This window comes from Streptomyces atratus (assembly GCF_900119365.1).
In the GTDB taxonomy this organism is placed as follows: domain Bacteria; phylum Actinomycetota; class Actinomycetes; order Streptomycetales; family Streptomycetaceae; genus Streptomyces; species Streptomyces atratus_B.
Genome location: NZ_FPJO01000038.1, coordinates 1 through 53,259, shown reverse-complemented (window position 1 = coordinate 53,259; position 53,259 = coordinate 1). Strand labels below are relative to the sequence as shown.

General features: G+C 71.4%; 49 protein-coding genes, 4 tRNA genes and 4 pseudogenes. 29 read left to right on the top strand and 28 right to left on the bottom strand.

What is annotated here, in order from left to right:
• From BT364_RS39540 to BT364_RS41215, 3 genes are all read left to right on the top strand, one after another.
• Positions 1-1,679 (top strand): Rossmann-like fold-containing protein (locus BT364_RS39540; protein WP_143166602.1); only part of this gene is annotated, 1,679 nt, incomplete at its 5' end.
• A gap of 10 nt (positions 1,680-1,689) precedes the next feature.
• On the top strand, positions 1,690-2,220 hold the full coding sequence (locus tag BT364_RS41220; protein WP_143166601.1) for a hypothetical protein: 531 nt from the start codon (positions 1,690-1,692) through the stop codon (positions 2,218-2,220).
• A 190-nt stretch (positions 2,221-2,410) separates the two neighbouring features.
• Positions 2,411-2,647 carry a hypothetical protein gene (locus tag BT364_RS41215; protein WP_072489252.1) on the top strand — a complete coding sequence of 79 codons (237 nt, stop codon included), beginning with the start codon at positions 2,411-2,413 and terminating at the stop codon, positions 2,645-2,647.
• Between the two features lie 124 nt (positions 2,648-2,771).
• On the opposite strand, the gene BT364_RS35155 is transcribed toward BT364_RS41215, so the two are convergent.
• Complete coding sequence (locus BT364_RS35155) at positions 2,772-3,773, bottom strand: SEC-C domain-containing protein (protein WP_072489251.1); 1,002 nt, start codon at positions 3,771-3,773, stop codon at positions 2,772-2,774.
• A 77-nt stretch (positions 3,774-3,850) separates the two neighbouring features.
• Between BT364_RS35155 and BT364_RS35150 the strand changes: the two genes are divergently transcribed.
• The 6 genes from BT364_RS35150 (at position 3,851) to BT364_RS35125 (ending at position 8,745) form a co-directional block, all read left to right on the top strand.
• Complete coding sequence (locus BT364_RS35150; protein ID WP_072489250.1) at positions 3,851-4,648, top strand: class E sortase; 798 nt, start codon at positions 3,851-3,853, stop codon at positions 4,646-4,648.
• Positions 4,649-4,703: 55 nt separating this feature from the next.
• Positions 4,704-4,862 (top strand): DUF3311 domain-containing protein, encoded by a 159-nt coding sequence (locus tag BT364_RS35145; RefSeq protein ID WP_072489260.1) that lies wholly within the window; start codon positions 4,704-4,706, stop codon positions 4,860-4,862.
• Positions 4,859-6,394: a sodium:solute symporter family protein gene (locus tag BT364_RS35140; protein WP_072489249.1), complete on the top strand. Its 1,536-nt coding sequence runs from the start codon at positions 4,859-4,861 to the stop codon at positions 6,392-6,394. Before BT364_RS35145 ends, BT364_RS35140 begins: the two co-directional genes overlap by 4 nt.
• A 133-nt stretch (positions 6,395-6,527) precedes the next feature.
• Positions 6,528-6,860 (top strand): DUF6412 domain-containing protein, encoded by a 333-nt coding sequence (locus tag BT364_RS35135; protein ID WP_072489248.1) that lies wholly within the window; start codon positions 6,528-6,530, stop codon positions 6,858-6,860.
• A 117-nt stretch (positions 6,861-6,977) separates the two neighbouring features.
• Entirely contained in the window at positions 6,978-7,748 is a 771-nt protein-coding gene (locus BT364_RS35130; RefSeq protein ID WP_072489247.1) for a YidC/Oxa1 family membrane protein insertase, read from the top strand.
• A 136-nt stretch (positions 7,749-7,884) separates the two neighbouring features.
• Entirely contained in the window at positions 7,885-8,745 is an 861-nt protein-coding gene (locus BT364_RS35125) for a fumarylacetoacetate hydrolase family protein (RefSeq protein WP_072489246.1), read from the top strand.
• A gap of 69 nt (positions 8,746-8,814) precedes the next feature.
• Here BT364_RS35125 and BT364_RS35120 read toward each other — a convergent pair whose 3' ends face one another.
• The gene (locus BT364_RS35120) at positions 8,815-9,294 is read right to left on the bottom strand and encodes a heme-degrading domain-containing protein (protein WP_072489245.1); all 480 of its coding nucleotides are present in this window, start codon (positions 9,292-9,294) and stop codon (positions 8,815-8,817) included.
• A complete protein-coding gene (locus BT364_RS35115) occupies positions 9,291-10,430 on the bottom strand; it encodes a Gfo/Idh/MocA family oxidoreductase (RefSeq protein WP_072489244.1) in 1,140 nt (379 codons plus the stop codon). The genes BT364_RS35120 and BT364_RS35115 overlap by 4 nt, the downstream gene beginning before the upstream one ends.
• A 56-nt stretch (positions 10,431-10,486) precedes the next feature.
• Between BT364_RS35115 and BT364_RS35110 the strand changes: the two genes are divergently transcribed.
• Both BT364_RS35110 and BT364_RS35105 read left to right on the top strand, forming a co-directional pair.
• On the top strand, positions 10,487-11,602 hold the full coding sequence (locus BT364_RS35110; RefSeq protein ID WP_072489243.1) for an ROK family transcriptional regulator: 1,116 nt from the start codon (positions 10,487-10,489) through the stop codon (positions 11,600-11,602).
• A gap of 198 nt (positions 11,603-11,800) precedes the next feature.
• The gene (locus BT364_RS35105; protein ID WP_256260356.1) at positions 11,801-13,066 is read left to right on the top strand and encodes a hypothetical protein; all 1,266 of its coding nucleotides are present in this window, start codon (positions 11,801-11,803) and stop codon (positions 13,064-13,066) included.
• 93 nt (positions 13,067-13,159) lie between these two features.
• Here the strand turns inward: BT364_RS35105 and BT364_RS35100 are convergent, their stop codons facing one another.
• Positions 13,160-13,939, bottom strand: coding sequence for an HAD-IIA family hydrolase (locus tag BT364_RS35100; protein WP_072489242.1), 780 nt, complete (start codon positions 13,937-13,939; stop codon positions 13,160-13,162).
• 355 nt (positions 13,940-14,294) lie between these two features.
• Here BT364_RS35100 and BT364_RS35095 point away from each other — a divergent pair, with 355 nt between their 5' ends.
• The 3 genes from BT364_RS35095 to BT364_RS42060 are packed head-to-tail and all read left to right on the top strand — an operon-like array spanning position 14,295 to position 15,720.
• A complete protein-coding gene (locus tag BT364_RS35095; RefSeq protein ID WP_072489241.1) occupies positions 14,295-14,855 on the top strand; it encodes a hypothetical protein in 561 nt (186 codons plus the stop codon).
• 1 nt (position 14,856) lies between these two features.
• Positions 14,857-15,537, top strand: coding sequence for a class F sortase (locus BT364_RS35090; RefSeq protein ID WP_072489240.1), 681 nt, complete (start codon positions 14,857-14,859; stop codon positions 15,535-15,537).
• Positions 15,538-15,555: 18 nt separating this feature from the next.
• Entirely contained in the window at positions 15,556-15,720 is a 165-nt protein-coding gene (locus BT364_RS42060; RefSeq protein ID WP_177328360.1) for a hypothetical protein, read from the top strand.
• 110 nt (positions 15,721-15,830) lie between these two features.
• Here BT364_RS42060 and BT364_RS35085 read toward each other — a convergent pair.
• Together BT364_RS35085 and BT364_RS35080 are read right to left on the bottom strand one after the other, a co-directional pair.
• A pseudogene (locus BT364_RS35085) lies at positions 15,831-16,131 on the bottom strand (glycosyl transferase); the annotation flags it as partial.
• 678 nt (positions 16,132-16,809) lie between these two features.
• A tRNA-Lys gene (locus BT364_RS35080) sits at positions 16,810-16,883 on the bottom strand.
• Positions 16,884-17,067: 184 nt separating this feature from the next.
• Here BT364_RS35080 and BT364_RS35075 point away from each other — a divergent pair.
• From BT364_RS35075 to BT364_RS35060, 4 genes are all read left to right on the top strand, one after another.
• A complete protein-coding gene (locus BT364_RS35075) occupies positions 17,068-18,411 on the top strand; it encodes a peptidoglycan-binding protein (protein ID WP_072489239.1) in 1,344 nt (447 codons plus the stop codon).
• A 25-nt stretch (positions 18,412-18,436) separates the two neighbouring features.
• On the top strand, positions 18,437-20,026 hold the full coding sequence (locus BT364_RS35070; protein WP_256260355.1) for an SPFH domain-containing protein: 1,590 nt from the start codon (positions 18,437-18,439) through the stop codon (positions 20,024-20,026).
• Positions 20,027-20,195: 169 nt separating this feature from the next.
• Positions 20,196-20,786 (top strand): lytic polysaccharide monooxygenase auxiliary activity family 9 protein, encoded by a 591-nt coding sequence (locus BT364_RS35065; protein WP_072489237.1) that lies wholly within the window; start codon positions 20,196-20,198, stop codon positions 20,784-20,786.
• A gap of 26 nt (positions 20,787-20,812) precedes the next feature.
• The gene (locus BT364_RS35060; protein ID WP_079179800.1) at positions 20,813-22,546 is read left to right on the top strand and encodes an AMP-binding protein; all 1,734 of its coding nucleotides are present in this window, start codon (positions 20,813-20,815) and stop codon (positions 22,544-22,546) included.
• Here BT364_RS35060 and BT364_RS35055 read toward each other — a convergent pair.
• From BT364_RS35055 to BT364_RS35040, 4 genes and pseudogenes are all read right to left on the bottom strand, one after another.
• Positions 22,543-24,066, bottom strand: coding sequence for an MFS transporter (locus BT364_RS35055; protein WP_072489236.1), 1,524 nt, complete (start codon positions 24,064-24,066; stop codon positions 22,543-22,545). The two genes, BT364_RS35060 and BT364_RS35055, sit on opposite strands and share 4 nt — an antisense overlap.
• Positions 24,067-24,197: 131 nt before the next feature.
• Positions 24,198-24,271 (bottom strand) — tRNA-Lys (locus tag BT364_RS35050).
• A 66-nt stretch (positions 24,272-24,337) separates the two neighbouring features.
• A pseudogene (locus BT364_RS39535) lies at positions 24,338-24,576 on the bottom strand (IclR family transcriptional regulator); the annotation flags it as partial.
• 232 nt (positions 24,577-24,808) lie between these two features.
• Entirely contained in the window at positions 24,809-25,768 is a 960-nt protein-coding gene (locus tag BT364_RS35040) for a D-2-hydroxyacid dehydrogenase (protein ID WP_072489234.1), read from the bottom strand.
• Between the two features lie 147 nt (positions 25,769-25,915).
• On the opposite strand from BT364_RS35040, the gene BT364_RS35035 reads away from it, so the two are divergent.
• Positions 25,916-26,719, top strand: a complete 804-nt coding sequence (locus BT364_RS35035) for a maleate cis-trans isomerase family protein (RefSeq protein ID WP_072489258.1) — start codon at positions 25,916-25,918, stop codon at positions 26,717-26,719.
• 88 nt (positions 26,720-26,807) lie between these two features.
• A complete protein-coding gene (locus BT364_RS35030) occupies positions 26,808-27,905 on the top strand; it encodes an LLM class flavin-dependent oxidoreductase (protein WP_072489233.1) in 1,098 nt (365 codons plus the stop codon).
• A gap of 27 nt (positions 27,906-27,932) precedes the next feature.
• On the opposite strand, the gene BT364_RS35025 is transcribed toward BT364_RS35030, so the two are convergent.
• Positions 27,933-29,801, bottom strand: coding sequence for a putative bifunctional diguanylate cyclase/phosphodiesterase (locus BT364_RS35025; RefSeq protein WP_079179799.1), 1,869 nt, complete (start codon positions 29,799-29,801; stop codon positions 27,933-27,935).
• Positions 29,802-30,212: 411 nt separating this feature from the next.
• Here BT364_RS35025 and BT364_RS35020 point away from each other — a divergent pair, with 411 nt between their 5' ends.
• Entirely contained in the window at positions 30,213-31,427 is a 1,215-nt protein-coding gene (locus tag BT364_RS35020; RefSeq protein WP_072489232.1) for a M6 family metalloprotease domain-containing protein, read from the top strand.
• Between the two features lie 63 nt (positions 31,428-31,490).
• On the opposite strand, the gene BT364_RS35015 is transcribed toward BT364_RS35020, so the two are convergent.
• From BT364_RS35015 to BT364_RS34985, 7 genes are all read right to left on the bottom strand, one after another.
• A tRNA-Lys gene (locus tag BT364_RS35015) sits at positions 31,491-31,564 on the bottom strand.
• Positions 31,555-32,268: a hypothetical protein gene (locus tag BT364_RS35010; protein WP_072489231.1), complete on the bottom strand. Its 714-nt coding sequence runs from the start codon at positions 32,266-32,268 to the stop codon at positions 31,555-31,557. Before BT364_RS35010 ends, BT364_RS35015 begins: the two co-directional genes overlap by 10 nt.
• A 131-nt stretch (positions 32,269-32,399) precedes the next feature.
• Positions 32,400-32,741, bottom strand: a complete 342-nt coding sequence (locus BT364_RS35005; protein ID WP_072489230.1) for a hypothetical protein — start codon at positions 32,739-32,741, stop codon at positions 32,400-32,402.
• A gap of 82 nt (positions 32,742-32,823) precedes the next feature.
• Positions 32,824-34,158: an AAA domain-containing protein gene (locus BT364_RS35000; RefSeq protein ID WP_072489229.1), complete on the bottom strand. Its 1,335-nt coding sequence runs from the start codon at positions 34,156-34,158 to the stop codon at positions 32,824-32,826.
• Positions 34,155-35,762 carry a hypothetical protein gene (locus BT364_RS34995; protein WP_072489228.1) on the bottom strand — a complete coding sequence of 536 codons (1,608 nt, stop codon included), beginning with the start codon at positions 35,760-35,762 and terminating at the stop codon, positions 34,155-34,157. The genes BT364_RS35000 and BT364_RS34995 overlap by 4 nt, the downstream gene beginning before the upstream one ends.
• Positions 35,753-36,940: a hypothetical protein gene (locus BT364_RS34990; protein ID WP_072489227.1), complete on the bottom strand. Its 1,188-nt coding sequence runs from the start codon at positions 36,938-36,940 to the stop codon at positions 35,753-35,755. Before BT364_RS34990 ends, BT364_RS34995 begins: the two co-directional genes overlap by 10 nt.
• A complete protein-coding gene (locus BT364_RS34985) occupies positions 36,825-37,805 on the bottom strand; it encodes a phosphatase PAP2 family protein (protein ID WP_072489256.1) in 981 nt (326 codons plus the stop codon). The genes BT364_RS34990 and BT364_RS34985 overlap by 116 nt, the downstream gene beginning before the upstream one ends.
• A gap of 244 nt (positions 37,806-38,049) precedes the next feature.
• On the opposite strand from BT364_RS34985, the gene BT364_RS34980 reads away from it, so the two are divergent.
• On the top strand, positions 38,050-38,646 hold the full coding sequence (locus BT364_RS34980; protein ID WP_072489226.1) for a histidine phosphatase family protein: 597 nt from the start codon (positions 38,050-38,052) through the stop codon (positions 38,644-38,646).
• Between the two features lie 3 nt (positions 38,647-38,649).
• Here the strand turns inward: BT364_RS34980 and BT364_RS34975 are convergent, their stop codons facing one another.
• Positions 38,650-40,017 carry an NsdA family TPR-like regulatory protein gene (locus tag BT364_RS34975; RefSeq protein WP_072489225.1) on the bottom strand — a complete coding sequence of 456 codons (1,368 nt, stop codon included), beginning with the start codon at positions 40,015-40,017 and terminating at the stop codon, positions 38,650-38,652.
• A gap of 253 nt (positions 40,018-40,270) precedes the next feature.
• Here BT364_RS34975 and BT364_RS34970 point away from each other — a divergent pair, with 253 nt between their 5' ends.
• The 3 genes and pseudogenes from BT364_RS34970 to BT364_RS44640 form a co-directional block, all read left to right on the top strand.
• The gene (locus tag BT364_RS34970; RefSeq protein WP_177328364.1) at positions 40,271-40,717 is read left to right on the top strand and encodes a hypothetical protein; all 447 of its coding nucleotides are present in this window, start codon (positions 40,271-40,273) and stop codon (positions 40,715-40,717) included.
• A 110-nt stretch (positions 40,718-40,827) separates the two neighbouring features.
• Positions 40,828-41,799 (top strand): spermidine synthase, encoded by a 972-nt coding sequence (locus tag BT364_RS34965; protein WP_177328363.1) that lies wholly within the window; start codon positions 40,828-40,830, stop codon positions 41,797-41,799.
• 110 nt (positions 41,800-41,909) lie between these two features.
• A pseudogene (locus tag BT364_RS44640) lies at positions 41,910-42,098 on the top strand (transposase); the annotation flags it as partial.
• Between the two features lie 45 nt (positions 42,099-42,143).
• Here the strand turns inward: BT364_RS44640 and BT364_RS34960 are convergent.
• On the bottom strand, positions 42,144-42,737 hold the full coding sequence (locus BT364_RS34960) for a hypothetical protein (protein ID WP_072489223.1): 594 nt from the start codon (positions 42,735-42,737) through the stop codon (positions 42,144-42,146).
• Positions 42,738-42,806: 69 nt separating this feature from the next.
• Between BT364_RS34960 and BT364_RS34955 the strand changes: the two are divergent.
• Positions 42,807-43,146 (top strand): annotated as a pseudogene (locus tag BT364_RS34955) (LacI family transcriptional regulator); the annotation flags it as partial.
• Between the two features lie 57 nt (positions 43,147-43,203).
• On the opposite strand, the gene BT364_RS34950 reads toward BT364_RS34955, so the two are convergent.
• The 3 genes from BT364_RS34950 to BT364_RS34940 form a co-directional block, all read right to left on the bottom strand.
• A tRNA-His gene (locus BT364_RS34950) sits at positions 43,204-43,276 on the bottom strand.
• Between the two features lie 126 nt (positions 43,277-43,402).
• The gene (orn, locus tag BT364_RS34945; RefSeq protein ID WP_072489222.1) at positions 43,403-44,005 is read right to left on the bottom strand and encodes an oligoribonuclease; all 603 of its coding nucleotides are present in this window, start codon (positions 44,003-44,005) and stop codon (positions 43,403-43,405) included.
• Positions 44,006-44,014: 9 nt separating this feature from the next.
• Positions 44,015-45,250, bottom strand: a complete 1,236-nt coding sequence (locus BT364_RS34940) for a helix-turn-helix domain-containing protein (RefSeq protein WP_072489221.1) — start codon at positions 45,248-45,250, stop codon at positions 44,015-44,017.
• 964 nt (positions 45,251-46,214) lie between these two features.
• Here BT364_RS34940 and BT364_RS34935 point away from each other — a divergent pair.
• Positions 46,215-46,736, top strand: coding sequence for a universal stress protein (locus BT364_RS34935; RefSeq protein ID WP_072489220.1), 522 nt, complete (start codon positions 46,215-46,217; stop codon positions 46,734-46,736).
• Between the two features lie 193 nt (positions 46,737-46,929).
• On the opposite strand, the gene glmS is transcribed toward BT364_RS34935, so the two are convergent.
• From glmS to BT364_RS34920, 3 genes are all read right to left on the bottom strand, one after another.
• Positions 46,930-48,759 carry a glutamine--fructose-6-phosphate transaminase (isomerizing) gene (gene glmS / locus BT364_RS34930; RefSeq protein ID WP_072489219.1) on the bottom strand — a complete coding sequence of 610 codons (1,830 nt, stop codon included), beginning with the start codon at positions 48,757-48,759 and terminating at the stop codon, positions 46,930-46,932.
• 43 nt (positions 48,760-48,802) lie between these two features.
• A complete protein-coding gene (locus BT364_RS34925) occupies positions 48,803-49,078 on the bottom strand; it encodes a hypothetical protein (RefSeq protein ID WP_072489218.1) in 276 nt (91 codons plus the stop codon).
• 87 nt (positions 49,079-49,165) lie between these two features.
• Positions 49,166-50,056, bottom strand: coding sequence for a DUF4429 domain-containing protein (locus BT364_RS34920; RefSeq protein ID WP_072489217.1), 891 nt, complete (start codon positions 50,054-50,056; stop codon positions 49,166-49,168).
• Positions 50,057-50,191: 135 nt separating this feature from the next.
• Here BT364_RS34920 and BT364_RS34915 point away from each other — a divergent pair, with 135 nt between their 5' ends.
• The gene (locus BT364_RS34915; protein WP_072489254.1) at positions 50,192-51,820 is read left to right on the top strand and encodes a beta-N-acetylhexosaminidase; all 1,629 of its coding nucleotides are present in this window, start codon (positions 50,192-50,194) and stop codon (positions 51,818-51,820) included.
• A gap of 86 nt (positions 51,821-51,906) precedes the next feature.
• On the opposite strand, the gene BT364_RS34910 is transcribed toward BT364_RS34915, so the two are convergent.
• Entirely contained in the window at positions 51,907-52,266 is a 360-nt protein-coding gene (locus BT364_RS34910; protein WP_072489216.1) for a hypothetical protein, read from the bottom strand.
• Positions 52,263-52,904: a GNAT family N-acetyltransferase gene (locus BT364_RS34905; RefSeq protein ID WP_177328362.1), complete on the bottom strand. Its 642-nt coding sequence runs from the start codon at positions 52,902-52,904 to the stop codon at positions 52,263-52,265. The genes BT364_RS34910 and BT364_RS34905 overlap by 4 nt, the downstream gene beginning before the upstream one ends.
• 152 nt (positions 52,905-53,056) lie before the next feature.
• Here BT364_RS34905 and BT364_RS34900 point away from each other — a divergent pair.
• On the top strand, positions 53,057-53,259 hold a 203-nt coding region (locus tag BT364_RS34900; RefSeq protein WP_177328361.1), incomplete at its 3' end, for a helix-turn-helix domain-containing protein.

The following is a 53,259-nucleotide window of genomic DNA, read 5'->3' as shown; positions in this document are numbered from 1 at the left end:
ACCTCCTGCTCGGCATCCTCGCCAAGGCCGCCTCCGCGATCATGAAGATCATCAAGGACCCCATCGGGTTCCTGGGCAACCTCGTCAAGGCGGTCGGCGCGGGGCTTCAGCTGTTCGTCACCAACATCGCCACCCACCTCAAGACCGGCGTCGTGTCCTGGCTGCTGGGCACCGCGGTCAAGGCGGGTCTCGAACTCCCCCAGAAGTTCGACCTCAAGGGCATCATCCAGCTCATCGCCTCCCTCCTCGGCCTGACCTGGGACAACATCCGCGCCCGCATCACCCGCAAGGGCATCCCCGACCAGGCCATGACCGCCGTCGAGTCCTCCGTCCCCGTCGCGAAGAAACTCGCCACCGAGGGCCCCGCAGGTGCCGTCAAGGAAATCGAAACCGAGGCCGGCGACCTCAAAGCAACCATCCTCGAAAAACTCACCAGCTACCTGATCCCCACCGTCATCATCGCCGGGATCACCTGGATCATCTCCCTCCTCAACCCCGCCTCCGCCTTCGTCCGCGCGGTCAAGGGAATCATCGACATCGTCACGTTCATCGTGAACCAGGGCGCCCAGATCGTCGAATTCGTCAACGCCGTCCTGGACGCGGTCATCGCCATCGCCAACGGCGGCTCGGCGGGCGTCCCGAAGATGGTCGAGGCCGCCCTCGCCGCAAGCGTGCCCTTGCTCATCGGCTTTCTCGCTTCGCTCCTCGGGATCGGCTCCCTCGCCAACAAAGTCAAATCCGCATTCCACGCCGTATCTAAACCCGTAAACCGTGCCATCGATAAAATCGTCGACTTCATCGTCAAGCGGGCGAAAAATCTCCTAAAAAAGTCTCCGCAGAACATATCAACCAAAGAAGAGAATCCGAAAAATGGATCCCGTGCCGATATACAGCAGCGCTGGCGGCGCGGCATGGCTGCGATCCGTGCGCTCGCCAGCCAGCCCAGCAAGGATCTCGATCCAAGAAAGCTGCATTCTGCACTCTCTAGTATCAAGGGGAGATACGGCTTCCAAAAAGTCACTGCCCATAGGCATGACGACACCCAATGGCGCATATACGCGAAGCTGAATCCAGATAATTCCGACAATTTAATACCCATGACAGGGCAGACACTCATCCTGGGGGAAGGGAACTTCACGTTCACTGAATCCGCAGTAAATCTCAACCTCAATGTACCCGGAAATATAAGGGCAACCGAATACAAGGACCGAGAATCCGTCACGGAAAACTCAACGATTGCGGCCAGAGTGGAGCGACTCGAACAAGCTGGAGTCACCGTTGAGTTCGGTGTAGACGGGAGAACGCTGGAAGAAAAATATAGAAATGCTACATTCTCCACAATAATTTGGATGTTTCCGCACCCAGGTGGCGACCGCCCCACGGCAGCAACTCGCGGTCGAGAGATGCTGTCCACCTTCTTCAGGAGCGCTAAGCAACGCCTTGCACCGGGCGGCAAAATAATCATTACACTGAGGGCTTCGGAATGGTACATTCAACGTTGGCGGCCAGTTCAGTCCGCCCAACTGGCTGGTCTAAATCAAGTCGACAGTGACGGAGAATCCACGAGTGAGCCAATGGACTTCAATAGGAGCTCCTATCCCGGCTACACGCATGAGACCACCGAATCTGGAGCAGCTAGACCTGACGCCGAACGCGGATGGACCTTCATCTTCAGCTAAAGGAATGTAGATGAGAATTGACGAGTTGGTTGAGCGACTTGAGCTTCTTCCGGGTGTGCAAATCGGATGTGGGCCACGCCATCCAACTACCCCGCGTGGAGAACTGGCCACCAAGACTTCCGATTTCCTTGAGTCATACCCGTTCATGCGCCAGGATCGCGGGTACATTGAATTTCTGGAGCGTTTTTCTGGAGTGACGATAAGTGACCCGGAGAAAGATATCGGAATCGACATAATGGGATTCGACCCATGCGTGGTCAATCTAGTTGAAACCGAGGGACCCGTCGTGGATTCCAACGGCTACCTATTGATCGCCATGTGTTCATACGGGGAGGTCTCCGATGGAAGGCTGGTCACTTGGGAGTACGACTTTGCCTTCGACGCCACGGGAAACCGAAGAGAGGGTATCTACCGTCTCGTCGCACTCGGAGGGGAAAATTTGGGAGAGTTTGAGTGGTATGTAGGGAACTTCGAAGAATGGCTTGCGGAACTCGTCGAGCGATCGGGATATTACGCAAAGCCGGTGAGTCGTAATTACTGATCGTTCTAGAATCAGTCTCTTTGGCCGATGGATCCTGTCGGTCGTCAAGAAACTGAGGGAACCTGCGTGAACTCATGATTCTCGGGCAGACCGGTGAGTATTTGGGTCATGTTGCTGATGCCGGCAACGTGGGCGACGCGGCCGTCCGCGCTACAGAAATAGCGGGGCCGCCATCGTCGAGGTTCACGGCATGTGGCTCGATGAAACCCTGGAATCGGCAAGTTGCCTGCGGCTTCATGCGGGCGAGGTTCTGCACCAGTTGCAAGGTCGCGGGCTTCAGGCCGCCGGCTTCCGCTTCTCGGTATACCCGGCGAAGGAGCCCGTCCGTCGCGCGGCGCGGAAGTACATGGATGCCGAAGGGGCCGCGTGCCAGCAGCAGGTGAACAACGCCCCCGACGGTGCTGTGGATTCGGATGAATTCGCCTGATGGGGCGGGTGGCGCACCGCACGGAGACGGGCATATCTGAGCCGGGCCTTCACAGCCGGTGAGGAGCGGGGCCGGCAGTGGGATGCCCGGACCGACCACGACCCCGCCCCCGCACCGCCCTCGTTCACTCCGCCCCGTGGCACTCCCTATACGCCCGCCCCGATCCGCACCAGCAGGCCGCGCTGCGGGCCGGGGGCCAGGGGATCGCCCGGCCGCGGGCGGCGAGGGTGGTGGCGTACTGGGGGAGGAGGTCCGGGTCGGTCGGGGACGCGGCCTCCGAGGCGGCGAAGGCCTCGTACGACGGGACCGTGCCGGTCACGATGCCGAGGTTCGGGGTGCCGGCCTGGTGGAGGTCGCGGAGGGCGGCCTCCAGGCGGGCCAGGTGCTCGGGGTGGGAGGGGTACTCGTCGCGCAGGTCCGGGTAGGCGGTGAGGAGTTCGGCGAGTTCGGCGGCCGGCCAGTGCAGCACCGCGACCGGGAACGGCCGGGACAGCGCCGTGCGGTACGTGCCCAGCTCGGCCCGGAGGCGGGTGATCTCGGCCTGGAGCTCGCCCGGGTCCGAGGAGCCCAGCGACCACAGCCGCTTCGGGTCGTGGAGCTCGTCCAGCGGGACGGCGGCGGTGTGGAGGGTGTCGGCCAGCTCGTCCCAGGCGTCGTGGTCGACGCCCATCAGCCTGCGGACCCGGTGGCGGCCGAACAGCAGCGACTGGGTGGCGTACGGGACCTCCTCGCCCGGCGCCAGGAGCAGCGTCAGCGCGGTCGAGAAGCAGTCGTGGGCGGCTTCGAGCTCGTCGTGGGCTTCGAGGGTCTCGGCCGCGATCTCCCAGGGCCCGGGGTCGAGCGGGCCCGCGGCACGGATGCCTTCGATGATCGCGCGGGCCTCCGCCTCGTGGCCGCACTCCCACAGATTGGCCGCGTTCAGGGCCTTGACCAGGTGGGGGTGGTCGAGGTCGGCGGAGCCGAGGAGTTCGTCGTAGAGGGTGGTGGCGCGGGCGCGGTCGCCGGCGAGTTCCAGATGGGCCGCGGCCTGGAGGAGCAGCGGCTCACGGTCCTCGGGGTACCGCGCCGCGGCGCGCAGCAGGCGCTCGGCTTCGGTGGTGTGGTCGGCAGGCGTGTCGGGGCGCATGGACCACACCGTACTGCTGTACGGCTCCGGGGCGGAGAGTGTTCCAGGCCTGGAGAGTTACGGGCCATGGGCCTATCGTGCGGGCCGTGCGGGAGCGGATACCGGTGGTGACGCAGCGGAACGCGCGGGGGCGCAGGGTCGTCGCGCGCGGGCTCTGGACGGGTGCCGAGCTGGTGATGACCCTCGGCGTCGTCCTCCTGTTGCTCGTTGTTCATCAGCTGTGGTGGACCAACCGGCAGGCCCGCGCCGGGGCCGAGCACCAGGTGCGGGCCCTCCAGCGGGAGTGGGAGGAGGAGCGCGGGGGAGAGGGAGCGGTGCCCGGGGACGACGGTGATTCCGGGGCCGGTCCCCACGAGCCCGGCGAACCCCGCGAGCCCGGTGGCCGGTCGGCCCCGGGCGGCGCAGCTCGCTCCGCGCCCCGCTGGGACCAGGCGTACGCCGTCATCCGCATCCCCCGGCTCGGGCTCGTCGCCCCCGTCGCCCAGGGCGTCGGCAAGAGCGGCGTCCTCGACAAGGGGTACGTCGGGCACTACCCGCGCACCGCGCAGCCCGGCCGAGCCGGGAACTTCGCGCTCGCCGGACACCGCAACACCCACGGCGAGCCCTTCAGATACATCAACCGGCTGCGCCGCGGGGACCGCATCGACATCGAGACCCGGGACGCCGTGTACACGTACACCGTCGACCGGACCCTCGCGCGGACGAGCCCGCGCGACAGCGGTGTCATCGCCGCCGTCCCGCGCAGCAATCTGAAGCCGCACCCCGGGTACGACCGGGCCGGTTCCTATGTGACGCTCACTACCTGCACGCCCGAATTCACCTCCCGCTACCGGCTTGTCGTATGGGGAAGACTCCTGGATGTCCGGTCGCGGTAGCGGCATCGCACTAAGGTTCCCTGACGTGCTCAGACGACGTCCGCAGTTGTTGTGGTTGCTGGTCCCCTACGTGCTGTACCTGGGGGCGCTGCCGCTCGTGAACCGGGTCCACCCGGTGATCTTCGGGCTGCCGTTCCTCTTCGTGTGGCTGCTCGGGGCGACCCTGCTGACCCCCGTCGCCGTATGGCTGACCCGGCGGGGGGACCGCCGGTGAACGCCACCGTCGCGACCTCCGTCTTCGGGATCTTCATGGTCGCCACCGTCGCCCTCGGGCTGCTCGCGACGCGCGGGCGGCGGAAGGGGAACGGCGAGGGCGGCGGGCTCGCCGAATGGTCCGTGGGCGGGCGCAGCCTCGGGACCGTCTTCATCTGGGTGCTGATGGCCGGCGAGGGCTACACCAGCTTCAGCTACCTGGGCGCCGCGGGATGGGGCTACAACTACGGGGCGCCGGTGCTGTACGTGGTGGCGTACATGTCCTGCGGATACGCCATCGGCTACGTCGTCGGCCCGATGCTCTGGGCGTACGCGCGCAAGCACGGGCTCGTCGGGATCACCGACATGGTGGCGCACCGCTTCGGACGGCCCTGGCTCGGCGCGCTCGTCGCCGTCCTCGCGACCGTCTTCCTGCTGCCGTACATCCAGCTCCAGATCACCGGCATGGGCGTGGTCGTCTCGACCATCTCCTACGGTGCCATCAGCCTGAATTGGGCCTATTTCATAGCCTTCGCCGTCACCACCGGATTCGTCGTGGTGAGCGGACTGCGGGGCAGCGCGTGGGTGTCCGTGCTCAAGGACATCCTCGTGATCGCCACGCTCGGCTTCCTCGCCTTCTACGTACCGATGCACTACTTCGACGGGTACGGGCCCTTCCTCGACCGGCTCGTCACCGAGAAGAGCGAGTGGCTGACCTTCCCCGGGCACGGGGACAGCGGGCTCGGACAGGCCTGGTTCATCACCACCTCGTTCCTCAACTCGCTCACCGTGGTGATCTTCCCGACGACCGTCGCGGGCTACCTCGGCGCATCGAGCGCCGACGTGCTGCGCCGCAACGCGATGCTGCTGCCCGCCTACAACGTGCTGCTCTTCGTGCCGATGCTGCTCGGGATGGCGGCCCTCTTCGTCGTGCCCGGGCTCGTCGGCGCCGAGTCCAACCTGGCGCTCTTCCAGCTCGTCGTGGACTCGCTGCCGGCCTGGGCGGTCGGCGTCATCGGTGTCGCGGCGGCACTCTCCTCGATCGTGCCGATGGCCGTCTTCATGCTGGTCATCGGCACGATGTGGGGGCGCAGCGTGCTCTCGCTCGTACCGCGCTGGGAGCGGCGGCAGAAGGGCGCGGCGCAGGTGGTCGTCGTGGCCGCGGGGAGCCTCGCGCTGCTGCTCACGTACACCGCTCCGAACACCCTGGTGCGGCTCTCCCTCATTTCGTACGAGGGAATGGCGCAGCTGCTCCCCATGGTGCTGCTGGGGCTGATGTGGCGGCGGCTGACCCTGCTCGGGGCGATGAGCGGTCTGGTCGTCGGCGTGGGGGTGGTGTGCGGGTTCGTGTTCACGGAGAACGATCCGGTGTGGGGGGTGAACGCGGGCATCGTGGCGCTCGGAGCCAACCTCGCCGTCGCGCTGGCGGTGACGTACGCGGGGCCGCGCGAGCGCGACGACCGGCCGGACGACGAGGTGCTCGCCCGGGACGAGATCGGGGCCCCGGAACAGGCGGCGGAACTCGACGGCGCTCCCGTGGGAACCGGTCACTGACCGACATCGGACGGACCGGTGCGCCGGGCCCATCGTGTATAACGGCTGGAGAGCATCAGGCGCGCGTCTGTGCGAACGGCACGGGCGCGCGAGATCGGCCGACCGGCCGCGAAGGGGAAGAGGGGAGGGGCCGATGAACGGCGACACGAGCCGTCTGCGCAGTGGCCTCGCCCGACTGCTCCGTCCCGCCGGACTGCTGCTCTTCCTCATCACCGAAGTCCTCCTCGCCGAGGGCGGCAGCCTCTCCGCCGCGGTCGCGCTCGCCGCGACCGCCGCCGCCGGCTCCGCGCTCGCCGTCGCCTCGGTCATCAGCGCCCGCTGCGCCGCCCCGGTGCCCCGCACCCGGGTCCGCACCGCCATCCGCGACCGGGAGAAACGCACCGCGTTCCTTCCCCAGCGGGACCCGGACGCCAAGGGGCGCAGGCGCCCCCGAGCTCCTGGCCGTGCCCTTCCGACGGCCGCGTAGGGGCTCGCAGCAGCAACAGCCACCTCCCCAGCAGGTGCGCCATGGGCGCCCCGCGCGGTTCGTCATGCCGAGTCCGTTCTTCCTCCCGGCACGACGAGACCCCCGGAGGGCTCACCCATGTCCGTCTTCATGTCCGCGTTCGCAGACCTGGTCGGCGCGCTGGCCGATGTGCTGCACCCGATCTTCCAGACCGCGTCCACCGCCGCCGCCATCGTGCTGTTCACCGCACTCGTACGGCTCGCCGTGCACCCCCTGTCGCGGGCCGCGGCGCGGGGACAGAAGGCCCGCACCAGGCTCCAGCCGCAGATCGCCGAACTGCGCAAGAAGCACGGCAAGAACCCCGAGCGCATGCAGAAGGCGCTCATGGAACTGCACAAGGAGGAGAAGGTCTCGCCGCTCTCCGGCTGCCTGCCCAGCCTGTTGCAGATGCCCGCCTTCTTCCTGCTCTACCACCTCTTCTCCAGCCAGAAGATCGGCGGCGAACCCAACGCACTCCTCGGCCACCAGCTCTTCGACGCCCCGCTCGGCGAGCGCTGGCACGACGCCCTCGCGCACGGCGGGCTGTTCGGCGCGCAGGGCATGGTCTACCTCGGCCTGTTCGCGATCGTCGCCGCCGTGGCCACGTTCAACTACCGGCGTACGAAGCGGCAGATGGCCGCCAACCCCGTCACCCCGGCCGCCGGACCCGACGGACAGCCGGTGCCCGGCATGGGCGCGATGACCAAGCTGATGCCGCTGATGTCCTTCGCCACCCTCTTCACCGTGTCCGTCGTACCGCTCGCCGCCGCGCTGTACGTCGTCACCAGCACCACCTGGACCGCGGTCGAGCGGGCCGTGCTCTACCGCGACATGCCGGCCGCCGGGACCGCCATGGCCGCCGCGGCGTGATCGGAGCGGCGGACGCGCCGGTCCAGTGTGTGAACAGGGTCTTGCGGAGTGATCGGACGTCTTGGACGATCGGACAAGCCTGCGATGGCCGCCACCCATCCGACGGGCCCGATCACGACCAAGGGGAGACAGACCGGTGAAGCTGCTTCGTGTGGGTACGGCAGGTGCGGAACGACCGGCGCTGCTGGACGAGGACGGAACCCTGCGCGACCTGTCGGGAGTCGTCGCCGACATCGACAGCGCCCTGCTCGCCGACGAGTCGGCGCTCGCCCGGGTACGGGCCGCCGCGGCCGCGCCCGGCGAGCTGCCCGAGCTCGACGCCGAGGGGCTGCGGGTCGGGCCGCCGCTCGCCCGGATCGGCAAGATCGTGTGCATCGGGCTGAACTACCACGACCACGCCACGGAGACCGGTGCGGCGATACCCACCGAGCCGATCCTGTTCTTCAAGGCGCCGGACACCGTCGTCGGGCCCGACGACACGGTGCTGGTGCCGCGCGGCAGCGTCAAGACCGACTGGGAGGTCGAGCTCGCGGTCGTCATCGGGCGCACCGCCCGCTACCTGGAATCCGCCGAGGAGGGGCTCGCGCACGTCGCCGGATACGCGACCGCGCACGACGTCTCGGAGCGCGAGTTCCAGATCGAGCGCGGGGGCACCTGGGACAAGGGAAAGAACTGCGAGACGTTCAACCCGCTGGGGCCGTGGCTGGTGACGGCGGACGAGATCGCCGACCCGCAGGCGCTGCCGCTGAAGCTCTGGGTCAACGGTGAGCTGAAGCAGGACGGCACGACGGCCGACCAGATCTTCCCGGTGGGCGAAGTGGTCCGGTACCTGAGCCACTTCATGACGCTGTACCCGGGCGATGTGATCAACACCGGGACGCCGGCCGGGGTCGCCCTGGGGCAGCCCGAGCCCAAGCCGTATCTGCGGGCGGGTGACGTCGTGGAGCTGGAGATCGCCGGGCTGGGGCGGCAGCGGCAGGAGCTCAAGGACGCGTAGCGGGCTGCGGGTGGGGCGGGGCGGTCGCCGGGTGTCTCCGGTGGCCGCCCCGCCCCCGCACGTCCTTCGTCACGCGTCGAGCGTCGTCGCGAACTGCTCCAGCGCCTCGACCACCATGGCGTGGTCCTCCGCCTGGGGCAGGCCCGAGACCGTGACCGAGCCGATCACGCCCGCGCCCTCGACCGCGATGGGGAACGAGCCGCCGTGCGCGGCATAGTCGCTCGGGTTCAGGCGCGAGGAGTCGTCGAAGGTCGTCCCCTTCGCCCGGAAGCGCGTTCCGACCAGGTACGAGCTCTCGCCGTACCGTTCCACGACCTTGCGCTTGCGGTCGATCCAGGCGTCGTTGTCCGCGCTCGATCCAGGCAGCGCGGCATGGAACATCTGCTGTGCGCCGCGGCGGATGTCGATCGCGACCGGGGCGTGCCGTTTCCGGGCCATCGAGACGAGCAGGTCGCCGAGCGCGTAGGCGTCGTCGTAGCTGAAGTGCGGCAGCGTCAGTCGGCGCTCCTGGGCGATGAGTTCGGAGATGGTCGGAGCGTTGGGGCTCATACGGGCTGCTCCTCTGTATCGGCGGAGTCGGAGAGCTTCACGGCGACGCCCTCGCGGGCCGAGCGGCGGGCCGCTTCCAGGACATCCAGGGCCGCCGCTGACTGAAGCGCGTTCACCGGATTTTCACCCTTTCCGCGCAGCGCGTCGGCGACCGCCGCGTAGTACGCGGGATAGTCGCCCGGCAGCGTGCGGACCGGGGTGCCGCCGCCGGTGAGCGGGGACTCGCCCGAGCCGATCCGGCCCCACAGCTCCTCGGGCTCCTCGCCCCACGGCCGGTCCGCCGCCGGACGCACACCCGCGCGAAGGTCGGCCTCCTGCGGGTCGAGACCGTACTTCACATAGCCGGCACTCTGCCCGAGCACCCGGAAGCGCGGGCCGCGCTGGGCCGCCGTGGCACTGACGTACAGATGCGAGCGCACCCCGTTCACATGGGTGATCGCGAGGAACGTGTCGTCGTCGGCGGCGGCCCCGGGGCGGCGCACATCGGACTCCGCGTACACCAGCGCCGCCGGCCCGAACAGGGTGAGCGCCTGGTCGACGACATGACTGCCCAGGTCGTACAGCAGCCCGCCGATCTCCTGCGGGTCGCCCGACTCGCGCCAGCCGCCCTTCGGCTGCGGGCGCCACCGCTCGAAGCGGGACTCGAAGCGCTGTACCTCGCCCAGCTCGCCGTCCGCGAGCAGGCGGGCGAGCGTGCGGAAGTCGTTGTCCCAGCGGCGGTTCTGGAAGACCGAGAGCAGCAGCCCGCGCTCCTCGGCCAGGGCCGCGAGCCCCCGCGCCTCGGCCGCCGTACCGGCGATCGGTTTGTCCACCACGACCGGCAGACCGGCCTCCAGCGCGGCGGTCGCGATCGGGACATGGGTCCTGTTCGGCGAGGCGATCACGATCAGATCGAGTTCGTCCGCACGCTCCCACAGCTCCTGCGGCGACGCGGCGAACCGCACGCCGGGGAACTCGGCGCGCGCCTGCGCCCGCCGCTCCTCGTCCGAGGTGACGACCGTGTCGAGGACGAGGCCGTCGGTAGCCGCGATCAGCGGGGCATGGAAGACGGAACCCGCCAGGCCGTAGCCGACGAGTCCGACGCGCAGGGGGGCCTCGGACGGTCCGGGCGTCTCGTGAGTCGCGTTGCCAGTCATGCCTGCCACTTAAGCAACGCTGTTGCCATAGTGCAAGCGACAGGGACAATGGGGCGGTGAACAGGAGCAACAGCGGCGCGAACCTGCCAGCGCTGCGCAGCCACAACACCGCCCTGGTGCTGGATCTGCTGCGGGTGGCGGGCGGGGCCGGCATCAGCAGGCTCGAACTCGCCGAGCGCACGGGGCTCACGCCCCAGGCCGTCAGCAAGATCACCGCCCGGCTGCGGGCCGAGGGCCTGGCCACCGAGGCGGGCCACCGGGCGTCCACCGGAGGCAAGCCGCGCACCGTGCTGCGACTGGTGCCGGACGCCGGGTACGCGGTCGGCCTGCACCTGGACCGCGACGAGCTGACGGTGGTGCTCGTCGACCTGTCCGGCGCGGTCGCCGCGAGCCGCACCGCCCCGCTGGACCTCGGCGCCCCGGCGGACGAGGTGCTCGCGGCGGCGGCGGACGCGGTGACGGCGGTACGGGGCGGGGGCGCGGGGCCGCGGGACCGGCAGGTGCTCGGGGTCGGTGTCGCGGTGCCGGGTCCGCTCGACCACCGGGGCGGGGTGCTGCAGCGCGTCACCGGGTTTCCGCAGTGGGACGGCTATCCGCTGCGGGACGCGCTCGCCGTACGGACCGGGCTGCCCGTCGTCGTCGACAAGGACACCAACGCCGCCGCCCTCGGGCTCGCCCTGCGGGCGGCGGGCGGCGGCGACTTCGCGTATCTGCACCTCGGGACCGGGCTCGGCGCGGGGCTGGTCCTCGGCGGGGCGCTGCACCGCGGGGCCCGTACCGCGGCCGGTGAGTTCGGGCACCAGACCGTCCAGCTGGACGGGCCGGTCTGCGGCTGCGGGGGGCGCGGCTGCATCGAGGCGCTCTGTCTCGCCGCGGTCGCCCGGGGGGATGTCGCGGAGGCGGCCCGGGTGCTGGGGACCGGCGCCGCCAACCTCGTCGGGCTGCTCGACATCGACCGGGTGGTGCTCGGCGGCCGTACGGTGGCGGCCGATCCCGAGGCCTACGTACGGGGCGTCCGCGCCGTGATCGACGAGCGGGCCGGGCGGGGCGGTGCCGACGCGCCGGTGCCGGTCGTCGTCGCCGGGGGAGGCGACCGGCCGGTCGCGGAGGGGGCCGCCCAGCTGGTCCTGGCCCCGCTGTTCGGGCGGGCCGGTGACACGGGCGGGGTCTGAGCCGGAGGTACCGGCGCCGGACGGGGCGAACGGAGGGCGGGGCCGGACGGGCGGAATCCGGCGGCCGACCGGGCGGCCCCCCGGCATGTCGGCGCCGGCCGCCTCGCGCGTGCGTGGCAGGGTCGCGGCCCAGAACCGGTGAACTCCGGCGTACGGGGTGAGCCGACCGTCTCGCGAGCAGCGAAGGTGATCCCCCCGATGCCCCCCGCCCCCGGCCCCACTCCTGCCCCGCCCTCGTCCGGCACGCCTTCCGGCTCCGCCTCACCGTCCGACTCCGCGCCGGGCCGCGCACTCGGTTCGATGCCCGGCCGTATCGCCGTCCCCGTACCCGTTCCCACCGCGATGCCCATGACCGCGTCGGGCCCGGCATTCTTCCCCACCGCCGGCCCCACCTCCGTCCCCATGACCGCGGCCGCGTCCATCCCGGTCCTCACCGACCCCGCGCATCCTCCCTCGCCCGCGCCCCCGCCGCCCCCCGGGCGGACCCGGCACGGACTGGCGCTCGGGCTGGCCGCGGCGAGCGTGGTCCTCGGCGGCACATCCGTCGCGCCCGCCTCCGCCGCGTCCTCGGCCACCCCGGTCTCGTCGCCCGGCTCCACCACCGCCGACCAGCAGCCCGCCTGTGGTGATCCGGCGGCGGAGGACTTCCCGATCAGCACCCGCATCCACGGCGGCCCGGACACCTACGCGTCCGGCGGCGGCTACGGAACCTGGTTCCTGGACCTGACCAACACCACCACCGAGTCGTGCCAGGCCATCCACCCGGTGCTCGTCCTCACCGACGAGGACCGCAAGCTGACCTCCGACCAGATCCAGCTGAAGTTCTCCGAGCAGGCCCGCCCGGGTACGGAGCACCGCGTCACCTGGGAGACCACCGACCGGAACGAGCACATCGGCGTCTTCGGCGGCGAGGGCGGCGACTCCTTCGGCGGTTTCACCGTCCCGGCGGGCCGCACCATCACCATCCAGGTCCGGATGGCGTTCACCTCCGACACCAGCCCCGGCCGGATCACCGCCAACGCCGCCATCGTCCAGCGGCAGCGCGTGGCGGGTGGCACGGCCGGCACGGCGGGCAGGGACGACGGGGCCTGGGTCGGCGAGTCCGACGACTACCCCTTCACCGTCGTCGACGAGAGCGACGGCGGTGAGACCGGTGAGACCACCGAGACCGGTGAGACGGCCGACGCCGGTGAGACCGCCGAGACCGGTGAGACCAGCGAGGCCGCCGGGATCGACGAGACCGGTGAGACGGCCGGCACCGGTGAGGTCGGCGGCACCGGAGACGCCCCGCGCGAGGCCCACCCGGTCGAACCGGGCCGGACCCCGGCACAGAGCGATCGCCCGGAGCTGGCCGCGACCGGCTCGGGCGGCGTCCCCGCGGCCGGCCTCACCGTCGCCGGGCTCCTGATCGGCGGCGGGGCGATGGTGATCAAGACCCGGCGGCCGCGCCGCGCACACCCCTGAACCGCTCCGGACCACACCCCGGGCCGTCCTGCACCACCCGTCTTGTTCCGGCTGACTGGCACTCCGCTGCGAGGTGGAGTGCCAGACCGCCACTCAGACGAGGTCGACGAGGTCCGCGATCGAGTCCACGACCTTCGTCGGGCGGTACGGGTAGCGTGCGATGTCGCTCTCGGACGTCAGCCCGGTGAGCACCAGGAAGGTTTCCATCCCGGCTTCCAGCCCGGCCAACACGTCCGTGTCCATCCGGTCGCCGATCATGGCTGAGGTCTCGGAGTGGGCGCCCAAGGTGTTCAGCGCACTGCGCATCATCAACGGGTTGGGCTTGCCGACGAAGTACGGCTCCTTGCCGGTCGCCTTCGTGATCAACGCGGCGACGGAACCAGTGGCGGGCAACGCACCCTCGGGTGAGGGCCCGGTGTTGTCGGGGTTGGTGGCGATGAAGCGGGCCCCGTTGTTTATCAACCGGATGGCCTTCGTCAGGGCCTCGAACGAGTAGGTCCGTGTCTCGCCCAGGATCACGAAGTCGGGCTCGGTGTCAGTCAGCACGTACCCGGCTTCATGCAGGGCGGTGGTCAGTCCCGCCTCACCGATCACGTAAGCAGTGCCGCCCGGGTGCTGGTTGTCCAAGAACTTGGCGGTTGCCAGGGCCGAGGTCCAGATGTTCTCCACCGGCACTTCGAGGCCGATGCGGTTGAGGCGCATGTGCAGGTCTCGGGCCGTGTAGATCGAGTTGTTCGTCAGGACGAGGAATGGCTTGCCTGAATCACGGAGCTTCTTGATGAAGGCGTCCGCACCGGGGATCGGCACGCCTTCGTGCATCAGCACCCCGTCCATGTCGGTGAGCCACGATTCGATGGGCCTGTGATCTGTCATGGTGTGGCTCCTGCCTCACGAGAACTCACGAGATGACCATGCTATTCACTCATCGCACTCGGAGCCTGAACGTCTCGTAGCCCGGACTGGTCGCAGGGAAGCGCCGCCCGGACTGCTTCCACACGATCTCGGCTTCCCGTCCGTGGCCTCGGCCGGCTTCTGCCGGGCGAGGCCCTTCCGGCCGTCGCGGCCATCGCCCATCTGCCCGATGCCGGAGATTCGGGTGTATCCGCCAACTGCGACCTTCCCCACAGGGCGCGGGCGGGCTTCGGGCGGAGCGCAGACCCGTTCCCGCCGCGCTCCTGCGGATGCGAAAACCGCCGGGAGGCGTGAACCTGCACTGAGGAGGTTCACGATGCGTTCCACACCCCTCACGTTCTGTGCCGCCGCGGTCGTCGCGGCGACCCTGGTGCCGGCCTCGGCCGCACTGGCCGACTCCGACTCCGGGTCCGCCCAGGAGAAAGGCCGCGCCTCCCTGACGGCGAGCCCCTCCTTGGTCGCGCCGGGCGGCGAGATGGATCTGCGGCTGGAGGGCTGCAAAGGCCGCGAGGCCGCCGGTGTGTCCGACGTCTTCGTCTCCGAGGCGCGCTTCTCGCCCGCCGCGGACGGGGGCCTCTTCGCCGAGGCCCGGATCAGCTCGGACGCCTCCCCGGGCGACTACGACATCCGGGTCGACTGCAAGGACGGCAAGGGCGCCGGGGCCGCCGGCAAGGTCACCGTCATCGACCGCGGCCGGGCCACCCCGCTCGCCCCGGTCGCCGCGGGCGGCGGCGGCACCGCCCTGTTCGCCGGCCGGGACGCCCGGCAGGAAGGCCCCGGCGCCGTGCACGCGGTGATCGGACTGGCCCTGGCAGCCGTCGCGGCCGTCGCCGTCGCGTTCCGCAGCGCGCGCCGCCGCCGTCCGGCCACGGACTGACATGTCCGCCCCGGACAGCCCCGCGGGGCACGGCAGGCTGCTCGCCGGAATGGTCTGGGCCGTCCTGCTGCTGGGCCTGTGGCTCTGGGGCCGCGGTATCACCGACGGCTCCGGCGCCAGCTCCGCCCCGACCACCGGCGATGTCGCGGCGGTGGGCCGCCCCCTCGGCGTACCGCTGCCCCCGCCGCACGCCCCGATCGAGGGGGCCGTGCCGGAGCGGGTCGAGATCCCGTCGATCGGCGTCGAGGCCCCCGTGGTCGCCCGCGGCCTGGACAAGGACGGGGCGATCGAACCGCCCCCGTTCGACACGCCGCAGACCGTCGGTTGGTACGGCGGCGGCACCGAGCCCGGCGCGAAGGGCCCCGCCCTCCTCGTCGGCCATGTCGACACCGAGACCAGACCGGCCGTCTTCTACGGGCTGAGCGCGGCCCGCCCCGGCGCCAAGGTCGAGATCACCCGCGCCGACGGCACCGTCGCCGAGTTCACCATCGACGACGTCCAGGTCTTCACCCGGGCCCGCTTCGACGCCGGCAAGGCGTACGGCCCCCGCAAGGACGGCCGGGCGGAGCTCCGCCTGATCACCTGCGGCGGCACCTACGACCGGGCGTCGCATTCGTACGAAGCGAATGTGGTCGTCTCCGCCTATCTGACCGGTGCGAAGTCCGCGGGTGACAGCGCCTGAGATGCCACGACGGTACGGATGCGGCAGCGCACCGACGCCCGCGCCGAGGGGGAGTGGATGTACGGCAGCCACGACGGCCGGCGGAACATTCGGATGAGCGCGGGGCGGGCGGCCGCGGCGGGGGCGGTGGCGCTGCTCGCGGGATGCACCTCCGGCCCGGACACCGGTCCCGGCCCGCGGTAGTCGTCGGAGCCGCCGGTTACCAGCACCGAATCGTCGGGGAGCAGGGAGGCGCTGGTACAGCGGGTGCCCTTCGTCGGGGCGGCGCCGTCCCGGAACCTGGGGGCCCCGGGCATCATCATGTCGGCCGGACCGCCGGAGCCCTCGGGCTCGTGCGGCGAGACGTTGTGCCGCCGGTTCCGGACGTACAGCCCGGTCCGGAGCGCCGAGGATTGCCGTACAGCATCATCCGGACGACCGGGTCGATCTGCGCCCGGAGGCTCCCACGCCCAGGAACAGGGCACAACTCAGCGCCGCCAGGATCCAGTTCAGGGCGGACATCGGATAGAAGCCGATCACCGGCGTGTAGTTGAGGAGCTTGCCCGGCGGGAGCGAGAAGAAGCCCTTCCCGCACTGCTTGAGGATCGTCTCGTGCCTGAGGTTCGGGTCGCGCCCCCGGCCGGTCCGGTATCCGGGGCAGGGTGGTCCGGGAAGGTCGTTGTTCTGCCGGGCGCCCTTCGGCGTCGACGTCATGGGTCATCCCCCCTGCACGCATGGTCGGTGCGTGACTGGTCGGTCGACCCGGCCGTGGCGATTCCCCGTCGGTCGCCGCGGCCGACATCAGTGGCGGGCGACCGTCCGCTCGGATACGGAACGGCGCCCTTCCGGCTGCCTGGTGCCCCCTCGGCACCAGTCCCCGAGCAGGGCCCCCACCTCGCGTTGCGGACAGCCGGAGCTTCCCCCTCTGCGGCCCCCAACTGCACTGTCCATCAGCCTGGTTGGAGCTGATGGCCACTGGACAGGTTGTCCGGCCCCGGACCTGATCGCAAGGGTGAAAAGAGTGGGTTACCAGCCGTACGTACGATGTGTTGCCCCCTTGTGGAGGGGGCGTGCGGAGGCGTATGAGAACGACCTTTACGCCGCTGAGTGACCGGATGGTGACTGTGTGGCAGCTCTGCGGTGACTGTGCGGGTAGTGGTTTCAAGGTGACGCCGTGGAGGGCGTCGCGGGGTGGGGGCCCGGCGCGGGGCTTCGGTGCGGGAGGCTTCGGCGTGCGAGGTTCGCGAACGAGCAAAGCCCCCTCACGCATGGTGAGAGGGCTTTGACTCTGCGTGCGCCGCCAGGGACTCGAACCCCGGACCCGCTGATTAAGAGTCAGCTGCTCTAACCAACTGAGCTAGCGGCGCCTGCTGACCTGGAGAACTCTACCCGAAGCCGGGGCGTGCTCCTGACCATTTACCGTCCATCACGGCCTGTCGGATGGTCGTTTTTTCTCTTCTGTCCGTCAAAATGCGATATGTCAGGAGAGTTGAGACACTGGCGCCCGTGCAGATGCGCCCAAAGATCTTGACGAGTGCGGAGGGGAATCGCATGACTGTGCCGGCTTTCGAGGAGTACGTGCCCGCCATCGACTGCATCTGTGCGGGGTGCGCCGCACAGCGGCGGACCGCCGCCAGTGCGCTGCCCGTGCGGTACGGAGGTCATCCGGCCGCACACGGCGCGCGCCGCGCCCTGGTGCTGGCCACCGCGGCCGGAGTGGTACTGGGCTCCGGCGTCGCCGAGGCGGCGGGTTCGACGGGCACGACGGGCGACCGGGCGGCGGGGGCAGCCGGAGCCGCCCGGACGGACCCGGACGGGGACAGCCCGCAGGGCGGGCCCGGACCGCTGCGCGGCGGCGGCGCCGCGGGGCCGCCCTCGTCCACGACGACCACGCCCAAGCTGCGCAAGAGCAGCCGGGCCGCCATCATCAACCGCGCGAAGAAGTGGGTGTCGGCCGACGTTCCGTACAGCATGGTCAAGTACTGGTCCGACGGATACCGGCAGGACTGCTCCGGCTTCGTGTCGATGGCCTGGAACCTGCCCGGCAACGAGTGGACCGGCAGCCTCGCCGCGTTCGGGACGCGGATCGCGCGGGAGGAGCTCCAGCCCGGCGACATCCTGCTCTTCCACAACCCGGCCGACCCCTCGAAGGGCTCGCACGTCACGATCTTCGGCGGCTGGACCGACTACACGCACACCCACTACACGGCGTACGAGCAGACGAAGCCGCACACCCGCAAGAAGACGACGCCCATGGCGTACTGGACCAACTCCGGCAAATACGTCGCCTACCGCTACAAGGGCCTCAGCGGCGGCAGCGCCGGCAGCGGTTCCTCGGTGGCGGGATTCCCGGGCGCCGCGAAGTTCGGCCCCGGCGCCAGCAACAAGTACGTCACCCAGCTCGGCAGGATGCTCACGGACCGGGGCGGCAAGCGCTTCTACGAGGTCGGCCCCGGGCCGGGCTGGGGCGACGCCGACCGGCGCGCGACCCAGGCCTTCCAGAAGGCCCAGGGCTGGAAGGGCAAGGAGGCGGACGGCATCCCCGGCCCCGACACCTGGCGGCTGCTGGCCGACGGAACCGGCCGAGACATCCCCGGCACCGGGGGCGGGGGCGGGGGCGGCGGAACGGGGGCCGGCCACGGTGACTCGAATCCGGATTCGAAGTTCCCCGGGCGGGGCTATTTCCGGCCCGGACAGTCCAACAGCCATGTCGACAGGCTCGGCAAGCAGTTGGCGAAGCGCGGATTCGGCAAGTACTACACGTCGGGACCCGGGCCCCGGTGGACCGAGGCGGACCGGCGCAATGTCGAGGCCTTCCAACGGGCTCAGGGCTGGCGGGGCGGAGCGGCCGACGGCTACCCCGGTCCGGAGACCTGGCGCCGACTCTTCGGGTGACACGACGGACATGACGGAGGCGGGTATGCGATCCATGGTGTCGGACAGCTCCGGAACCCCGGAGAACGGAAGGCCGCGGGAGGGCGAGCGGGAGCCGGAGCCGGTCCGGGTGTGCGGCCCGGACCGGGTGGCGCCGCCCGGCCGGGAGGACGGCGGCCCGGACGGGCCCCCCGGCGCGGGGGCCGCGGTCGCGGTCGCCGTCCCGGGGCCGGGGTCCGTCGCGGAGGCCGGGTCGGAGGCCGGTCCTGACTCCGTGGTCGATCCCGTGCTGGATCTGGTCCCGGGCGAGGACCTGGACTCCCCGTTCGGCGCGACCTCGACCTCGACCTCGGCCTCGGTGTCGGTGTCGGTGTCGGTCCCGGCCGCGGCGCCGGGGACCGAACCCGTCCCCTCCTCGCCCCGGAACCGCGCGGCCCCCGACGCCGTCTTCGACTCCCTCCCCGTCTCCGGGGGCGACGGGGCCGTGCAGCAGCCCGGCGACACGCGGTGGGGGATCGGGCGCCACCACGCGGTCATCGGCAACGAGCGGACCGCGTCCATCCCCGTGCACCTGCTCTTCCGCGAGGACGCCGCGCGCGCCGACGCGGCCGCGCTCCCCGCCGGTGTGCCGCGGCGGGCGGCCGGGGGCGACCGGCCGCAGACAGGGGTGCGGCGGCCGCCCGTGCCGAGGGGGCCGCAGGTGCGGCCCTCGACGCGCCCGGCTCCGGTCGCCGATCCACGGCTCGCCGAGCGGCCGGGCCCCGTGCTCCCCGGCTGGCTCGCACTGCTCGCCGGACTGGCCGGGGTCGCCGCCGGTGGCGCCGTGCTCTGGTGGATCGGCGCGCTGCCCGCCACCGCGCTCGCCCGGTTCGGGATCGGTTCGCGCCCGTACGACGGGATCGGGATCGGCGCCTGGGCGGCGCTCGTCGCGCTGGTGTCGGTGGCGCTCTTCGCGCTCGGCGGCCTGAGCCGGGGACGTGTGGGGTACGCCTGGGTGCTGACGCTCTTCGGCGAGTACCGGGGGAGCGTGCGGCGGACCGGGCTGATGTGGATCAGCCCCCTGCTGCTGCGCCGCCGGGTCGACGTACGCCTGCGGCACTGGCGCAGCGAACCGCTCCCCGCCGTGGACGCCAACGGCACGGCGCTGCGCGTGGTCGTCCTCGTGGTGTGGCGGATCAAGGACACCGTACGGGCGGCGCTCGGGGTCGCCGACCACGAGGCGTATCTGCGCGAGCAGGTCGAGGCGGCGATGGCCCGGGTCCTCTCGCAGCTGCCCGCCGACGCCTTCCACGAGGACGCGCACACCCTGCGCAACGCCGAGGCGGTCGGCGACGCGCTGACCCGGATGCTGAAGGCGGACTGCGAGCCCGTCGGCATCGAGGTGTACTCGGCGCAGCCGACCGGAATCGAGTACGCGCCGGAGGTCGCCGCGGCGATGCAGCGCCGCCGGATCGCGGCCCTCGACGCCAAGCACCGCGACAGTGTCCTGACTTCGGTGGTCGACGCGGTCGACGACACGGTCAACCGGCTGACCGCACGGGGCATCGTGGAGCTCGACGACTACGAACGGAAGTCCCTGGTCAAGGACTTGACGGTGGCCTTCTACACCGGACGTAGCGGCGGGGAAGGGGCCTGAGGGGGCCTCGGGGCCGCTGAGCCGGCCAGGGCAGGCCCTGAGCGGAATCGGACTCCCATTGGTCTGGACATGTTCATAGCCCGTCAATAATCTAAGTCTTGGTCTAGACCGCAGGGCGCGCGCAGTACGGCTCATGGAACCTCCCCCACGTTCTTGAGGAGCGACAGCAATGCGTAAAAGGGCAAGCGCGGCCGTGGTCGGCCTGGCAATCGCGGGCGTCTCGATGTTCGCGACGAGCACTGCCGGCAGCCACGGCTACACCGACAACCCCATCAGCCGTCAGAAGCTCTGTGCCAACGGCACGGTGACGGGCTGCGGCAACATCCAGTGGGAGCCGCAGAGCGTCGAGGGCCCGAAGGGCTTCCCGGCGGCAGGTCCGGCCGACGGCAAGATCTGCTCCGGCGGCCATGGCGAGTTCGCCCAGCTCGACGACCCGCGCGGCGGCAACTGGCCCGCCACCCAGGTCACCGCGGGCCAGGGCTTCGGCTTCCGCTGGCAGTTCACCGCACGCCACGCCACGACGGACTTCCGCTACTACATCACCAAGGACGGCTGGGACCCCACCAAGCCGCTGACCAGGGCCGGCCTGGAATCGCAGCCCTTCATGACGGTGCCGTACGGCGGCAAGCAGCCCCCGGCGACCCTGACCCAGCAGGGCACCATCCCCACCCAGAAGAGCGGGAAGCACATCATCCTGAGCGTCTGGAACATCGCTGACACGGGCAACGCGTTCTACGCCTGCTCCGATGTTCAGTTCTGACGTCCAGTCAGTTACCGTGCGGCGCCATGAGGAGCGCAGGCACCGTAGCGGAGCTCGTACAGCGCCAATGGGGCGACCACCGGCCCGGACTGAGACATCAGGACACCGTCCTCACTCATCACCAGGTCGCCTCGGGCGCTGCCGCACGGGCCGCGCTCCTGACGGATCTGCTGTCGGCGGGCAGCGAACCGCACCTCGGGGTGCTGCTGGACAACACCCCTGAATTTCCCCTCTGGTTGAGCGCGGCGGCCCTGGCCGGGGCCGCCGTGGCCGGTATCAACCCCACCCGGCGCGGCGCCGAACTGGCCCGGGACATCCTGCACACCGGCTGCCGGGTCCTGGTCACCGAACGCGCCCATCTGCCGCTGCTCGACGGCCTGGACCTCCCCGGTGTCCGGATGCTGGTCACCGACACCGACGCGTACGCCGAACTCCTCACCCCGTACGCCGGGGCCGAGCCCGGCGACACGGCCCGGCCGGACATCGGCCCCGGAACCCGGATGCTGCTCTACTTCACCTCCGGATCGACGGGCGCGCCCAAGGCCGCGATCTGCACCCAGGGACGGCTGGCGGCGGCCGGACAGTCGCTCGTCGACCACTTCGGCGTCCGGCGCGAGGACGTCCACTACATCTGCATGCCGATGTTCCACGGCAACGCCGTGATCGCCGACTGGGCTCCCGCACTGGCCGGCGGGGCCGCCGTCGCGCTGCGCCGCCGTTTCTCGGCCTCCGGATTCCTCGACGACGTACGGGCGCACGGGGCGACGTACTTCACCTATGTCGGCCGCGCCGTGCAGTATCTGCTGGCCACTCCCGAGCGCCCGGACGACCGCGAGCATCCGCTCCGGCTCGGCTTCGGCACCGAGGCCGGTGCGGTGGACGCGGCCCGGTTCCGGGAGCGGTTCGGGGTGCGGCTGGTGGAGGGCTACGGCTCCTCCGAGGGCGGCGCGGCGATCCAGCGGACCCCGGACACCCCGGAGCGGGCGATCGGGAGGGCCTCGGCCCGCGACGATCTCGCGGTCGTGGACCCGGAAACCGGCGAGGAACGGGCCACCGCCGTCTTCGACGGAGCGGGCCGGCTGACCAACGGGGCCGAGGCGATCGGGGAGTTGGTCAACCGGGGACGTACGCCCTTCGAGGGCTACTGGCGCAACGCGGCGGCGGAAGCCGAGCGGGTGCGCGGCGGCTGGTACTGGACCGGGGACCTCTTCTTCCGTGACGCCGAGGGCTTCCTCTACTTCGCGGGCCGCACCGACGACCGGCTGCGGGTGGACAGTGAGAACCTGGCCGCCGCGATGATCGAGAACATCCTGGCCCGCTGGCAGGACGCGGCGGCCGTGGCGGTGTACGCGGTGCCGGACCCGGTCGCCGGGGACCAGGTGATGGCGGCGCTGGCCATGCGGGAGGGGGCCGCCTTCGACCCGTCCGCCTTCGCCGCGTTCCTCGCCGCGCAGTCGGACCTGGGTACGAAGATGGCCCCCGCCTTCGTGCGGATCGTCCCGGCGATGCCGGTCACGGCGACGAACAAGGTGCACCGCGTGGGGCTGCGCCGGGAGGGGTTCTGGTCCGGGGGACCCGTGTGGCGGAAGGGGACCGGTACCGGGTACGAGCCGTTCGGCGACGAGCAGCTGAGCGCTCTGCTGCGTGAGTACGAGGCACATGGGCGTGGCGCGTTCTGTCCTCAACCGCCGGACGGGCGTGGAATTCAAGCCCGCCCGGCGATCGAGGACACAGCGGCAAGGCGGGTGGACCCGCACTAGTTCGTCAGGGCCGGCTCCCGGTGCGCGGCCGCCTCCGCGGCCCCCGCCCTCCGCAACAGCGTCGCGGCCAGCACCGCCCCCGTCAGCAACAGCGCGGCCCCTACCACCGAGGCGTACTGCATGCTGTGCACGAAGGCCTCCCGCCCGATCGAGATCAGCGAACCGTCGCCCGTGGCCACCGCACCCGCGAGGGTCTTGCGAGCGACCTCCGGAGCGGAGCCCGGCATGTCCGCGGTGTAGATCGCGGTGGCCACCGCGCCCAGCAGGGCCATCCCCGTCGCACCGCCGAACTCCTGGCCGGTCTCCAGCAGCGAGGCCGCCGAACTCGCCTTCTCCGGCGGGGCCGTGGACAGCGCCAGGTCGGAGACGAGCGCCATCACGGTGACGATTCCGCAGCTCATCACGGCGCAGCCGCCGAGCAGCAGCCACAGGGAATCCGTGCCGGTCACGGCGAGGACGGCGAAGCCGGCGGCGGCGATGACGAAACCGGCGCAGACGACCCGTGCCCGGTCGGTCCGCTGGGCGATCGCCGTGGCCGTCGGGGCCGCGGCGCCCACGGCGAGCGAGGGTGCCAGGCTCCACAGCGCGGCCTCCAGCGTGTCCATGCCGAGCACCGACTGCAGATACTGCGTGGTGAAGAACGAGGAGCCCATCATGGCGAACGCGGCCAGCGCGTTCAGCCCGATCCCCACCCCGAAGCGGCGGTCGCGGAACAGTTCCCGGCTGATCATCGCGTCGGCGCGGCCGCGCTGGCGGCGGACGAAGAACCGGCCGACGATCAGCCCGGCGGCGATGATCAGCCCGTTCTGCACATCGAGCCCATGGGCGGCGCTCTCCTTGATGCCGTAGATGACCGGCAGCACGGACCCCATCGACAGCGGCACGCTCAGCAGGTCGAAACGTCCGGGGTTCGGGTCCTTGAACTCCGGGACCAGCACCGGGACCAGGACCAGCAGCAGCACCATCGCCGGCACGTTGATCAGAAAGACCGAGCCCCACCAGAAGTGCTCCAGCATGATCCCGCTGAGCACCGAGCCGAGCGCGATACCGCCCGCCATGGCCCCCGACCAGATCCCCACGGCCCGGCCGCGCTGCCGCTCGTCGCGGAACATGTTCCGCACCAGCCCCATGGTCGACGGCATCAGCGTCGCCCCGCCGATCCCGAGCAGGGCGCGGGCCGCGATCAGCATCTCGGGACTGTTGGCGTACGCGGTGGCCACGGACGCGGCACTGAACGCGAACGCGCCCAGGAGCAGCAGCTTGCGGCGGCCGATCCGGTCGCCGAGCGAGCCCATCGTGATGAGCAGGCCGGCCAGGGCGAAGGCGTACACATCGAAGATCCAGAGCTGCTGGGTGGCGCTGGGGGCGAGGTCCCGGTCGATGGACGGGATCGCGAAGAAGAGGACGGAGATGTCCATCGAGACCAGGAGGAGGGGGAGCAGGAGGACCACGAAGGCGGTCCATTCCCGGCGACCGGCGAGTTGGCCGCGCTCGGCGGTGGTGCTCGTAGCGTTCGTCATGCCAGGGAATGTACGGCTGTTTAAAACGCTTGTCTAGTACGATTGTTTAAAACGTCTGTACATCTCGCCGGGCAGCAAAAAACGCACTGGGCGGTTCACGTGTGTACGTGAACCGCCCAGTGCGTTGTCTGTGCGCCGCCAGGGACTCGAACCCCGGACCCGCTGATTAAGAGTCAGCTGCTCTAACCAACTGAGCTAGCGGCGCCTGCTGACTCGAAAATAATACCTGCTCCCGAGGGGTGCTGATGACACCCCCGGCGGACGGTGCCTGGAGCGCCATCGACAGGAGGACCGGCGCCGCCCGCCGGTTCAGTGTGTCGGCCGCCGAGCGCAGGCGGTGCGCGTCCTCGATCGGCAGCGACAGTGTCAGGCAGCCCGCCGACGCCCCGGCCGTCTGGTGATCGTCCGCGAGGTGAGCCGGGGCGTCTTGTGACGCGAGATGTGATCGCGGCGGCCGTTGTGGTCGAGCTGGGAGAGCAGGCACTTGCCGGCCGCCGAGGCGTGGGCGGCCAGCGCCTGTCCGGGGCGGCTGTTGGCGACTTGCCGACGCGCGACACCTTCGTGAGTCGCATCCATCTGGCATATGTCAACGTCATTGACGGTCGACGAGTGGCGAGGTGAAAGCGCCGAGCACGGGAACGCGCGGGTGTGTCCGCGCCCCGCGTCCGGAGAGATTTCTTCCGGTGAACCGGATTCGCTCACCCGTCCGATGTCGAACTTCAGTGCCGCTTTCGGCCCCGGATCACTCGCCCGGCTCCCGGACGGGTACGTAACCGCGCTGCTTGTCCACCACGTTCGGCAGCGGCTCGCCGGCCGCCCAGAGTTCGTACATCGCGACGAACTGCTCGCTCAGCCGGTCCCGCCAGCCCGCCGTGTCGCCGCTCATGTGCGGTGACACGATCAGATCCGGCACGTCCCAGAGCGGGCTCTGCGGTCCCAGTGGCTCCTGCTCGAACACATCGAGCGCCGCGCCCGCGATCCAGCGCCTGCGCAGCGCCTCGGCCAGATCGTCCTCGACGACCATCGGACCGCGCCCCACGTTGATGAAGCGGGCCGACGGCTGCATCAGCCCGAAGAACCGGGCGTCGAACATGCCGCGGGTCGACTCGGTCAGCGGAGCCGCGCAGATCACCCAGTCGGCCAGCGCGGTCAGCCGGTCCAGATCCTCGGCGCCGTGGATGGTGCGCCGCGCCCTGCGCCCCACGAGCGCCACCCGGACCCCCAGCGCGATCAGCAGCCTCGTGATCTCCCGCCCGACCGGGCCCGCGCCGACGACCACCGCGCGGCTGCCCGCGAGCTGCGTGCTCTCGCGGTGGCGCCACTGCCGCCGCCGCTGGAGCTCCAGCGTGCCGGGGAAATCCTTGGCGAACGCCAGCACCAGACCGGTCACGTACTCGGCGATCGGCCGCTCGAAGATGCCCCGGGCGTTGGTCACCACCGTGCCGGAGGCCGTCAGTTCCGGGCAGAGCAGCCGGTCCACGCCCGCGCTCGCCATGTGCACCCAGGCCGGGCGCGGTCCCTCGCCGGGCCAGGCGGCCCGTACCGCGTCGGAGGCGAAGTCCCACACCAGCAGCACATCGGCCGACGGGAGCCGCGCGGCCAGTCCGGCCTCGTCCGTGTAACGGATCCGGGCCCGGCCGGTCAGCCGGCCCAGCCGCGGTGACGGGTCGGTGTCCAGGACGAGCAGGGTGGGCTCTGACATGAGAGGCGGTCGCTCCGCTGCGTCTGGGATGTGCGGATTGACCACGCTCGCACCCGGGCCCCCACCCGTCAACAGGGCACCGGGGGAGTCACGACATATGGGGGAATACTAGAAGGGAACGCGAACAGGGAGGGCGGACCTGTGGACATGACGACCGTCGGAATTCTCTACCCGGGTCACTTCGCGGCGGACGACTTCCCGCGGATGGAGATCCTGCTCGACGCCGTCAGGCTGGTCGTGAACCGTACCGACGTCGACGAGGACGCCTACGGGATCGACGCCCTGACGCGGACCGGCTCGCCCGAGCACCTGGCCGCCGGGGTGGAGGAGCTGCAACGCGCCGGTGTCGAGTCCGTCGTGTGGGCGAGCGGCGGCGGCAGCTTCCTGTACGGCTGGGAGGGTGCCCATGAACAGACCGCCGCCCTGGCCCGGGCGGTCGGCGTGCCCGCCTCCAGCACCTCCATCGGCTTCGCCCACGCGATACGGGAGCTGGGCGCCGGACGGGTCGCCGTCGCCTCCACCTACTCCGAGCGGGTCACCGGCCTGTTCGCCGACTTCCTGCACGCCGCGGGCATCGATGTGGCCGGCACCCGCGCCGCCTCGCTCGGCTCGGCCGCCGAGGCCGCCGCCTGGGACCTGGACCGGGTGAAGGAGCTCGCCGTCGCCGCCGACCGGCCGGAGGCGGACGTGGTGCTGCTGCCCGACACGGCGCTGCACACCGCCGGGCACGAGGCGGAGCTGGAGGAACTCCTCGGCAAACCGGTCCTCACCGGGAACCAGGTCACCGTCCGCGAGGGCCTGCGCCTGGCCGGCCGCCGCTCGTGGTCCCCGCGACTGGGCCGGCTCTTCGCCGCCCGCGAGGCACCGCCGGCCCCGGTGGCCGCCTGGGGCGAGGGCCGGGCACGCGCCCACAGCGGGAAGCGGGCCCTGCCCGGAGACGTACGGGAATAACCGGAGACAACCTCCTGTTAGGTGCTGGAGGACGTACGGGTCGGACGTACGAGCCCGACGCAGCGCGCATCACCGGAGAGGTCAGCACGTGGACGAGATTCGAGGCGACGAGATCCGTGGCAGGGCGGAGGGAACGGCCCCCGTTCCGCTCTCCGTACTGGACCTGGTGACCGTCGGGCAGGGCCGTACCGCCACCCAGGCGCTGCGCACCGGGGTGGACATCGCGCAGCTCGCCGAGCGCCGCGGCTTCCACCGCTACTGGGTCGCCGAGCACCACTCCATGCCCGGTGTCGCCTCCTCCTCCCCGGCCGTGATCCTGGCCCACCTCGCCGCACACACCGAGCGCATCAGGCTCGGCTCCGGCGGCGTGATGCTGCCCAACCACGCACCGCTGGTCATCGCGGAACAGTTCGGCACCCTGGAGGCCATGGCCCCCCGGCGCATCGACCTCGGCCTCGGCCGCGCCCCCGGCACCGACGGCGCGACGGCGGCCGCCCTGCGCCGCTCCGACCGGCTGAACGAGGGCGCCGAAGACTTTCCGCAGCAGCTCGCCGAGCTGACCCGGTTCCTGGACGACGACTTCCCCGACGGCCACCCCTACGCCCGCATCCACGCGGTCCCCGGCCCCGTCCAGGCCACGGCCGACGGCGGCGTCCAGTCGCCGGCCCGCCCACCGGTCTGGCTGCTCGGCTCCTCCGGCTTCAGCGCCCGGCTGGCCGGTGTGCTCGGCCTGCCCTTCGCCTTCGCCCACCACTTCTCGGCCCAGAACACGATTCCGGCGCTCGACCTGTACCGGGAGTCGTTCCGGCCGTCCGCGGTGCTGGACGCCCCGTACGCACTCATCGGCGTCTCGGCCCTGGCCGCCGACGACGAGCGCGAGGCCCGCCGCCAGGTGCTCTCCGGCGCGCTGTCCATGGTCCGGCTGCGCACCGGCCGCCCCGGTCTGGTCCCGACGCCGGAGGAGGCGGAGGCGTACGCCTTCAGCCCGATGGAGCGCGAGTTCGTCGACAGCTGGCTCGCCGACATCGTCCACGGCACCGCGGACCAGGTCCGCACCGGCCTCGACGGCCTCGCCAAGCGCACCGGCGCCGACGAGCTCATGATCACCGCCAACGCCCACAGCGGCGAGGCGAGGCTGCGCAGCTACGAACTGATCGCGGACGCGTACGGACTGCCCACGGCCTGAGTCCGGCCCCTCGGCGGCCGGGCCGTGTCAGCCCTGCATCGGGCGGGTGCCGATCAGCTCGGCGATCCGCTCCGGGGCCACCGCGCGTGAGTACAGCCAGCCCTGCCCGGTGTCGCAGCCGATCCTGCGCAGCCGTTCCGCCTGGCCGGCCGTCTCCACGCACTCCGCGGTGACGGTCAGGCCCAGCCGGTGCGCCAGCTGCACCATCGCCTCGACGATCGTCTCGTCGGCCGGGCTCGGGTGGGCGCCTTCGTCGTAGCGGAAGCCGCGTACGAAGGAGCCGTCCAGCTTCAGCACCGAGACCGGCAGCCGGCTCAGATAGGCGAGGTTGGAGTATCCGGTGCCGAAGTCGTCGATGGCGATCCGTACGCCCATCTCGCTGAGCGACTGGAGCGCCTGGATCGGGCGGCCCGCCGAGCCCATCACCGCGGACTCGGTCAGCTCCAGCTGGAGCAGCGAGGGGTCGAGGCCGGTCTCGGCGAGGATCTCCGCGACATCGGTGACCAGGTCGGAGTCCCAGACCTGGCGCACGGCGACATTGACACTGATGAACAGCGGTGGATCGGCGGGGTGCTCCAGCTGCCAGCGCCGGGCCTGGCGGCAGGCGGACTGCAGCACCCACCGGCCGAGCTGGACGATCGAGCCGTCCTCCTCGGCGATCGCGACGAACCGATTCGGCGAGAGCATGCCGAACTGGGGATGGTTCCAGCGGACCAGGGCCTCCACCCCGCGCACGACTCCGTCGGCCATGCCGACCAGCGGCTGGTACTCGATGGTGAACTCACCGCGCTCCACGGCGGGCCGCAGATTGGACGAGAGCGTCTGCCGGGTCATCCGGTGGGCGTTGCGCTCCGGGTCGAAGACCGTCCAGCGGGCCTTGCCGTCCGCCTTCGCCCAGTACAGCGTGGTGTCGGCGGCCTGCATCAGACCGGTGGCGGAGGTGCCGGCCACGGCCCGTTCCACCACCCCGATCGAGGCCGACACCGAGAGCCGCTGCCCGGCCAGGTCGAAGGGCTGCTGGAGGGCGGCGAGGACGCTGCGGGCCAGGTCGGTGAGCTGCTGCGTACCGGCGGAGTCCTCGACCAGGATCGCGAACTCGTCGCCGCCGAGGCGCGCCACGAGATGGGCGCCGGAGCGGTGCGCGCCGTCCTGGGCCGCGCAGTCGGTGAGCCGTGCGGCGACGGCGGCGAGCAGCCGGTCGCCGATCCGGTGGCCCATCGTGTCGTTGACGGCCTTGAAGCCGTCCAGGTCCAGGTAGCAGAGCCCGACCCGGCCGTGTCCGGAGGCGCTGTCGCCGTGCGGCGGGGTCTCCAGGGCGGCCGAGAGCCGTTCGAAGAACAGGGTCCGGTTGGGCAGCCGGGTCACCGGGTCGTGCATCTGGAGGTGGCGCAGCCGCTTCTGCAGCTCGCGCCGGTCGCTGATGTCCGAGACGGAGAGCAGTACCCGGCCGGGTACGGAGCCGTCGCCCGCGCCCGCCACCTGCCCGGGCATCGGTACGACGGTGACCTCGGCCCACAGGGCGCGTCCGTCGGGGTGCTTGAGCCGGTGGGTGCAGCGGAACCGTGAGCGCCGCCCGTGCAGCACCTCGCGGTACGCGTGCCAGGTGCGGCCGTCCGCCGCGAGGTCGAGCAGATCGGCCGCGGACTGGTTGGTCAGCGCGGAGGCGGGGCGGCCGAGGAGGCCGCCGAGGGCTTCGTTGGCGGTGACGACCAGTCCCTCGTGATCGACGACGGCCATCGGGAGGGTGGCGGCCAGGAACGCGGCCCGGTAGCCGTGCGGCTCGGAGCACTCGGCTCCGACAGGCGGCCACGGAGTGTGACATTCCGTGGTCGCCGGTCCTGCGGAATGCCGGGGTGTGCCCGCCGTGGGCCCGGGCCCTTCGGGGGTTCCGCTCACCGTTCGCTCCCGCCGTGCAGTTCTGTCCTGAACAGGTGTGGCCGGACTGGCCCGCCGCGCGGAGCGCCTGGGTCGAAGGCGGCAACCACGCGGGAAAGCCTGGTGAAGCATAGAGGTTGGTACGTCGGCCGTTCCAGCGCCCGACCCTTCCACGCCCCGCGTTCGCCCCACATGGGCCATTCATGCGTAGCTCCGATTTGCACGTAACAGATCACTTCTGAGTGATTGCGTCCTCCTGCAGTGCCTCGGTGATCGATTGTGACTTTCTGTGAAGGGCAGGGGCTTGATCGATCGCTGACTCGACTGGGGCAGCCCAACAGGACGAAAGCCCCGAATCATCACAGGGTGGTGGGTGACCGCATCTCGCACCCGGAGGTAGACGTGCCGCCGCGTCAGCACAGAGCCGGGGGAGTGGAGAGGCCGAGCCTGCGCGCCGTGGGTGCCGCCGTGACCTCTCTTCTGGCGCTCGCTGCCACCTCCCTCGTCGCCGGGCCCGCCGTGGCCGCCACCGGCGAGGCCGGTCCCTGCGCCCTGCCCCGGACCGAGGCGCACCACTCCCTCGGCGTGAGCGACTGGAACGGCGCCTACCCCCGCCCCGACCACCCTCTCGACGCGGTCCTGGTCTTCCTCTCCTTCCCGGACCACAGCCCCGCCATGACTCCCGGACAGCTCGCCGCCGACCACTTCCCCGCCACCACCCGGTTCTTCCAGCGCGCCTCGTACGGGAAGTTCACCCTGCGCCCGCACCCGATGCGGCAGTGGATCCGGATGCCCAGGACGTCCGACCAGTACGGGATACGCCGCGACTGGGACAACGACCGGCGCAGCAGCTATCTGCGCGACGCCGTCGCCGCGGCCGACCCGAAGGTCGACTTCTCCCGGTACGACATCGTCTATCTGGTCGCCGACCCGGACGCACCGGGCGTCGACTCCGACGCCACCAAGGTCGTCAACTTCGACCGGCCGCTGCATGCCGACGGCACGGACATCCGCCGCGTCGTCACCGTCTTCGAACAACATCCACCGGACCACAATGTGCTGGCCCACGAGACCGGGCACGTCTTCGACCTGCCGGACCTCTACCACCGGCCGTCCGACGGCAAGGGCGACTGGGACACCTACGTCGGCGACTGGGACGTGATGGGAAGCCAGTTCGGACTCGCGCCGGACCTCTTCGGCTGGCACAAGTGGAAGCTGGGCTGGCTGGACAGCCGGCAGGTGGTCTGCGTCCAGAAGAGCCGGGACATCACCCTGGAGCCGATGGCCGCCGTGCCCGAGCCCGGGGCCTCCCTCGGCACCCGGCTCGCGGTGATCAGGACCGGCGAGGACAGCGCCGTGGCCATCGAGGCCCGCAGCGCCACCGGCAACGACAGCATGACCTGCACCGAAGGCGTCCTGATCTACCGGGTACGCAACGGAACCCCGTCCGGCGGCGGCCCGGTCGAGGTCCTCGACACCCACCCCCGCACCGACGCCTGCTGGGACCGCTCGGTCTACGCGCCGCTCGCCGACGCCCCGCTGAAGGTCGGCGAGACATACAGCATTCCCGGCGCGCACACGAAGGTAGAGGTCGCCGACCGGACGCCGTCGGGCGCCTGGACGGTCCGGATCACCACCGGAACATAAGGCGTCCGGCATCCGGCGAACACGAAGAAGCCCCTCGCTCGCGCGAGGGGCTTCTTCCGTCTGTGCGCCGCCAGGGACTCGAACCCCGGACCCGCTGATTAAGAGTCAGCTGCTCTAACCAACTGAGCTAGCGGCGCCTGCTGACGTCGTAGACATTAGCATCCGGATCGGCGGGAGGAAAAATCGAATTCCGGGTCATCGGCGAGGGCGCCGCCCTGGTCACCCGCACACAGGCCCAGAGCAGCACGTCGGGGCCCGGCAGCCAGGGGCTGCGGGTGTCGGGGGCGACCAGCCAGCGGGGGCCGGGAGTGGTGGAGGTGCAGGTCAGGGGCGGGACGGTCACCGCGTCCCCGGTGCCGTGGCAGAGCAGCGGCGGGACCTTGCCGTCGGCTTCCTCGCCGTCGCCCCGCCCGTGCGGGCCCATGGCGGCCCGCGGCTCGGGCCCGCCGCCCCACTCCTCCCAGTCGAGCAGCGAGGGAAGCCGCTGGGCGGTGCCGGGCGAGGCGAACAGCAGCATCCGCCCGCGGTGCGTGGCCACCGGACCGGAGCCGGGACCGTCGGACCACAGGTGTTCCAGCATCCGGCGCCCGAAGAGGGTGGGCACGTTCACCACGTCGAAGGCCGAACCGCACGGCAGGACCCCCGGCGAGGAGGGATGGGCCTCCCACTGGGCCAGTGCGCTGCGCGGATACGCGGCGGCGCCGGCGAGCCAGGCGGCACCGGCCGCCGTGACCTGAGAGGTCTGGTTCGCGGCCTGGTTCCGCAGAACGGCGAAGAGGCCGGCGCCCTGGTGGGTGTCGCCGTGGTGCAGGGTCGAGTTGTCTGGCAGCCATGCGGTCATGCCGACATATCTACCGGGAGTGATCAAGTGGATTCCGAGAGTTGTCGGAAACCGGGACAGGCCGGGGTGCAGAGGAGTATCTTGCGCTCGGGCATATGCCAGTGGTTCTGCCCGGGGTCAGGATCGGCCCCTCAGGGCGTGGCACCGCCCAGCAGACTCCGGCCGAACTCGACCATCTTCTTGGCGTAGTCCTCGGTCCACTGCGCGCGCCGCGCGATGTCCGCGGTCGTGAGCCGGTCGAACCGGCGCGGATCGGCGAGCTGGGCGGCCGCGATCGCCTGGAACTCGACCGCGCGGTCGGTCGCCGCACGGAACGCCAGGGTCAGCTCGGTGGCGCGGGACAGCAGCTCCCTCGGATCGTCCATCGACTCCAGGTCGAAGAAGTGCTCGGGATCGGCGACCGCAGCCGACGGCTCGAAGAGCAGGGGCGCGGGGCGCAGCCGCTGCTGCTCGTTCCGCTCGGGTTGTGCCATGTGGTGTTGCCTCCTTGGGTCGGCCCGATGACCACCCTCCATTGTCCAACGTCCCGCAAGAGGGCCCGGCGCACGGCCGCCGTCACCCCGCCCACCGCACCCGGTGCTCCGCCAGATGTGCCAGCACCGAATGGTTCGCCTCCCAGCCGTCCGGGAACTTCACCGTGACGCCCAGCTGCACCGGCTCCGTCGACGGGTGCTCGTCCAGCAGCTCGGCGACGCCCGCCCGGCACACCACGATGCAGGCGTGCCGGTGGCGCGAGGTCAGCACGCAGAGCCGGCCCGTCTCCAGGTGGAAGGCCGTGGCGTCGGGGCGGCCGGAGAGCGGGTGCAGGACCACCGTCACATCGAACTCGCGGCCCTGGAGCCGGTTCGCCGTGTCCACCGCGACGCCCGTCACACCCAGCTCCGCGAGCGCCGCCCGCACCGCCGCGGCCTGGTCGCGATGGGCGGTGCCGACCGCGACCCGGTCCGCCGTCACCGGCACCGGGTCCGGCGAGCGCTCGCTGGTCGCCGCGCCGCCCCGGTCCAGCAGCCGGCGCACGACCAGGGCCACCGCACGCACCGCCTCCGGGTCGGTGCGCGGGGTGTGCCGGGCCGGGAGCTCCAGCAGGCCCCAGCCGGACTCCGCGGCCTCGTCCAGCACCCGGTCCGGGGCCGAGCCGTCGGACGCCACACCGAACGACAGCCGCCGGTCGCCGTGGTCCGTACCGCTGCGGAACGGGGTGTACGGGTAGAACGCGTCCGAGACCAGCGGCGCGGCGGAGGCGGGCAGCCGCCACGACACCGGCAGCCGGTGCTGCGGCAGCCGGGGGTTGTGCGCGAGCAGCGTGGAGACGGCGCTCGCCGACGGGTCGTACGAGAGCCCCGCCCACTGGTCCGCGCCGACGATCGAGAACGGGTCCAACTGGCCCGGATCGCCGACGAACAGCGCCCGCTCGAAGAGTCCCGCGACGGCCAGCAGCGCGTCCGAACGCATCTGGTACGCCTCGTCGACGATCGCGTGGCCCCATGGCTCGACGTTCTTCACATGCGCCCACTTCGCGGCCGTCGAGATGACGACGTCGAGCCCCGCGAGATCGGACGCCTTGGCCGACTTCCGTACGTTGGCCAGCCCGTCCAGCACCTTGTCGTACGGGTCGGTGTCATTGCTGTGCAGCCGGCCGACCGGCAGCCCCGGATCCTTCTCGGCCAGCCGCACCACCAGGTCGTCGACCTGGGCGTTGGTCTGCGCGACCACCATCAGCGGACGCCCGGCCGCCGCGAGTTCGAGCGCGGCGCGCACCACGAGCGTCGACTTGCCGGCGCCCGGCGGGGAGTCCACCACGATCCCGCGCTCCGTACCGCCCAGGGTGTCGGCGAGGATCGCGTCGGTCGCCCGCGCGGCCTGGGCGCCCGGGTCGAATACGGCCGTCACAGAAGGTCCTCCGAGGTCACGGGGTCGGGGCTCTCGGCCTGCCCGGCCGCACCCGGCGGGCCGCCGTGCGTCCAGGGCGTCTGCTCCGGGTCCGGCAGCTTCGGGCCGCCGCGCTGATCGTGCTCGAAGAGCGTCCAGGCGATCCGGTCACCCGGCTCGGGCACCGAACCCGGGGCCGGCTCCTTGCTCCGGCCCATCCGGTCGAGGATCCGCAGCACCAGCGGGGGCGCGCCTCCCTCCTCCGGCTCGGCGTACCCCACGAACTCGGCGGCCTGCGGCCTGCCCTCCAGCGAGCGGTACACCTTGGTGCGCTCGCCGAGATGGGGGTGCTCGTCCGTGCGGACCGTGACCAGCGGGCGCGGCGAGGGGCGCTTGGACTCGCTGTACGCCATCACCACCTCCGTCACCTCGGCGACGAACGCCTCACCGGCCAGCCGCCGCCCGGCCAGCACCAGCGGATCGTCCAGCGCCTCCTGGGCCTCCAGCTGGGCCTGAGCCGTCTCCCGCGAGGCCAGCTTCTGCGCCGCCGTCACCGCGTCGTCCCGGCGCGGCTGCGGCGGCTCGCCCGAGCGCACCCGGTCCCGGTGACCGGTGAACGACCAGCGGTCCCTGGTCCAGCGGTCCTCGGCCCTGGCCCCCTCGGGGAGCTCCCTCAGCAGATCGAGCCCGCGCCACACCGCGTCCCACGTCGGCCGCGTCACCCCGGCCAGCAGGGCCCTGATCTCACGCTCGGCCGCCGTCAGTTCGCCGAGCCGGGCATCGGCCGCAAGACCGTCCTCGGCGGCCGCGAGCGAGGTCCGCGCCCGGTCGTACTTCTCGATGGCGGGCGCCAGCAGCCGGTTGTCGAACGCCGGGTCCGTGGCCGGGCCGGCCGGCGGGCACAGCAGCTGCCCCTCGCCGTCCCGCTCCAGCTCCGCGCGGAGCGCAGCCGAGGTGCCCGACTCGCCCGCCGGGGCGTCGATCCAGGCCAGCAGCGCGCCCAGGTGCTGGTCCTCCAGACTGCTCTGCCCGGTCGCCCAGTGCCGGTTCAGCAGATCGGTCGCGGCGAGCAGCAGCGAGGAGCCGGGCACCCTGGCCCGCTCCCCGTAGTGCGTCAGCCAGCGGCCCAGCAGCGGGACCCGGGCGGGCGCGGGGTACGGGGTGTCGGGGTCCTCCTCGGCCGTGCGGCGGAACCGCATCGAGCGGCCCAGCAGCCGGACGAACTCGATGCCCGCCCGGCTCGGCACGATCAGCTGCGGCGCGTCCGCGCACAGCTCGACCTCGACCTTGACCTTCTTCCCGGTCTGCGGATCGGTCTCGTTGCGCTCGGCCGGCTCGACGACGTCCTCGTACGCCTCGATGTGCGGCAGCACCGCCTCGGCCAGCTCGGCGAGGAACGCGAACCGCAGATCCCGGTCGCGCGGCTGCGAGACCGTCAGCAGCCGGGGCGCCTCCCGGTCGGTCCCGACGAGCGCGCCCAGCGGGGCGCCCGCCTCACCGGCCGTGGTCAGCGGAACCAGCACGAGGGGCCGGTCGGTGAGATGGCGGTGCAGGACCGTGGCCGTCGGCCGGGCCCGGCCGCTCTCCACGGCTTCCAGCCGGGCCAGGGTGCTGATCAGCGACATGCCGGACCGCCCGTCAGCGCCTCGGCGCGCAGGGCCGCCGCGCGCCGCAGCGCCGCGACCGTCGGATCCGCCGGGTCGCCCTCCTTGCCCGCGGCGGCCGCCAGCACCTCGCCCACCGTGGTCAGCCCGCCGAGCTCACCGCGCACACTCCGCCCCAGCGCCTCCACCGCACCGGCCTCGCGCGCCTTCGCCCGGCAGTGGAAGGCCAGCTCGCAGGCGGCCAGGCACTCCGGGGCGTAGGCCGCGCCGACCGATTCGACCGCGGCGTCCAGCTGTTGCCGGGGGCACTCAGGGTCGAAGGTGGTGCCCTCGGGCAGGGCCGCCGCGATGTCCTCGATCCGGGTCAGCCTGGTCAGCTGGCGGCGGGTGACCGCGCGCTGCTTGCGTACGTCGACGACCGAGGCGGTGGGCAGGTTGGAGAAGTCCTTCGGGCAGACCAGCAGCACCCGGTGGCCCACCTCGGCGCCCTCGGTCAGCTCCGCGATCCGCTCCAGCGCCAGCACGTAGACGGCGGACTGCCGGGCCGCCGCGCCGACCTTCGCCGCGTCGGCCGAGCCGTCGACCATGGGGAAGGACTTGATCTCGACGACCGTCCACGTGCCGTCGGGGTGCACCGCCACCGCATCCGGCTCCAGATAGGCGGGGGAGCCCGCCACCTCCAGGGCCAGCATCGGGTGGTCCAGCAGCGCCCAGCCGCCCGCCTCGGTCGCCTCCCGCAGCGCCAGCGCCGTACGCGCGGCGCGGCCCTCGGGGCCCGCCGCCGTCAGATCGGGCACCGAGATCTCGCGCGGCGCCCCGTCATCGCCGCCGAGGCGCTCGTACAGCAGCCGCATCAGCTCCGTGCCCCCGTCGGCCTTGACCTTGGCCTCGAAGGCGTTGCCCCGGACGAAGGCGAACTGCGACTGGCCGAAGGGGGCCGGGGAACCGAGCGCCGCGGCCAGCGCGGCCTTGTCCACCCCGGCGCCGTCGAGCAGGGCGCGGCGCCGGCAGCCGGGGTTGGCGGCGAGGGCGGCCAGCGCGCGGGCGTCCAGCGGGCGGGGCGGGACGGCCGGTCCCCGCAGCTCAGCGAGCCGCTGCCGGAGTGTCGTCCCCCGCGGCTCCCGCTCCCGCGGGGGCGGCGGTGTCGGCCCGGGGTGGCCGACCGGCCGAGGCGTCTGCGTCGGCCGATGCCGCGGCATCGGTGGAGTCTGCGGAGGTGGTCCGCTGGCCAGGGATTCGCTCACCCGCGGAAGTCTTGCATCCGGCACTGACAATCGGGGACTCCGCGACCGGGGCGACCCGCGGGAAGCGGGCTCCGACCCGGTCCGCCAGCCGCATCACGGGCCGGGCCAGCAGGGCTCCGACGCCCATCACGGCGGCGCCCGCGACCGCGTCGAGGAAGTAGTGGTTGGCCGTGCCCATCACCACGAACGTGGTGATCACGGGGTAGGCGATGCCCGCGGCCCGCATGTACGGGTTCTTGCTGTGGCGCCAGAGCAGGATTCCGCACCAGAGCGCCCAGCCGACGTGCAGGCTCGGCATCGCCGCGTACTGGTTGGTCATTCCGCCCATGCCGCGCGGGGCGCTGGCCTCCGTGCCCCACCAGCCGTACGAGCTGTACTGCGCCATCGTGTCGACGAAGCCGTGTCGGGCCTCCAGCAGCCGGGGCGGGCAGGTCGGCATCAGCGTGAAGCCGATCAGGCCGAGCAGCGTGGAGGTCATCAGCCAGGTGCGGGCCCGGCGGTACACCTCCTGGCGGCGGCGGAAGAGCCAGACCAGGACGGCCGGGGTGACGAGGTAGTGCAGGGACGCGTACGCGAAGTCGGAGGGTATGCCTATCGAGGGGTGCGCGGTGAACAGCCGGTTGAGCGGATGTTCGAAGTTGATGTGGAGCGCCTTCTCCAGGCGCAGGATGCTCAGTCCGTGGTCGACGGCGGTGGACACGTCGCCGCGCACCACCAGCCGGCCCGCCGAGTAGGCCCCGTACACCAGAGCCAGCAGCGGGAGCTCGGCCCACCAACGGGGCCGCGGGGGCGGCACGGGCGCGGTGCTGGCATGCTGCATCCGGAATTTCTCCATCATGTGTTCATGCGACCGAAGGCGGGCGTTCAACCGTACGGTGCGGCTCGGTCGCGATTCCCCCGGGGTCCTTCCGGGGCGCCCGGTGCGCGCAGATTTCTCCGCGCAGAGTGGGACGCCGGTTCGGCCCGGGAGGTTGCCTCGCGATCACGTGCGCGATGATGGGAAAACCGGATGATCCATGTCGTCTCGATCGCCGGCCTCAGATCTCAGTTCAGGGAGAGCCGTCATGGCACCGCGTATCCTGCTCGCCCGGCACGGCCAGACGGAATGGTCCGTCAAGGGCAATCACACCGGCAGGACGGACATCCCGCTGCTCGACACCGGCCGGGCGGGCGCGAAGCTCCTCGGCGAGCGGCTGCGGCGCGGGCCGTGGGCGGAGCTGCCGGGCCTGGAAGTGCGCACCAGCCCGTTGCTGCGGGCCAGGGAGACCTGCGAGATCGCCGGATTCGCGGACCGGGCCGAGCCGTGGGACGCGCTCATGGAGTGGGACTACGGGGCGTACGAGGGGATGACCCCGGCCGAGATCAAGGCGATCCGGCCGGACTGGTTCATCTGGCGCGACGGGGTGCCGGAGGGCGAGACCCTGGCCGAGCTGTCCGCCCGCGCCGACGAGATCGTGGAGTGGGCCCGCTCGGCCGACCGCGATGTGCTGGTCTTCGCCCACGGGCACATCCTGCGGGCGCTGGGGGCGCGGTGGCTCGGCGAGGACGTGTCGTTCGCGGCGCGGATCCGGCTCGACCCGACCTCGCTCTCGGTGCTGGGCTGGGCGTACGGGGCCCCCGCGATCGAACGCTGGAACGACACGGGCCACCTGGACCGTTAGGACCTACGCGGAGGCGGCGGCCTCAGCCGCCTCCGCGTACCGCTCCAGGAACTCCCGTACCTCCGCCACGCACCGCTGCGGCTTCAGCACCCCCACCGCCTGCGCCAGCATCGCCCGGATGCGGGTCGACTGGACGCGGTCCAGCAGGTCGAGCACCTGATGGCCGGCCGCCGCCGCCTCCGCGGCCCGGTCCGCGTGGGCCAGGTCCCAGGTCAGCTCGGCCCGGTACAGCGCGTGGTTCCGGGTGAAGTGCGGGTCCTGGAGCCGGGTGGCCCGCAGCGCGTGCCGGGCCGCCCGCGGCCAGTCGCCCAGCGCCGACCAGCACTGCGCCTCCAGCATCTCCAGCTCCGCCTCCCGGAAGAAGGTCATCCACTCCGGATCGGCGTCGCACGGACCGCGCCCGAACGCGGTGTGCGCCCGGCCGAGCGCCCACTCGCAGCCCGTACGGTCCCCGAGCCCCGCCCGGCCGCCCGCCTCCCGCAGCGCGAGCAGCGCCAGCAGCCGGGGCGAGCCCAGCGGCTGCGCCGCCCGCTGCGCGGCCTCCGCCGCCCGCACCGACTCGCGGGGCCGCCCGGTGTCCCGGGCCAGGAACGACGCATTGCAGAACGCATGCGCCTCCAGCGCCGGATCACCGGCCACCCGTGCGGTGGCGAGCGCCTCCGCGTAGTGCGAGCGGGCGTCCTCGAACCGGCCCGAGTCATGGGCCAGCCAGCCCGCCGAGATGGCCAGTTCGCCCGCTCCGGCATGCAGTCTGTCGGCGGTGGAGCGCTTGGTGGCCGTCCCGGAGTCGAGCAGCGCGTACGCCGCCCGCAGCGGCTGGAACGCCTTGCGGTACAGGCCGTCGCCGCCGTGCCGGTCGTCGAGCAGCCGGATCTGCCGCACCGCCTTCTCGACGGCGCTCACCTCGCTCTCGCCGACCCGGCGCGGGTCGGGCGGGGCGGTGGCGGCAGCGGCGGCGGATGCGGAGCCGAGGCCCAGGCCCAGGGTCGCGGCCGCCATCGTGGCGGTGCCGCTCGTCATGAATACGCGACGCAGCACGTCGCTCTCCTCGTCGGGGTCGCTGTGGAGCGTAGGGGGCGGTGGGGTTTCGGCGGTGACCCGCGCTCCCCGGCCGCGTACGGTTTCGCGCGGCGAGAAGCCCAGGTCCGCCAGGGTCGTTCCGGGGAACATGTGCAGGAAAACCCGTTCGTACGCGTAGTTGGGGCAGCGGATCTCCCCGGACTCCACGCGTCCGATGTACCGGGCGTCGCACGCGACCTGCTCGCCGATCTCACGGGCCGATCTGCGTACCGCGGCAGCGAACTCCCCGGCGGAGCGCTGTCCGCGCAGCCGCCGGAAGGCGAGGTTGGGCACTGCCCCTGTCGACACCATGGGCGGGGACCTCTCTTCTGCAGCTCTTCTGCAGCCGGGCTTCCTGCTTCCGGTGTCCCGGCGGAGCAAGAACGTACCGGTTGTGACGAGGTACACACGCGGCGTTTGCCAATAAAGCGGGCATCTCGCCCACGATCTGCCATGAACTGCCACCCTTTGCGGCGGCGTGGCACCGTAGCCCTTGACGCTGTCGGGGCGTTGGTCCATGAGGAGACGGAATCCGGCTCCGCCCGGCGATGAGAGGAGAGGTCCCTTGTTGCATCTCGGCACGGAGACCGACTCGCGTACGACTGCGACGACCCCGGCCGCGACGGTTGCCCCGGCGCCCACCACTGCCACGGACGGCCACGGCGGCGAACCCTGCGACCTGGTGACCGTCCCGGCCCGCCAGGGCCTGGAGGCCGTGGACATCCTGCGCCGGGACGCCGAGCAGGACATCGGCCCGGTCCTGCACGACGGCGCCTGCGACACCCTCGGCTTCCTCGTGCCGCCGGGGACCGCCGAGGCCTGGGACGTACCGGGCAGCGCCTGTACGCAGACCGCCGGCCGCGGGCTTCGCATCCCCGCCGAGCCGCCGGTCACCGGCAGCGGCTGGCTGCTGCCGCCCGAGGACGACGCCCCGGTCACCGACCCGGCGGTGCTGCGGGCCGCACTCGACGAGGCGGCCCGGCTGATCGAGGCGGCCGACAACTGCCGCTGACCGCCGCTTCCTCGCCCGCGCGCCCATAATGGGCAGGTGGGCGGGTTTCCCCGGCACGGCCGGTTCCCTACCGGTCCGGAGCGAAGAGCAGTGAGCGGGCACGAGCAGCGGTGGCACGTCGAGGAGCGTCGAGCGGAGGTGCGGGCGCCCGTAAGCGGTCCGACCGCAAGGCCGGGAACAGGGCCGCGAACGCGGCCGAGGAGAAGACCGGGGGCAGGGCCGAGCGCGGCGCCGGGCGCGGCGGGCGCAGGGCGGAGCCCCTCGCCGAACCGGTGGACGGCTCCCTCGCCGAGCTGGTCCCCGACCGGGAGCGGCCGCGCGCCTGGACGCTGACGCTGGACGGCGCCCCGCAGTCCCATGTGGATCTCGACGACCCCACGTTCCTGTCCTTCGAGTACCAGCGCAGGATCGGCCACATCGCCGATCTCGTCGCACCCCCCGGACAGCCCCTGCACGTGGTGCACCTGGGCGGCGGCGCGTTCACGCTCGCCCGCTACATCGCGGCGACCCGGCCCCGCTCCACCCAGCAGGTCGTCGAGTTGGACGCGGCGCTCGTCCAACTCGTCCGCCGGGAACTGCCGCTGGACCCGCAGGCCAGGATCAGGGTCAGGGCCACCGACGCCCGCGCCGGGCTCGGCAAGATCCAGGACGGCTGGGCGGATCTCGTCATCGCCGATGTCTTCAGCGGGGCCCGTACCCCCGCACACCTCACCAGCACCGAGTTCCTCGCCGAGGTCCGCCGGGTCCTGAAGCCCGGCGGGAGCTACGTCGCCAACCTCGCGGACGGGCCGCCGCTGACCCATCTGCGCGGCCAGATCGCCACCGCGGCCGCCGTCTTTCCCGAGCTGGCCCTCGCCGCCGATCCGACCGTGTGGCGCGGCCGCCGCTTCGGCAACGCCGTGCTGCTCGCCTCGGACCTGCCGCTGAAGGTCGCGGAGCTGACCCGCCGGGTCGCGACCGATCCGCACCCCGGACGCGTCGAACACGGGCGGGCGCTCGCCGACTTCACCGGCGGCGCGGCGGCGGTGAGCGACGCGGACGCCAAGCCGTCCCCGGCGCCGCCCCCCTCGGCCTTCGGATAGGCGTTGACGGCCGGTCAGACGATCTCGACCTGCGGCGGATTGGTCGTTCCAGGTGCGAGGGCCCGGCCGCCGAGCAGACCCGGGCGCCGGTCGAGCAGCTGGAGCACGAGGTCGAACGGTTGGCCCGTTGGGCTGCCGCACACATCTCGCCCGAGGCGTACGCGATCGATGACGTGGGCTTCCCCGAGGACGGCTACGACTCGCCGGGGGTGGCACGGATGTACTTCGTCGCGCTGGCCAAGCGCGGCAGCTGCCAGATCGGCGCCGGCGTCAACCGGGTCAGTGACCGCGCTTCAAGCGGCGAGGCCCCGCCGGCCACCTGGCTCGGCAGGGCCCCGGACAGGTCAGTTCTTGACCGGCCACTCCAGCACTTCGTTGGAGAAGCCCTGGCTCAGTTGGACTGCGGCGGCCTTCTGGCCTTCGGGGATGAGGAAGGCGGTGCAGATCTTCTCGGACTGCCCCGCGCTCAGCTTCTTCAAGGTGTCCGGCTCCGGGCAGTTCGGCCACTTGGCATCGCCCATGATGACGATGAGGGCCCTGGTGCGCTCGCCCTTGTCCGTCTTGACGACCAGGCCGCTGTCCATGTCGCCGACTTCCATGGACTTGCCGCTCTTGTGGGTGAGGGTGGACCACACGTACACGGGGACCTTGGGGTCCTTGTCCTTGGCCTTGTCCAGGCCGGAGTTGTCCATGTCGGCCTTCGTTCCGGTCTGCACCTTGGTGGGCGTCACCGTGAACTTGCTGCCCTTCGACTCCTTCATGGTGCTTTCCTGCGGCGGGCTGGCCTCGCCCAGGCGGTAGGTCGTACTGCCGTCCGAGGAGCCGGAGCCGGAGCTGCGCCGGCCCTTCCCCGAATCCGAGTCGTTGCAGCCGGCCAGCGCCACAGCCAGCGTAAGGGCGCCCACCGCCGCCGGCACAGCACGAGTCCACGTGCGCATATTTGGTTCTCCCCGTTTGAATCGTTCCCGTTGAGCCGTGCCGGGCGGAGCTGCCCCCACAGCCGGGTCATAGTTCAGGCGCACGTTACAGACAGGGCGGAACCGTCCGCTCGCGGGGGTGCCCCTATGGGTCTGGGCCACGTACCCAACCGCGCGGCCCGCGCGCTCGCCGCGAACCCGCACGGACACGATCGCCCTGGTGGTGCCCGAGCCGGAGCCCTGCTTCTTCGCCGAGCCGTACTTCTCCGACATCGTCCGCGGTGTCGGCGCGGCGCTCGCCGACACCGACACGCAACTGCTGCTCACCCTCGTCGGCAACGACCGCGAGCGCCGCCGGCCGGCCCAGTACCTGACCGCGCACCGCGTCGACGGGGTGCTGCTGGTCTCGGTCCACGCCGACGACCCGCTGAGGAGGGCTCAGACACGAGAAGGGCCCCGGTCCGAAGACCGGGGCCCTTCTCTTCAGGGTGAGTAACGGGACTCGAACCCGCGACATCCTGGACCACAACCAGGTGCTCTACCATCTGAGCTATACCCACCATGCCCGGTCTTTTTCTGACCGGCCGAGAAAAAGTGTACAGGGTCCGAGAGGGTGCTCGCTCCCCAGTTGTTCAGCCGCTGATCCCGACCCCCGAAAGGGTTATGACCAGCGGCTTCACAAGGTCCTACGGCGCGGGCGGCGCGACGTGCGCCGCGATGGCCTTCGCGCGCTCCGAGTCCGGACCGGGCTGCGGCACGAAGACCGCCTCGCGGTAGTAGCGCAGCTCCGTGATCGAGTCACGGATGTCCGCGAGCGCCCGGTGGTTGCCGTTCTTGGCCGGACTGTTGAAGTACGCCCGCGGGTACCAGCGGCGCGCCAGCTCCTTGATCGAGGAGACATCGACGATCCGGTAGTGGAGGTAGCCCTCCAGGGCCGCCATGTCCCGTGCCAGGAAACCGCGGTCGGTGGAGACGGAGTTCCCGCAGAGCGGGGCCTTGCCGGGCTCCTTCACATGCTCGCGGACGTAGTTCAGCACCTGGGCCTCGGCGTCGGCCAGGGTGGTGCCCCCGGCCAGCTCGTCGAGGAGGCCCGAGGAGGTGTGCATCTGCCGCACCACCTCGGGCATGGTCTCCAGGGCCGTGTCCGGCGGGCGGATCACGATGTCCACCCCTTCGCCGAGCACGTTCAGCTCCGAGTCGGTGACCAGCGCGGCCACCTCGATGAGTGCGTCTTCCGTCAACGAGAGCCCGGTCATCTCGCAGTCGATCCACACCATGCGATCGTTCATGACCCCACCCTACGGGGCACTCCGTTGCCCCGGCAGGGTCGGGCGTCCGGTCGCGTACGGGTCGGGGCCGGGTTTCCCCTGCTCCGACTGGACCGGGCCGGCCGTCGGCGACGTGATGACATGCGGGCCCGGTGGGGTGGCCGCGGCAGCGGCGCGCCGGATCACCGCGTTGCCCTGGGCGGGCACGACGGGCTCGGTCACCGCGGCCACGGGCTCCGCGCCACCGCCCTGCGGACGGCGGGCCCGGTAGGCGGCCCGGTACGCGGCGGGGGAGGAGCCCAGCTGACGCCGGAAGTGTCCGCGCAGCGCGACCGGCGAGCGGAAGCCGCAGCGGCCCGCCACCTCGTCGACCGAGTACTCGGACGTCTCCAGCAGCCGCTGCGCCTGCAGCACCCGCTGGGTGATCAGCCACTGGAGCGGTGCGCTGCCGGTGAGCGAACGGAACCTGCGGTCGAAGGTCCGCCTGCTCATGTAGGCGCGCGCGGCCAGCGTCTCCACGTCGAACTGCTCGTGGAGGTGCTCCAGTGCCCAGGCCACGACCTCGGCGAGCGGGTCGGAGCCGATCTCCTCAGGTAAAGACCTGTCGAGATAGCGCTCCTGACCGCCACTGCGCCGCGGCGGCACGACGAGCCGGCGGGCCAGTGCCCCGGCGGCCTCCGTGCCGTGGTCCGTGCGGACTATGTGCAGACAGAGATCGATCCCCGCCGCTGTCCCGGCGGAGGTGAGCACATCGCCGTCGTCGACGAAGAGCTCACGCGGATCGACGTGGACCGACGGGTAGCGCTTGGCCAGCGTCGGTGCGTACATCCAGTGCGTGGTCGCCGGGCGGCCGTCCAGCAGGCCGGCGGCGGCGAGCACGAACGCGCCGGTGCACAGACCGACGATGCGTGCGCCCTCCTCGTGGGCGCGGCGCAGCGCCTCCAGCGCCTCGGCGGGCGGTGGCGAGGTGATCGAACGCCAGGCGGGCACCACGACGGTGCCGGCCCTGCTGATCGCCTCCAGCCCGTAGGGCGCGGTGAGTTCGAGTCCCCCGGTGGTCCGCAGCGGTCCTTCTTCCCCGCCGCAGACGAGGAGTCGGTAGCGCGGAACTCCCGCGTCCTGGCGGTCGATTCCGAACACGGAGAGCGGGATCGAACTCTCGAAGATGGGGCCGCCGCTGAACAGCAGCACGGCGACGACCTCTCGTCGTCGACGGCCGCTGAGCTTCCGTACGGCCTCCGTAACGGCGGCGGAGTCCTGGCTCATGACGCTAAGCCCCCCTCGGTGTTCGCGTCTCCCTGGTCCTTACGGGCCTGTCGCACCTGCACTGTTCCCCTCGGTCCTGCACGAGTTCCCCAGACATTCGATACCCAAGATCGAATCTACTGCGTCCCGTGGTGCCGGCGTGACAAGTTCACCAACCGGCGCTATGTCGACAAGGCAACTTGGCGGGAAGCATTCGATCACGAAGCGTTTCATCCGGAGGGCGTGCAGGGAAGTGCGCCGTGCGTTCATGGCCCGTCCCCGTTGGGTGGAAGCGTACCGCGCGGTCTCTTCCTGCCTGGTGACAAGGGGGTTGATCGGCCAATTCGGCAAGGAATGGGCACGGGTATGAAGTTGGCTGAAAATAGATGGTTGTGCATACGTGATTCGGTCATTGAACCGGCGCACAACCCGGGTGATCAACCGCTTCTTTGCGCCCCCTGGGCAGGTCGGACGACTGATCGTACGGAACGGCGCGATGGCAACCGGCAGCGACCGGATTCCGCCCGACGGGCCGGTGTCGCCCCCCCCGGCCGTGAGGGGCCGCCGGGAACGGGGCGGACGGTCCGGAGCGGGCGCGGTGTGACTCCGGGGGGCCGAGAGGTCCGGATGCCGACCCGGCGGTCGGTGACGGGCCGGTGATCCACTCCGCGGCCGCCTCGGGGTGCGGGGGCCGCGCTCGCGGCCCGGAGGGACGACGGATCCGGCTCCGTCCGGTCACCGAGGGCAGCCGTCCGGGCCCGCTGCGTCGGTGTACGGCACAAGCGGCATTGCCATACGGGTCCGCCTCGGGCATGCTCCGTGAAACGTCGCACGCGCTTTGCGCGGGTCTGGGCAGTGGAGGAGTGGCGCCGTACCCTTGGGGGTAAGGGGTTGGGAAGTTGATTCCCGGACACCGCAACACCGCCCGCTGACGCACCTTCCCCAAGTCGCTCTCCTCACGAGGACTCTCTTCGCCGAGACACCGATGGCCGGTCACGAAATCCCCGAACCCGCCGACCGCAAGCAGGTAGCCGACCCCATGTCGGACCCGCAGGCGGTCGAAGAAACACGTCACTCCTGCGATCCCGCGTTCCGTCACGGGGTCGTCGTCGGCTTCGACGGCTCGACCTCCAGCGAACGCGCCCTCGCCTATGCCATCGGGATGGCCCGAAGATCAGGTTCCGGCCTGATCATCGTCCATGTCGCCAACCGGCTGCCGACCACGGTCTGGGCAGGCTGCGAGCCGCCCGTCTTCGTGGACGTGCCCGACCACCGCACCGAGGTGCTCGGCCTGGAGCTCGCCTGCGCGGACTATCTCTCCGAGGTGCCCTGGGTGCTCGTCGAGCGGGGCGGGGACATCTGTCACGAGCTGGAGGAGGTCGGCCGGGAGTACTCGGCCGACGCCATCGTCGTCGGCTCCACGCACGGCATCGTCGGCCGCATCTTCGGCTCGGTGGCGGGGCGCCTCGCGCGGCGTGCGCAGCGCCCCGTCGTCGTCATCCCCTGAGAGCCTGTCGGGTGAGCCCCGGCGCCCCGCCGGCCCCCTCCGCCACTCCCGCGACCCGTAGGTCGGCTCTCGTTCGACATGGCGTCAACTCGCCCGCGTAAACCGGCAATTCATGCACTCGTCGGCGGTTTCGGGGCCGCCCCGCGCACGCCGGTTCAGCGTTTCGTGCGCCGGGGCCGCCCCGTGCACGGGCCTACTCGACGGTGACGGACTTCGCCAGGTTGCGCGGCTTGTCGATGTCACGGCCCATGGCCAGCGCCGTGTGGTACGCGAAGAGCTGGAGCGGGATGCCCATCAGGATCGGGTCCAGCTCGTTCTCGTTCTTCGGCACGACGATGGTGTGGTCGGCCTTCTCCTGCACCTGGTGGGCGACGGCGAGGATGCGGCCGCTGCGGGCCTTGATCTCCTCCATCGCGGCGCGGTTCTTCTCCAGCAGGTCGTCGTCCGGCACGATCGCGACCGTCGGCATCGCGGGCTCGATCAGCGCCAGCGGCCCGTGCTTCAGCTCGGAGGCCGGGTACGCCTCCGCGTGGATGTACGAGACCTCCTTGAGCTTCAGCGAGGCCTCCCGGGCGACGGGGTAGCCGCGCACGCGGCCGATGAACATCATCGACTTGGCGTCCGCGTACTCGGCCGCCATCTTCTTGATCTCGTCCTCGTTCGCCAGGATCTCGCTGATCTGGGCGGGCAGCCTGCGCAGCCCCTCGATGATCCGCTTGCCGTCGGCGACCGACAGGTCCCGGATCCGGCCCAGGTGCAGGGCGAGCAGCGCGAACGCGACGACCGTGTTGGTGAAGCACTTGGTGGAGACGACGCAGACCTCGGGGCCGGCGTGGACGTACGTACCGCCGTCCGCCTCCCGGGCGATCGCCGAACCCACCACATTGACGACACCGAGCACCCGGGCGCCCTTGCGCTTGAGCTCCTGGACGGCGGCCAGCACGTCGTACGTCTCGCCGGACTGGGAGACCGCGACGTACAGCGTGTCCGGGTCGACGACCGGGTTGCGGTAGCGGAACTCGGAGGCCGGCTCGGCGTCCGCGGGGATGCGGGCGAGCTCCTCGATCAGCTGGGCGCCGATCTGGCCCGCGTGGTACGAGGTGCCGCAGCCCAGGATCTTGATCCGGCGGACCCCGCGCGCCTCGCGGGCGTCCAGGTTGAGGCCGCCCAGGTGCACGGTGGCGAAACGGTCGTCGATCCGGCCGCGCAGCACCCGGTCGACGGCGTCGGCCTGCTCGGAGATCTCCTTGTGCATGTACGTGTCGTGGCCGCCCATGTCGTACGACTCGGCCTCCCACTCCACGGTGGTCGGCGTGGCCGTCGTGGACGAGCCCTCCGTGGTGTACGTACGGAAGTCGTCGGCCTTGAGGGTGGCCATCTCGCCGTCGTCCAGGGTGACGACCTGGCGGGTGTGGGCGACCAGCGCGGCGACGTCCGAGGCGACGAACATCTCCTTCTCGCCGATGCCGAGCACCACCGGGGAGCCGTTGCGGGCGACCACGATGCGGTCGTTGAAGTCGGCGTGCATGACGGCGATGCCGTACGTGCCCTCGACCGAACGCAGCGCCTCGCGGACCTTCTCCTCCAGGGTGTCCGCCTGGGCGCGGGCGATCAGGTGGACCAGCACCTCGGTGTCGGTCTCGGAGAGGAAGACGAAGCCGTCGGCGACGAGCTTCGCACGGAGCTCGGAGGCGTTGTCGATGATGCCGTTGTGGACGACGGCGACCTTGTTCTCGGCGTCCAGGTGCGGGTGCGCGTTCTCGTCGCTCGGGGCGCCGTGGGTGGCCCAGCGGGTGTGGGCGATACCGGTGGTGCCGGTGAAACGCTTGGGGACGCGGGCCTCCAGCTCGCGGACCCGGCCCTTCGCCTTCACCATCCGCAGGGTGGCGGGCTTGCCGGCCGACGCCTTGCCGGTGATGACGATGCCCGCGGAGTCGTAACCCCGGTACTCCAGCCGCTGCAGCCCTTCCAGCAGCAGCGGAGCCACATCACGCTTCCCGATATATCCGACGATTCCGCACATGTATTCTCTGCCCCTCCATTGACGTACCTGTGGTGCCCGTTGCTCAGCCGTAGACGATGCGGCGCAGCTGGCGGAGCGAGAGCTCCGGCGGCGCGACCGCCCGGTGCGGCAGCTCGGCCGCGATCCGCTCGAAGATCTCCGCGTTGACCAGGCCGCCGGACTGCAGTTCGCGGTGGCGGCGGCGGACGAAGTCGTCGGTCGTCTCGTCGAAGTACGCCAGCACGTCGAGGATCACCCGGGCGGCTTCACCGCGCTGGAGCGCGGTGCTGCGCACCAGGTGATCAATGAGGTCGTCATGCGACGGGCGGCGTTCGAGCACTCGTTGATATTGCGATGGTCGGGGCGCTTACGCAACAATTCTGCCCGATATCGGGCAGGCTCGGGTGTGATTGCGGTCTCGGGCCGCCTACAGGCGCTTGAGGACGGCCTGCTTGGCGGCGGTGAACTCGTCGTCGGTGAGGACCCCGGACCGGTGCAGCTCGCCCAGCTCGCGCAGCCGGCGCAGCAGCGCGTCGTGATCGTCGCCGTCCGGGGCGGCCGGGGCGGCCGGGGCCGCGATTTCGGCGGGCGCGGTGCTCGTGGCGGCCGGGCCCGCCGCCTCGGGCAGCCGCACCAGGACCGCCGCCGCGACCAGGACCGCCGTGTACTCCTTCTTGGACAGCCCCCACAGATCCAGCGAGTACGGGTCGTGCTCGGCCTTCGGGGCCGACGCCGGGCTCTCGCTCCGTACGAAGGTCAGGTGCCCGTTCTCCAGACCGATGGCGGGCAGCCACCGCACATCGGTCACCTCCGACACCGGGAACGTGACCGGACCGCCCGAGATCTTGGCCTCATTGGCCTTCCAGTTCCAGGTGAGGCGGACGGTCTCCCCGTCGAACGAGGCCGTGCCGTCCCCGCCGCCGCCGGCGACCGGCACCGCGGGCCCCGGCAGCAGGAAGCCGTCCACCGCGCCGGTCGGCACCTGCTCGACCAGCAGGGCGCCGCGCACCTCGTCGACGAAGTACTCCGCCACCCCGTTGCGGTCCTTCTCCACGGCCAGCTGGTACGGGTCCGCGGCATCCTTGAGCCGGCCGCCGGCCGCGCGCAGGACCGGGCACGCGCCGTCGCGCAGCCGCAGTCGCAGCCGACCGCCCTTGCGGTCCGGTTCGAAGGAGATGCCCGCCAACGCCCGCAGCGGGACCACGCATTCGCCCAGCTCCTGCCGGAGCGGATGGATGCCCTTGCCCCGGCCCGGCACGATCCGCACCGCTTCGCCGTCGAAGGTCCAGGTCCCGTCGCGCTGGATTATTTCCGCCATGTGGCAGATTCTCTCAGCCGCGGAACGGGGGAGTGGTCTACACCTTGACCATCCGTGGGGCGCACGATACGCATGGTGATGGTTCGGTTGCTCAGGAGACCCACAGGTGTGAACCCGTCGAAAGGGATCCGGCTCGTGAGACTGCACAGGACACAGCGCACCGCACTGCCCCGCCTCCTCGGCTCGCTGCTGCTCGTCACGGCGGCCGGGATCTCCGGTGTCGGCGCGGCACCGGGGGGAGCGGCGGCGAACAGCGGCCCGGCCGCCGCCCCGCCCCGCCCGCTCGGCCAGATCGTGCCCGCCCCCGCCGAGGCGAAGCCCGGCGGCTCCCCGTACACCATCACCGCGGACACCAGGATCCGCGTCGACGGCTCCGGCGAGGCCCGGAAGGTCGGCGACTACCTGGCGGGCGTGCTGCGCCCGTCCACCGGATACCCGCTGCCCGTCACCGGCGACGCGGGCAACGGCATCCGGCTGCGTCTAGACCCCCGCAACGGCGAACTGGGCGCCGAGGGCTACAGCCTGAAGTCCGGCCGGGGCTCCGTCACCATCACGGCACGCGGCCCCGCGGGGCTCTTCCACGGCGTCCAGACGCTCCGTCAACTGCTCCCGGCCGACGTGGAGAAGAGGAGCCCCCAGAAGGGTCCGTGGACGGTCGCGGGCGGCACGGTCACGGACGCGCCGCGCTACGCGTACCGCAGCGCGATGCTCGACGTCTCCCGGCACTTCTTCTCCGTCGCCGAGGTCAAGCGTTACATCGACCAGCTCGCCCTCTACAAGATGAACAAGCTCCATCTGCATCTCTCCGACGACCAGGGCTGGCGGATCGCCATCGACTCCTGGCCGCGGCTCGCCACGTACGGCGGGCAGACGGAGGTCGGCGGCGGCCCCGGCGGCTACTACACGAAGGGCGACTACAAGGAGATCGTCCGGTACGCGGCCTCCCGCTATCTGGAGGTCGTGCCGGAGATCGACCTGCCCGGCCACACCAACGCGGCACTCGCCTCGTACGCGGAGCTGAACTGCGACGGGGTCGCGCCGCCGCTGTACACCGGCACCGGTGTCGGCTTCAGCTCGCTCTGCGTCCCGAAGGCCGTCACGTACGACTTCGTGGACGACGTGGTCCGTGAGCTCGCCGCGCTCACCCCCGGCAAGTACCTCCACATCGGCGGCGACGAGGCGCACTCCACCAGCCACGAGGACTATGTGGCCTTCATGGACAAGGCGCAGGCCATCGTCGGCAAGTACGGCAAGACCGTGGTGGGCTGGCACCAGCTGACCGGGGGCACGCCGGTGAAGGGCGCGGTCGCCCAGTACTGGGGGTACGACCGGACGGGCGCCGCCGAGCGCAAGCAGGTCGCGGACGCCGCCGCGAACGGCACGAAGCTGGTGCTGTCCCCGGCCGACCGCAGCTACCTCGACATGAAGTACGACAAGGACACCGAGCTGGGCCTGGCCTGGGCCGGCTACGTCCCGGTCCAGCGCTCCTACGACTGGAACCCGGCGACGTACCTGGCCGGTGTCCCGGAGGAGTCGGTCCTCGGTGTCGAGGCGCCGCTCTGGTCGGAGACCCTGACCGACAGCGACGAGATCGAGCAGATGGCGTTCCCCCGGCTCCCCGGGGTCGCGGAGCTCGGCTGGTCGCCCGCGGCCACGCACGACTGGAACGCGTACAAGGTGCGGCTGGGCGCGCAGGGGCCGAGGCTCTCGGCGCTCGGCGTCAACTACTACCGGGCGCCGCAGGTCCCCTGGGCCGCCGAGTGAGCTGACCGGGGCCGTCCGGCGACCGCGCGCCTCCGGTCGCCGGACGGCCCCGGTGCCCGCGCTCCCCCCGCCCCGGCCGTCGCCGCTCACCAGACCAGGACTCCGCCGCCCACCGACCGGGCCCGCAGCGCGGCCCGGGTGATGTCGGCGAGCCGGGCCGCCACGTAGTCCTCCCGATAGCCGCTGTGCACGCCGAGCTCCGCCGTGTGCCCGCGCAGCAGCTCGCACTCGGCGAGGAACTCCTCGATGTCCTCCGGCTGTACGTAGAGGTCGTCGGCGGCCAGCCCGGGAAGGAACCGGGCCCCGAGCGCACGGGCGTGCTCCGAGCCCCAGAGCTTGGTCCGGCTGCTCTCGAAGCCGGCCATGTCGCTGCCGTCCTCGGGGTCGTCGAGCAGCCGCGGCTTCCCCGGCTCGTCGTACACGAAGGTGTGCACCAGCAGCGTCATGCCCCGAACTCCGCCCGGCAGCCGTCGAGTCCCTCGACCGTGACCTCGACGCTCCGGCACTCCTCCCAGCGCGCCCGGTCCATCTGCAGCTGTTGCAGGGTGACCGGCGCTCCCCGCACGGCGGCGACCGTGAGGCCGTTCGGCAGATAGCCGAGCCGGTGCGAGACGCCCAGCGAGCGCGGGTTGTCGGTCATCGCGGCCGACACCGCGGTCCGGGCCCCGAGGCCGGCGAAGGCGAGATGCAGGACGGCGGCCCGCATCTCGGTGCCGATGCCCCGGCCCTGGTGGGCCAGGCCCAGCCACGACCCGGTGCTGACCTGGCCGGTCACGGCGAAGTCCTTCGCCGTCAGGTCCTGCCGCCCGACCACCCTGCCCTCGTACAGCACGGCGAGGCTCAACGCCCAGTCCCGGACCGACCAGTCGGCGACGGTGGACAGCACATGCCGGAACACCGCCCTGCCGCGCTCCTCGGGCGGTACGGCGGTCCAGGGGACCGTGAACGGCATCTCGCCCGGCGCGTGCACCCCGTCGGCGGCGACCGATGCGAGGTCGTCCAGCAACTCCAGGTCGGGGAGGCGTAGTTCCAGGCGGGGCGTGCGGAGGCGGAGCCCGTACAGGGGCCAGTGCTGTGGCTTCATCGGATTCCTCCGTGGATACTCCGCCCTCCAGGGCGGAGAGGAAACGGACTCCTGCGGAGCAGGGCAAGGAGCGGAGTTTCGCCCCCAGGGCGAAAGGCCGTGCTGTGACCCGCAGGTTTGATCTTAACTCGCGGCATCACTAGTTTGTGAGCGTGACCACGAGCCGTGTGAAGCGGGCGTTCAAGTACCGCTTCTATCCGACTGATGCGCAGGCAGCCGAGCTGTCGCGCACGTTCGGTTGCGTGCGGAAGGTCTACAATCTGGCGCTCGCCGCCCGCACGGAGGCATGGGTGCGGCAGGAGCGGGTCAACTACAACGCTACGTCGGCGATGCTGACGGCGTGGAAGAAGACCGA

Bases quoted from the DNA above. Each gene is read 5' to 3' on its own strand.
- BT364_RS35130 (WP_072489247.1), top strand. From the start codon at position 6,978: ATGTCCGTCTTCATGTCCGCGTTCGCAGACCTGGTCGGCGCGCTGGCC.
- BT364_RS35005 (WP_072489230.1), bottom strand. From the start codon at position 32,741: ATGGCACAACCCGAGCGGAACGAGCAGCAGCGGCTGCGCCCCGCGCCC.
- BT364_RS35115 (WP_072489244.1), bottom strand. From the start codon at position 10,430: ATGACTGGCAACGCGACTCACGAGACGCCCGGACCGTCCGAGGCCCCC.
- BT364_RS35070 (WP_256260355.1), top strand. From the start codon at position 18,437: ATGCGATCCATGGTGTCGGACAGCTCCGGAACCCCGGAGAACGGAAGG.
- BT364_RS34935 (WP_072489220.1), top strand. From the start codon at position 46,215: ATGGCCGGTCACGAAATCCCCGAACCCGCCGACCGCAAGCAGGTAGCC.
- BT364_RS35090 (WP_072489240.1), top strand. From the start codon at position 14,857: ATGTCCGCCCCGGACAGCCCCGCGGGGCACGGCAGGCTGCTCGCCGGA.
- orn (WP_072489222.1), bottom strand. From the start codon at position 44,005: ATGAACGATCGCATGGTGTGGATCGACTGCGAGATGACCGGGCTCTCG.
- BT364_RS34920 (WP_072489217.1), bottom strand. From the start codon at position 50,056: ATGGCGGAAATAATCCAGCGCGACGGGACCTGGACCTTCGACGGCGAA.
- BT364_RS34985 (WP_072489256.1), bottom strand. From the start codon at position 37,805: ATGCAGCATGCCAGCACCGCGCCCGTGCCGCCCCCGCGGCCCCGTTGG.
- BT364_RS35010 (WP_072489231.1), bottom strand. From the start codon at position 32,268: ATGACCGCATGGCTGCCAGACAACTCGACCCTGCACCACGGCGACACC.
- BT364_RS34995 (WP_072489228.1), bottom strand. From the start codon at position 35,762: ATGTCGCTGATCAGCACCCTGGCCCGGCTGGAAGCCGTGGAGAGCGGC.
- BT364_RS35100 (WP_072489242.1), bottom strand. From the start codon at position 13,939: ATGACAGATCACAGGCCCATCGAATCGTGGCTCACCGACATGGACGGG.
- BT364_RS35120 (WP_072489245.1), bottom strand. From the start codon at position 9,294: ATGAGCCCCAACGCTCCGACCATCTCCGAACTCATCGCCCAGGAGCGC.
- BT364_RS41215 (WP_072489252.1), top strand. From the start codon at position 2,411: ATGTGGCTCGATGAAACCCTGGAATCGGCAAGTTGCCTGCGGCTTCAT.
- BT364_RS34990 (WP_072489227.1), bottom strand. From the start codon at position 36,940: ATGCCGCGGCATCGGCCGACGCAGACGCCTCGGCCGGTCGGCCACCCC.
- BT364_RS34975 (WP_072489225.1), bottom strand. From the start codon at position 40,017: ATGGTGTCGACAGGGGCAGTGCCCAACCTCGCCTTCCGGCGGCTGCGC.
- BT364_RS35040 (WP_072489234.1), bottom strand. From the start codon at position 25,768: ATGTCAGAGCCCACCCTGCTCGTCCTGGACACCGACCCGTCACCGCGG.
- BT364_RS34960 (WP_072489223.1), bottom strand. From the start codon at position 42,737: ATGCGCACGTGGACTCGTGCTGTGCCGGCGGCGGTGGGCGCCCTTACG.
- BT364_RS34905 (WP_177328362.1), bottom strand. From the start codon at position 52,904: ATGAAGCCACAGCACTGGCCCCTGTACGGGCTCCGCCTCCGCACGCCC.
- BT364_RS35135 (WP_072489248.1), top strand. From the start codon at position 6,528: ATGAACGGCGACACGAGCCGTCTGCGCAGTGGCCTCGCCCGACTGCTC.
- BT364_RS35035 (WP_072489258.1), top strand. From the start codon at position 25,916: ATGACGACCGTCGGAATTCTCTACCCGGGTCACTTCGCGGCGGACGAC.
- BT364_RS34980 (WP_072489226.1), top strand. From the start codon at position 38,050: ATGGCACCGCGTATCCTGCTCGCCCGGCACGGCCAGACGGAATGGTCC.
- BT364_RS35055 (WP_072489236.1), bottom strand. From the start codon at position 24,066: ATGACGAACGCTACGAGCACCACCGCCGAGCGCGGCCAACTCGCCGGT.
- BT364_RS35095 (WP_072489241.1), top strand. From the start codon at position 14,295: ATGCGTTCCACACCCCTCACGTTCTGTGCCGCCGCGGTCGTCGCGGCG.
- BT364_RS35065 (WP_072489237.1), top strand. From the start codon at position 20,196: ATGCGTAAAAGGGCAAGCGCGGCCGTGGTCGGCCTGGCAATCGCGGGC.
- BT364_RS34910 (WP_072489216.1), bottom strand. From the start codon at position 52,266: ATGACGCTGCTGGTGCACACCTTCGTGTACGACGAGCCGGGGAAGCCG.
- glmS (WP_072489219.1), bottom strand. From the start codon at position 48,759: ATGTGCGGAATCGTCGGATATATCGGGAAGCGTGATGTGGCTCCGCTG.
- BT364_RS35075 (WP_072489239.1), top strand. From the start codon at position 17,068: ATGACTGTGCCGGCTTTCGAGGAGTACGTGCCCGCCATCGACTGCATC.
- BT364_RS35105 (WP_256260356.1), top strand. From the start codon at position 11,801: ATGCCCCCCGCCCCCGGCCCCACTCCTGCCCCGCCCTCGTCCGGCACG.
- BT364_RS35060 (WP_079179800.1), top strand. From the start codon at position 20,813: ATGAGGAGCGCAGGCACCGTAGCGGAGCTCGTACAGCGCCAATGGGGC.
- BT364_RS34940 (WP_072489221.1), bottom strand. From the start codon at position 45,250: ATGAGCCAGGACTCCGCCGCCGTTACGGAGGCCGTACGGAAGCTCAGC.
- BT364_RS41220 (WP_143166601.1), top strand. From the start codon at position 1,690: ATGAGAATTGACGAGTTGGTTGAGCGACTTGAGCTTCTTCCGGGTGTG.
- BT364_RS42060 (WP_177328360.1), top strand. From the start codon at position 15,556: ATGCGGCAGCGCACCGACGCCCGCGCCGAGGGGGAGTGGATGTACGGC.
- BT364_RS35155 (WP_072489251.1), bottom strand. From the start codon at position 3,773: ATGCGCCCCGACACGCCTGCCGACCACACCACCGAAGCCGAGCGCCTG.